Source organism: Agrobacterium albertimagni AOL15 (genome assembly GCF_000300855.1).
GTDB lineage: Bacteria > Pseudomonadota > Alphaproteobacteria > Rhizobiales > Rhizobiaceae > Allorhizobium > Allorhizobium albertimagni.
This window is the reverse complement of sequence record NZ_ALJF01000011.1, coordinates 226,738-275,588: the sequence shown is the minus strand read 5'-3', so window position 1 is coordinate 275,588 and position 48,851 is coordinate 226,738. Positions and strand designations below refer to the sequence as shown.

Annotated in this window: 43 protein-coding genes and 2 pseudogenes (1 of these 45 running past the window's edge); 15 read left to right on the top strand and 30 right to left on the bottom strand. The window is 62.2% G+C overall.

All coding sequences use genetic code 11. The features are described from left to right. Both QWE_RS15215 and QWE_RS15210 read right to left on the bottom strand, forming a co-directional pair. Nucleotides 1-309: pseudogene (locus QWE_RS15215) on the bottom strand (ABC transporter permease); the annotation flags it as partial. 2 nt (nucleotides 310-311) lie between these two features. Next, nucleotides 312-1,412, bottom strand: a complete 1,101-nt coding sequence (locus QWE_RS15210) for an ABC transporter ATP-binding protein (RefSeq protein WP_006727042.1) — start codon at nucleotides 1,410-1,412, stop codon at nucleotides 312-314. A gap of 433 nt (nucleotides 1,413-1,845) precedes the next feature. Between QWE_RS15210 and QWE_RS15205 the strand changes: the two genes are divergently transcribed. After that, a complete protein-coding gene (locus tag QWE_RS15205) occupies nucleotides 1,846-3,285 on the top strand; it encodes an amidase (protein WP_006727041.1) in 1,440 nt (479 codons plus the stop codon). A 116-nt stretch (nucleotides 3,286-3,401) separates the two neighbouring features. Then, a complete protein-coding gene (locus QWE_RS15200; RefSeq protein ID WP_006727040.1) occupies nucleotides 3,402-4,454 on the top strand; it encodes a dipeptidase in 1,053 nt (350 codons plus the stop codon). Between the two features lie 18 nt (nucleotides 4,455-4,472). Here the strand turns inward: QWE_RS15200 and QWE_RS15195 are convergent, their stop codons facing one another. The 4 genes from QWE_RS15195 to QWE_RS15180 all read right to left on the bottom strand — a co-directional run bounded on the left by QWE_RS15195 (nucleotide 4,473) and on the right by QWE_RS15180 (nucleotide 9,644). After that, the gene (locus QWE_RS15195) at nucleotides 4,473-5,666 is read right to left on the bottom strand and encodes an alpha-D-ribose 1-methylphosphonate 5-triphosphate diphosphatase (RefSeq protein ID WP_006727039.1); all 1,194 of its coding nucleotides are present in this window, start codon (nucleotides 5,664-5,666) and stop codon (nucleotides 4,473-4,475) included. A gap of 83 nt (nucleotides 5,667-5,749) precedes the next feature. After that, on the bottom strand, nucleotides 5,750-6,925 hold the full coding sequence (locus QWE_RS15190) for an acetate/propionate family kinase (RefSeq protein ID WP_006727038.1): 1,176 nt from the start codon (nucleotides 6,923-6,925) through the stop codon (nucleotides 5,750-5,752). Further along, complete coding sequence (locus QWE_RS15185) at nucleotides 6,922-8,304, bottom strand: bifunctional enoyl-CoA hydratase/phosphate acetyltransferase (protein WP_006727037.1); 1,383 nt, start codon at nucleotides 8,302-8,304, stop codon at nucleotides 6,922-6,924. Before QWE_RS15185 ends, QWE_RS15190 begins: the two co-directional genes overlap by 4 nt. Before the next feature lie 341 nt (nucleotides 8,305-8,645). Then, a complete protein-coding gene (locus tag QWE_RS15180) occupies nucleotides 8,646-9,644 on the bottom strand; it encodes a P1 family peptidase (protein ID WP_006727036.1) in 999 nt (332 codons plus the stop codon). Nucleotides 9,645-10,019: 375 nt separating this feature from the next. On the opposite strand from QWE_RS15180, the gene QWE_RS15175 reads away from it, so the two are divergent. Next, a complete protein-coding gene (locus tag QWE_RS15175; RefSeq protein ID WP_006727035.1) occupies nucleotides 10,020-10,709 on the top strand; it encodes a phosphatase PAP2 family protein in 690 nt (229 codons plus the stop codon). 68 nt (nucleotides 10,710-10,777) lie between these two features. Here the strand turns inward: QWE_RS15175 and QWE_RS15170 are convergent, their stop codons facing one another. The 4 genes from QWE_RS15170 to QWE_RS15155 form a co-directional block, all read right to left on the bottom strand. After that, a complete protein-coding gene (locus tag QWE_RS15170) occupies nucleotides 10,778-11,752 on the bottom strand; it encodes a hypothetical protein (RefSeq protein WP_006727034.1) in 975 nt (324 codons plus the stop codon). 45 nt (nucleotides 11,753-11,797) lie between these two features. Further along, on the bottom strand, nucleotides 11,798-12,730 hold the full coding sequence (locus QWE_RS15165) for an ABC transporter permease (protein WP_006727033.1): 933 nt from the start codon (nucleotides 12,728-12,730) through the stop codon (nucleotides 11,798-11,800). Continuing rightward, nucleotides 12,723-13,733, bottom strand: coding sequence for an ABC transporter permease (locus tag QWE_RS15160; RefSeq protein WP_006727032.1), 1,011 nt, complete (start codon nucleotides 13,731-13,733; stop codon nucleotides 12,723-12,725). The genes QWE_RS15165 and QWE_RS15160 overlap by 8 nt, the downstream gene beginning before the upstream one ends. A gap of 74 nt (nucleotides 13,734-13,807) precedes the next feature. Continuing rightward, nucleotides 13,808-15,514, bottom strand: coding sequence for a peptide ABC transporter substrate-binding protein (locus tag QWE_RS15155; protein WP_006727031.1), 1,707 nt, complete (start codon nucleotides 15,512-15,514; stop codon nucleotides 13,808-13,810). A gap of 321 nt (nucleotides 15,515-15,835) precedes the next feature. Between QWE_RS15155 and QWE_RS15150 the strand changes: the two genes are divergently transcribed. Continuing rightward, a complete protein-coding gene (locus tag QWE_RS15150) occupies nucleotides 15,836-16,999 on the top strand; it encodes a M20 aminoacylase family protein (RefSeq protein ID WP_006727030.1) in 1,164 nt (387 codons plus the stop codon). A 45-nt stretch (nucleotides 17,000-17,044) separates the two neighbouring features. Beyond that, the gene (locus QWE_RS15145; protein WP_006727029.1) at nucleotides 17,045-18,880 is read left to right on the top strand and encodes an ABC transporter ATP-binding protein; all 1,836 of its coding nucleotides are present in this window, start codon (nucleotides 17,045-17,047) and stop codon (nucleotides 18,878-18,880) included. Between the two features lie 45 nt (nucleotides 18,881-18,925). Here QWE_RS15145 and QWE_RS15140 read toward each other — a convergent pair whose 3' ends face one another. After that, entirely contained in the window at nucleotides 18,926-19,414 is a 489-nt protein-coding gene (locus QWE_RS15140; protein ID WP_006727028.1) for a lipase chaperone, read from the bottom strand. Nucleotides 19,415-19,572: 158 nt separating this feature from the next. Here QWE_RS15140 and QWE_RS15135 point away from each other — a divergent pair, with 158 nt between their 5' ends. Both QWE_RS15135 and QWE_RS15130 read left to right on the top strand, forming a co-directional pair. Continuing rightward, nucleotides 19,573-20,361 (top strand): carbon-nitrogen hydrolase family protein, encoded by a 789-nt coding sequence (locus tag QWE_RS15135; RefSeq protein WP_006727027.1) that lies wholly within the window; start codon nucleotides 19,573-19,575, stop codon nucleotides 20,359-20,361. Nucleotides 20,362-20,425: 64 nt separating this feature from the next. Beyond that, entirely contained in the window at nucleotides 20,426-21,160 is a 735-nt protein-coding gene (locus QWE_RS15130; RefSeq protein WP_006727026.1) for a sulfate transporter family protein, read from the top strand. Here the strand turns inward: QWE_RS15130 and nth are convergent. Beyond that, nucleotides 21,141-21,923, bottom strand: a complete 783-nt coding sequence (nth, locus tag QWE_RS15125) for an endonuclease III (protein WP_040300297.1) — start codon at nucleotides 21,921-21,923, stop codon at nucleotides 21,141-21,143. The genes QWE_RS15130 and nth overlap by 20 nt on opposite strands. A 25-nt stretch (nucleotides 21,924-21,948) precedes the next feature. On the opposite strand from nth, the gene QWE_RS15120 reads away from it, so the two are divergent. From QWE_RS15120 to QWE_RS24775, 4 genes are all read left to right on the top strand, one after another. Beyond that, complete coding sequence (locus QWE_RS15120) at nucleotides 21,949-22,443, top strand: DUF2244 domain-containing protein (protein WP_006727024.1); 495 nt, start codon at nucleotides 21,949-21,951, stop codon at nucleotides 22,441-22,443. Between the two features lie 81 nt (nucleotides 22,444-22,524). Continuing rightward, nucleotides 22,525-23,409 (top strand): methylated-DNA--[protein]-cysteine S-methyltransferase, encoded by an 885-nt coding sequence (locus QWE_RS15115; protein WP_006727023.1) that lies wholly within the window; start codon nucleotides 22,525-22,527, stop codon nucleotides 23,407-23,409. Nucleotides 23,410-23,456: 47 nt separating this feature from the next. Continuing rightward, nucleotides 23,457-23,693, top strand: coding sequence for a CopG family ribbon-helix-helix protein (locus QWE_RS15110; RefSeq protein ID WP_006727022.1), 237 nt, complete (start codon nucleotides 23,457-23,459; stop codon nucleotides 23,691-23,693). 4 nt (nucleotides 23,694-23,697) lie between these two features. Beyond that, nucleotides 23,698-23,985, top strand: coding sequence for a type II toxin-antitoxin system RelE/ParE family toxin (locus tag QWE_RS24775; protein WP_006727021.1), 288 nt, complete (start codon nucleotides 23,698-23,700; stop codon nucleotides 23,983-23,985). Here the strand turns inward: QWE_RS24775 and QWE_RS15105 are convergent. After that, the gene (locus QWE_RS15105) at nucleotides 23,982-24,959 is read right to left on the bottom strand and encodes a sugar-binding transcriptional regulator (protein ID WP_006727020.1); all 978 of its coding nucleotides are present in this window, start codon (nucleotides 24,957-24,959) and stop codon (nucleotides 23,982-23,984) included. The two genes, QWE_RS24775 and QWE_RS15105, sit on opposite strands and share 4 nt — an antisense overlap. Before the next feature lie 175 nt (nucleotides 24,960-25,134). Between QWE_RS15105 and tal the strand changes: the two genes are divergently transcribed. Both tal and QWE_RS25775 read left to right on the top strand, forming a co-directional pair. Then, the gene (gene tal / locus QWE_RS15100; RefSeq protein WP_006727019.1) at nucleotides 25,135-26,091 is read left to right on the top strand and encodes a transaldolase; all 957 of its coding nucleotides are present in this window, start codon (nucleotides 25,135-25,137) and stop codon (nucleotides 26,089-26,091) included. Nucleotides 26,092-26,198: 107 nt separating this feature from the next. Beyond that, nucleotides 26,199-26,585: pseudogene (locus tag QWE_RS25775) on the top strand (GFA family protein); the annotation flags it as partial. A gap of 18 nt (nucleotides 26,586-26,603) precedes the next feature. Here the strand turns inward: QWE_RS25775 and QWE_RS25595 are convergent. From QWE_RS25595 to QWE_RS15060, 7 genes are all read right to left on the bottom strand, one after another. Beyond that, nucleotides 26,604-27,074: an SH3 domain-containing protein gene (locus tag QWE_RS25595; RefSeq protein WP_006727017.1), complete on the bottom strand. Its 471-nt coding sequence runs from the start codon at nucleotides 27,072-27,074 to the stop codon at nucleotides 26,604-26,606. 143 nt (nucleotides 27,075-27,217) lie between these two features. Continuing rightward, nucleotides 27,218-28,642, bottom strand: coding sequence for a gamma-aminobutyraldehyde dehydrogenase (locus tag QWE_RS15085; protein WP_006727016.1), 1,425 nt, complete (start codon nucleotides 28,640-28,642; stop codon nucleotides 27,218-27,220). A gap of 66 nt (nucleotides 28,643-28,708) precedes the next feature. Then, nucleotides 28,709-29,524, bottom strand: a complete 816-nt coding sequence (locus QWE_RS15080) for an ABC transporter permease (protein ID WP_006727015.1) — start codon at nucleotides 29,522-29,524, stop codon at nucleotides 28,709-28,711. Continuing rightward, on the bottom strand, nucleotides 29,514-30,464 hold the full coding sequence (locus QWE_RS15075; RefSeq protein WP_006727014.1) for an ABC transporter permease: 951 nt from the start codon (nucleotides 30,462-30,464) through the stop codon (nucleotides 29,514-29,516). Before QWE_RS15075 ends, QWE_RS15080 begins: the two co-directional genes overlap by 11 nt. Then, the gene (locus QWE_RS15070; protein ID WP_006727013.1) at nucleotides 30,461-31,450 is read right to left on the bottom strand and encodes an ABC transporter ATP-binding protein; all 990 of its coding nucleotides are present in this window, start codon (nucleotides 31,448-31,450) and stop codon (nucleotides 30,461-30,463) included. The genes QWE_RS15075 and QWE_RS15070 overlap by 4 nt, the downstream gene beginning before the upstream one ends. 183 nt (nucleotides 31,451-31,633) lie before the next feature. Further along, on the bottom strand, nucleotides 31,634-32,791 hold the full coding sequence (locus QWE_RS15065) for an ABC transporter substrate-binding protein (RefSeq protein WP_006727012.1): 1,158 nt from the start codon (nucleotides 32,789-32,791) through the stop codon (nucleotides 31,634-31,636). A gap of 310 nt (nucleotides 32,792-33,101) precedes the next feature. After that, on the bottom strand, nucleotides 33,102-34,010 hold the full coding sequence (locus tag QWE_RS15060; RefSeq protein ID WP_006727011.1) for a LysR family transcriptional regulator: 909 nt from the start codon (nucleotides 34,008-34,010) through the stop codon (nucleotides 33,102-33,104). Nucleotides 34,011-34,195: 185 nt separating this feature from the next. Between QWE_RS15060 and QWE_RS15055 the strand changes: the two genes are divergently transcribed. Beyond that, complete coding sequence (locus QWE_RS15055; protein ID WP_006727010.1) at nucleotides 34,196-35,092, top strand: DMT family transporter; 897 nt, start codon at nucleotides 34,196-34,198, stop codon at nucleotides 35,090-35,092. 15 nt (nucleotides 35,093-35,107) lie between these two features. On the opposite strand, the gene arsA is transcribed toward QWE_RS15055, so the two are convergent. From arsA to QWE_RS15030, 5 genes are all read right to left on the bottom strand, one after another. Beyond that, on the bottom strand, nucleotides 35,108-36,877 hold the full coding sequence (arsA, locus tag QWE_RS15050) for an arsenical pump-driving ATPase (RefSeq protein WP_006727009.1): 1,770 nt from the start codon (nucleotides 36,875-36,877) through the stop codon (nucleotides 35,108-35,110). 82 nt (nucleotides 36,878-36,959) lie between these two features. Further along, nucleotides 36,960-37,817 (bottom strand): metal ABC transporter permease, encoded by an 858-nt coding sequence (locus QWE_RS15045; RefSeq protein WP_006727008.1) that lies wholly within the window; start codon nucleotides 37,815-37,817, stop codon nucleotides 36,960-36,962. Then, the gene (locus tag QWE_RS15040; protein ID WP_006727007.1) at nucleotides 37,814-38,722 is read right to left on the bottom strand and encodes a metal ABC transporter permease; all 909 of its coding nucleotides are present in this window, start codon (nucleotides 38,720-38,722) and stop codon (nucleotides 37,814-37,816) included. The genes QWE_RS15045 and QWE_RS15040 overlap by 4 nt, the downstream gene beginning before the upstream one ends. Beyond that, nucleotides 38,703-39,590: a manganese/iron ABC transporter ATP-binding protein gene (locus tag QWE_RS15035; protein ID WP_006727006.1), complete on the bottom strand. Its 888-nt coding sequence runs from the start codon at nucleotides 39,588-39,590 to the stop codon at nucleotides 38,703-38,705. Before QWE_RS15035 ends, QWE_RS15040 begins: the two co-directional genes overlap by 20 nt. Continuing rightward, complete coding sequence (locus QWE_RS15030) at nucleotides 39,587-40,474, bottom strand: metal ABC transporter substrate-binding protein (protein WP_006727005.1); 888 nt, start codon at nucleotides 40,472-40,474, stop codon at nucleotides 39,587-39,589. Before QWE_RS15030 ends, QWE_RS15035 begins: the two co-directional genes overlap by 4 nt. Nucleotides 40,475-40,722: 248 nt before the next feature. Here QWE_RS15030 and QWE_RS24995 point away from each other — a divergent pair, with 248 nt between their 5' ends. After that, a complete protein-coding gene (locus tag QWE_RS24995; RefSeq protein WP_085942938.1) occupies nucleotides 40,723-42,207 on the top strand; it encodes a putative sodium/potassium/calcium exchanger in 1,485 nt (494 codons plus the stop codon). A 93-nt stretch (nucleotides 42,208-42,300) separates the two neighbouring features. Here the strand turns inward: QWE_RS24995 and lysS are convergent, their stop codons facing one another. The 5 genes from lysS to QWE_RS15000 form a co-directional block, all read right to left on the bottom strand. Next, nucleotides 42,301-43,797 (bottom strand): lysine--tRNA ligase, encoded by a 1,497-nt coding sequence (gene lysS / locus QWE_RS15020; RefSeq protein ID WP_006727003.1) that lies wholly within the window; start codon nucleotides 43,795-43,797, stop codon nucleotides 42,301-42,303. Between the two features lie 189 nt (nucleotides 43,798-43,986). Beyond that, the gene (gltX, locus tag QWE_RS15015) at nucleotides 43,987-45,444 is read right to left on the bottom strand and encodes a glutamate--tRNA ligase (RefSeq protein ID WP_006727002.1); all 1,458 of its coding nucleotides are present in this window, start codon (nucleotides 45,442-45,444) and stop codon (nucleotides 43,987-43,989) included. Nucleotides 45,445-45,901: 457 nt separating this feature from the next. Continuing rightward, nucleotides 45,902-47,671 (bottom strand): SLC13 family permease, encoded by a 1,770-nt coding sequence (locus QWE_RS15010; protein WP_006727001.1) that lies wholly within the window; start codon nucleotides 47,669-47,671, stop codon nucleotides 45,902-45,904. Nucleotides 47,672-47,828: 157 nt separating this feature from the next. After that, nucleotides 47,829-48,587: a TerC family protein gene (locus QWE_RS15005; protein WP_006727000.1), complete on the bottom strand. Its 759-nt coding sequence runs from the start codon at nucleotides 48,585-48,587 to the stop codon at nucleotides 47,829-47,831. 113 nt (nucleotides 48,588-48,700) lie between these two features. Beyond that, nucleotides 48,701-48,851: the final stretch of a TetR/AcrR family transcriptional regulator gene (locus QWE_RS15000; RefSeq protein WP_006726999.1), read on the bottom strand. Its footprint extends 518 nt past the window's final position; 151 of the gene's 669 nt are visible here — the last part of the coding sequence; its start codon lies beyond the right edge, outside the window; it ends in the stop codon at nucleotides 48,701-48,703.

Below are 48,851 nucleotides of genomic sequence, written 5' to 3'. Positions count from 1 at the left end.
GGTGAAGAGCGTCGTGTAGAGCGAGAGCTTGATGGAGCGCCAGAAGATCGCGAGATGCGCGTCGGCTATTCCCAGCGTGTCGTCAAAGATGTCGCGCTGCATGAAGACCGAGGTCCAGCCTTCGAGCGAGAAGGTGCCGAATTTCACGTCGCCATAGTCGCCCTTCTCCAGGAAGGAATAGAGTACCATGACGAGGAGGGGCCCGAGGGCTGCGACGAAGATGATGACAAGCGCCGGGAGGCTCAGGAACCAGCGGTTTCGGATGTCGCGCGATTTGGCATTTTCAGGGGCCGTCTTGATCGCGCTCATGATCAATCCCTCAGGATCTGCGCGACATCATGGCTGACCATGATGCCGACATGTTGGCCCTCGACCAGGCCGCAACTGCCGCTGCGGCTGTTTTGCTGACGAACCGTGAAGAGCGAGCCACCTTCGAGGCGGACATTGATATTGGTGTCCGTTCCCAGATAGACGACGCTTTCGATGGATCCCTGCAAGGTCGCCTCATCTGTCGGATCCACGATCGCGGCATGTTCGGGGCGGATGACGATGGTCACCTTGCCTGTTGGCGTTGTGTTGTCCGGCAAGGTCGCGGGGATCTCACGGCCGGAGCGCAACCGGACACTTGCCCGGTCGCCCGTGACAGAGGCAACCTCGACCTCAAGGAAGTTGGTTTCACCGATGAAGTCGGCGACGAAGCGTTCCGCCGGACGGTCGTAGATGTCCCAAGGCGAGCCGACCTGCCGCAGGCTGCCCGACGACATGACCGCAATGCGGTCCGACATGGTGAGTGCTTCTTCCTGGTCGTGGGTCACGAAGATGAAGGTGATGCCGGTCTCGGCCTGGACCCGCTTCAGCTCGATCTGCATCTCCTTGCGCAGCTTGTAGTCGAGCGCCGACAGGGGCTCGTCGAGCAATAGGACCTTCGGCTTGGGGGCCAGTGCCCGGGCGAGCGCCACGCGCTGTTGCTGGCCGCCGGAGATCTGGCTCACCTGCCGGTCGCGCATCTGGGTCATGTGGACGAGATCGAGCATCTCGGCGACGCGGGCCTCAACCTCGGCCTTCGGCTTGCCGAGCATCTTGAGCCCGAAGCCGATATTGTCGGCGACGCTCATGTGCGGGAAGAGGGCGTAGGACTGGAAGACGGTGTTGACCGGTCGCTTAAAGGGCGGAAGCGGGGCTATGTCCTCGCCGTGCAGCAGGATTTCGCCCGTGGTTGGAAAGTCGAAGCCGGCGATCAGGCGGAGAAGGGTGGTCTTGCCGCAACCGGATGGACCCAGCAGCGTGAAGAACTCGTTTTCCCTGATCTTGAGAAAGATCCCGTCGAGGGCTGTGACCTTGTCCTGTCCTGATCCGTAGATGCGGCTGACGCTGCGGATTTCGATGGCTGCCTTGTCTGATGCGGAACTCAAGCCGTGCTCCCTGGCGTTCGGGTTATGCGCGAAGTGCTTTGTTCGACCCCGGATGCGGCAAAGACTGCCGATTGCGGAGTGGCGCAGGTGGTCTCACGCAAGTCACGTGCCAGCTTTCAAGCATGCCGATCTCTCCCTCCGTGGCGGTCGCCGGACTGCCCCGTTTTCGGGATCTGAGCCGGATTTCGCCTGATTTCGTCGATGTTCCCGTGTTTCGGAAGTGCGGTTCGACGAGACCCGCAGCATCCTCTTTTGTGGCATGTTGCCTCTAATTTGGTCGTTTGACCATTTTTATTTTGAGTGGGTGGAAAGTTTTCCGGATGCGCATGGCTGGCCTGCGTGAGGCGCTCGGCCCAGCGCTTGACAGTGTCCTGTCGGGAAGCCCATCGTCTCTGCCTGCCCGACCAGAGCGCCCATTCGAACGGAGCCCCGCGTGTCCGACCTGACCTCCCTGTCCCTTGCCGACTTGCTGAAAACGCTTAATGCGGGAGGCGTCTCGGCTGAGGACGTCATGGAAGCCTATCTCGATCGCATTGAGCGACTCAACCCTCGGATCAATGCGCTTGTCAGCCTTCGCTCGCGTGAGGCACTCATTGCCGAAGCCCGGTCCAGGGATGCCGAGCGCAAGCAAGGCAGATCCCTCGGGGTCCTGCACGGCGTACCGATTGCGATCAAGGACCTGAGCGAGGCGAAGGGCATTCTCTGTACCTATGGTTCGCCGCTCTTCCACGATTATGTGCCGGATTTCGACGACATCCAGGTCGAGCGTATCAGGGCCGCTGGCGCCATCGTCATCGGCAAGACCAACACGCCCGAATGGGGCTTCGGTTCGCATAGCTACAATCCGGTGTTTGGCGTGACCCGCAATCCGTGGGACCTCAGCCGCTCTGCCGGCGGCTCAAGCGGCGGGGCAGGGGCAGCGCTTGCTGCCCGTCTCGTGCCGGTCGCAGATGGCAGCGACATGATGGGGTCTCTGCGAAATCCGGCCGCCTTCAACAATGTCGTCGGATTCCGTCCGAGCTTCGGCCGCGTGCCCACGCTTCCCGGTCGCGACGCCTATCTCAATCAGCTCGCGACGCTGGGGCCGATGGGGCGCTCGGTCCAGGACGTTGAGACGCTTCTCAACGTGCAATCCGGTTTCGATCCGCGCGATCCCTCCTCCTTCGAAAGCGGGTCGATTTCCCTCGATCCGACGATCCCCAGCAAGGGCGGTCGCATCGGCTGGCTCGGCAACTTCGGTGGACATCTCTCCTTCGAAGCCGGCGTGCTCGAATTGAACGAGAAGGCGCTCGGCGTCTTCGAAGGATTGGGTTTCGCCGTCGAACCGGTGAAGGTCGATTTCGACATGAACAGGCTCTGGTGGGCGTGGACGACTCTCCGCAGCTATTTCACCGCCGGCAGCATGCGGGACTTCTATGAAGATCCCGGCCGACGTGGCGCGCTGAAGGCCGAGATCCTCTATGAGGTCCGCTCCGGGTTGCGGATCCAGGCGGCGGATGTGTACGAGGCCTCGGCCGTTCGCACGGCCTGGTATCAGGCGATGATGAAGGTTTTCGAGACTTGCGATTATCTCGTGGCGCCGGCCGCGCAGGTCTTCCCCTTCGATGCGGATATTCCGTGGCCGCGCGAGATTGCGGGCAAGCACATGGACACCTATCATCGCTGGATGGAAGTCGTGATTGGTCCCAGCATGGCCGGCCTGCCGGTCGCTGCACTGCCGGCCGGCTTTTCGGCGACAGGCCTGCCCAACGGCTTCCAGCTGATCGGGCGACCGAGGGCGGATCAGGCCGTGCTGTCGGTTGCCTCAGCCTACGAGGCGGCGACCGACTGGCTTGCACGTGTGCCGCCACTTGCTCCCGTGACCGCGGGATAAATCGTCGCGCAGCTTGAAGCGAGACATGATTTGGTCCAACGATTCCGAAACAGTCGCGGTGTTTCGCCATTCCCCGTCCGGGCTTTTGCCTGGACACCACTTCTGGATCCTTCTTCATGAACCTAGTTTTCGACGGCCACAACGATGTTCTTCTGCGCCTCTGGCGCAGCCGCAGCGAGGGCCGCAATCCGGTCGCAGAATTCCGCAACGGAACGAGCGCCGGGCATATTGATGCGCCGCGCGCGCGGAAAGGCGGGCTCGCCGGCGGTCTCTGCGCCATCTACATTCCCTCGCCGCATGACTTCAATCTGCGCGAACCGGATGTGAACGGCCACTATTCCACACCCCTCGATCCGCCGCTGGAGCGGATCCCGTCGCTCGACATCGCCCTGCAGATGGCAGCGATCGCCCATCGGCTCGACCAGGACGGCAGCTGGCGGCTTTGCCGGACGACGGCCGAGATCCGCCAGGCCATGGCGGACAACGTCTTTGCCGCTGTCCTGCATATGGAAGGCTGCGAGGCGCTCGATGCCGATCTCGAGACGCTGGAGGTCTTCTATGCCGCAGGTCTGCGCTCGCTCGGGCCGGTCTGGAGCCGCCACAACATCTTCGGGCACGGCGTGCCCTTTGCCTATCCGAGTTCGCCCGATACCGGGCCCGGGCTGACGAAATCCGGGGAAGATCTGATCAAGGCCTGCAACCGGCTTGGCATCCTGATCGATCTCGCCCATATCACCGAGAAGGGCTTCTGGGATGTCGAGCGTCTGAGCGACCAGCCACTGATCGCCAGCCATTCCAACGTCCATGCCCTGACGCCTGTCGCCCGCAATCTGACGGACCGACAGATGGATGCGATCAAGGCCAGCCACGGGCTCGTCGGTCTCAACTATGCCGTCACCATGCTCCGGCCAGATGGTCGCGACGATGCGGAGACGTCGCTTGCGACCATGGTCAGCCATATCGACTATCTCGTCGACCGCATGGGGATCGACTGCGTGGCGCTGGGGTCCGATTTCGACGGCGCGACGATCCCGAATGTCATCGGCGACGCCACCGGCAACCAGCGGCTCGTGACGGCGCTGAAGGAGCGCGGCTACGGTCCTTCAGACCTCGACAAGATCTGCCGAGAGAACTGGCTTCGGGTGCTGGCATCGGCCTGGCACGAGTGAGCCAGGTCGTTTCCCTGGTCAGGCGACCCGGTTGCCGGAGCGCCAGGCCGACTTGACGAAGGGTTGCCCGTCCTGCAGGTCGACGCGGATCAGATCTGCCTTCAGCCCGGTTTCGATGGCGCCGCGATCGGTGAGGTTGCCCGCGAGCGCCGGGCTGCGCGTCACCATGGCAACGGCGCTCGGCAGGTCGTAGTCGAGGCCGGGATCGGCGGAGATCATGAAGGCGGCGTCGAGCATCGAGCGCGGCACATAATCCGAGGCGAGGATGTCGACCAGCCTTTGGGCGAGCAGATCACGCACGGCGATATTGCCCGACTGCGAGCCACCGCGCACGAGGTTCGGAGCGCCAGCTACGATCATCATGCCGGCAGACCGTGCCGCTTCGGCCGCTTCCATCGAGCAGGGGAATTCGGAGATCGATACGCCCTCTGCGATGCCCTCCTCGATATGCGCCACATCGGTGTCGTCATGGCTCATCAGCGGCATGGCGCGCGACCGGGCGAGCGCGACGACCTCTGGACGGGTGGTCGCGGCAAACTGGCTTTTCTCGGCAACGAGCACCTTGATCTTCTCGCGCACCAGCTCCGGGCTCTCGCCTGTTGATTTGCAGGCTCGGTGGACATAGGCCTCGATGTCACGGCTCTGGCGAATTCCGGGCAGGTGTTCCATCACCGAGATGACGCGCACTATCTCGCGGTCGATATGCTCGGCCGTCAGTTGCGGGGTGACCAGGTCTGTCAGTTCGCAGCGCAGGTGCACGAGGTGTTCGGCCCTGAACATCCCGGCGCTTTGCGCCTGCTCCAGCGCCTCGATCATCGGCTTCAGGATTTCGGCGCGCTCCGGATTGTCGGTGGTCGCGCCGACGCAGAGGCTGTCGAAGACGGTGGTCACGCCGCCGCCGATGATCTGGGCATCATGGGCAAGGGCAGCGCGCATGAAATCCCAGCGCACGTGGGCGCGCGGATAGAGATGCTTCTCGAAATGGTCGGTGTGGATGTCGACAAGGCCGGGCAGGAGATAGTCGCCGGCGAAGTCGAGTGCATCGGCATGGGGTGAAGGTCCCTCATGGATTTCGACAATCAGGCCATTTTCGATGACCACCGAACCATGCAGCACATGGCTTGGGGTCACAACGCGGGCATTGGAGAGGATCAGGACCTCGCCGCGCGCCGCTTCATGGGCTTCACCCGTCGCATCCGTCTGTCGCAGCATGTCTCGGCCTCCATCCGCTTCTCGTCGAAGCGTCTCTAGGCGCGTTTCATGACGCTTTGGTGTCAGGGGGTGCTCATGACAGCTCAGCCCATGAGTTTCAGGCAGTCGTCGGCGATGACCTGTTCCTCGTCGGTCGCAATGATCAGGATCTTCACGCGGCTTTCCTCGCGCGAGATCACGGCCTCGTTGCGGTCGTTCGCCTCGCTGTCCAGAAGCAGGCCGAGGAAGCGCAGGCGCTCGACCACCGAACGGCGGATCGTTGGCTGGTTCTCGCCGATGCCGGCGGTGAAGACCAAGGTGTCGAGACCACCGAGCGAGGCGGCGAGCCGCGCCACTTCGCCGGCGATCCTGAGTGTGAAGACATCGAGCGCCTCGCAGGCCTCCTTGATCGGAGTCTCCAGCAGCACCCGGCTGTCGGCGCTGATGCCGGATAGACCGAGCAGGCCAGACTGCTTGTAGATCATGTCCTCGACCTGTTTGACGCTCAGTCCATGGGCCTCGATCAGGTGGAACAACACACCGGGGTCGATGGAGCCGGAGCGGGTCGCCATGGGCACGCCGTCGATGGTGGAAAAGCCCATAGAGGTGTCGCGGCTCACGCCATTCTCCAGCGCGCAGAGGCTGACGCCGGAGCCGAGATGGGCGACGACGGCACGGCCGCCGACGGTTTCCGGTTTGAGCCTCTTCAGGGCGCCTGCGATAAAGGCATAGGACAGGCCGTGAAAGCCGTAGCGCTTGACGCCCTTGTCGAACCACTCACGCGGGATGGCGAACCGGCGCACGACATCGGATTGCGTGCGGTGAAAGGCGGTGTCGAAGGAGGCGGTCTGGGGGAGGCCGGGCTTCAGTTCAGCGATGGCGCGGATCAGGCGCAGGTTCTGCGGCTGGTGGAGAGGTGCCAGCGTCACCAGGCTCTCGATTGCGGCGAGGCTCGTGTCGTCGAGCCTCACGGCATCGCTGAAGAGATCGCCGCCATGGACAACCCGGTGGCCGACGGCCGAGACGGCGTCGAGGTCGTAATGCGCGGACAGCCAGTCGAAGACTTCTTCCAGCACATCGTGAAGCAGGTCATCGGTCTTTGCCACGAGCGGCACGTCGAAGACCGCGGGACTTTCGACCAGATGGAAGGTCAGTGGCTCGGCGCGGAAGTCGATCACGCCCTTGCCGATGCGCCTGGCTCCTGCTTGTTCGCAGGCGAAAATGCCGATCTTTACCGTCGAAGAGCCGGCATTGAAGGTGAGCAGCAGTTTCTGGTTCATGCCTTGCCACCGAGCGCTGGCGTACGCTTGGCAGCGACGAGTTTTGCCAGAGCTGCCGACGCGATGCGGACCCTGAGGCTATCAGAGCGACTGGTCAGGATGATCGGCACGCGCGCGCCAAGCACCAGACCGGCTGCATCGGCATTGGCGAAATAGAGGAGCTGCTTGGCGAGCATATTGCCGGCTTCGAGATCCGGCACCAGCAGGATGTCGGCATCCCCCGCAACAGGCGAGACGATGCCCTTGGTGCGGGCGGCTTCCATGCTGATGGCATTGTCGAAGGCAAGCGGCCCATCAACCTTCGCACCCCGGATCTGGCCGCGGGCGGCCATGACGGTGAGGGCTGCCGCTTCAAGCGTTGCCGGCATCTTGTCATTGACCGTCTCGACGGCGGCGAGCACCGCGACCTTGGGCTCGGCCACGCCCAGCATATGCATGAGATCCACGGCGTTCTGGCAGATGTCGCGCTTGTGCTCGAGCGTCGGCGCTATGTTGATCGCCGCGTCCGTGACGATCAGCAGCTTGGAATAGGCGGGCACATCCATGACATAGACATGGCTGATGCGGCGCTCGGTCTTGAGTCCTGAGCCGCTGCCGACGACCGCGCCAAGCAATTCGTCTGAATGCAGGCTGCCCTTCATCACCGAGCCGACCTTGCCGGCGACGGCGAGTTCGACCGCGAGGGCTGCCGCCGCATGGCTGTGTTCGGTGTTGAGCATTTCCAGCCCGTCGATCGAGATGCCGGCCTTTTCGGCGGCCGCGCGGATCTTTGCCTCCGGGCCAATCAAGATCGGCTCCAGCAAGCCCTCGTCGCGGATATCGACCGCTGCCTCGATCGCTTCCGGCGAGCAGGGGTGGACCAGCGCCGTCTTCACCATCGGCAGGCCGCGGGCCTCGGCGACAATGGCATCGAAGCGGTCGTGGCGCTGCAGCGAAACGTCCGGCGGCAGGTTCTCCGACCAGCTGATGCGCTCAATCGGTGCCCGCACGCGGGCCTTGCCGGCAAGCACCGGCTCACCATTCTGATTGATGCAACGGGTGTCGAAGATGAGTGTCCGGCCGTCGCTTTCCTTCTTCATTAGGGTGACGGTTGCAGTGATCCGGTCGCCGGTCGCGATTTCCTTCCAGAATTCCAGATCCTGACCGAGATAGACGGTGCCGGGACCGGGAAGGCGCGTGTCCAACACGGCCGAGATCATGCCGGCCGGGATCAGCGACTGGCCAAGCGGCACTGGATTTCTATCGCCAGAGAGAGCGGCGAAAAGCTCGATGTCATCGGGGCCTATGATCCGCGTCAGGCTTGCCGCATCGCCGAGTTTCAGCTCGTCGAAGGTGCGGTTGGTGAGGATTGGTCTTTCCATGTCGCTTTCGTCTTCCATTCTCGAACCGTCCTCCCCCGATCCGTCCATCCTACGGCAGGCCTGCTTTACCAGCATGACCAACCTTGGCGGGCAATCTCTAGGGCTAGGGAAGGCCTGTCCTTGACTTGGGTCAAGGGCGCAATGTGGGTGGGGCGACACCTCTCCCCTTGTGGGAGAGGATGGAAAATCGAAGGCTTAGGCGAGCGTAAGCCGCCTAAACTTCAGATTTTCCCGGTGAGGGGATCGGTGATGGTAGCACGACGAACGGACCCCCTCACTTGCGATTTCTGATGTTTAGGCGGCTTGCGCTCGCCTAATTCATCGAAATCGCTTTCTCCCCCACCAAGGGGGAGAAGAGGTCACCCCCACCTGTCCCGCCAGGCCGGCTGCGCATCCGGATATGGCAGTGCCACCGCCTCGAACACCCCGCGCGCAATCGCCCGGGCGGTCACCAGCGTTGCCAGATGGCAGAGTTCCATAAGATCGGCTGCGCCATTGCTCTGACGCCTGTCCGTCGAGGCCGAAAACATCGTGTCGCCGTCGAGCGGCAGATGCGCCGGGAGGACGGCGCGGGCGAGGCCGTCATGGGCCGAGAGCGAGAGGCGATGAAGTTCTGGCTTTGAGAGGGCGCAATCGGTCACGACGGCGCCGATGGTGGTTGCCGTCAGCCTCAGTCCCTTGATGCGTAGGGCGCGCTCCTCGGCGCTGACATGGGCTGGCTGGCCAAGCCCGCCGAATTCTGTCCCCTCCTCGAAGGGCGCAGCCCAGAAATGCGGGCCGTCGCCGATGACCACCGAGCCCATGGCGTTGACGGCAACGAGGGCCGCGATGGTGTGGCCTGAGGACGAGACGGCGCTGGCCGAGCCGAGGCCACCCTTGAAATTGGCCGTCGTCGCGCCCGTTCCTGCGCCAACAGTGCCGAGCGGGAAGGCGCCTTTCGCGGCGTTCTCAAAAGCCTGATAGCCGAGATCGCGATAAGGAGCATGCAGGCCCCAGTCCTTGGCTCCACCATTCAGCAGATCCATCAGGATCGCCTGCGGCACGATTGGCACCCTCACGGAGCCAACGGCGAAGCCGCGGCCCGCAGCGCGCAGGCCCGACTGCACGCCACCCGCCGCATCCAGCCCGAAGGCCGAGCCGCCCGACAGCACGAAGGCGTCAACCTGTTGCACTGTCATGGAGGGATCGAGCAGCGTCACATCGCGTCCGCCCGGCGCACCGCCAAGCACTGTGCCGGACGCGGTCGCCGGTTCGTCGAAGACGATGACGGTGACGCCGGAGCCGAGGGTGAGGTCCGTGGCATGGCCAACGGAAAGGCCGTCGATGTCGGTCAGGAGGTTGAGCGGGCCTTGGGGCATGGGGCATGTCTCCGGATGTGCGGGCGGAGAGTGGCGGGGGCGGGGGATAAGATCAAGCTGTTTGGGCGTCATATGGCTTCACCCCCTTCACCGCTGCCCGCTCCACCCTTGACCCTCATCCGCCTCCTGAGCCTGTCGAAGGGCGGCACCTTCTCCCCGCAAGCGGGGAGAAGGGCGAAACGGACATCGCGCGTGCCTCCCTCTCCCCGCCTGCGGGGAGAGGGAGGGTGAGGGGCAGAGCCGGGCGCTCGGCTCACGGTGATGGCGCACTCATGGAACAACCCGGACCCGCCCACATTTGCCTCTCGCGCGGCAGTTGACGCACGCGCCTTGCAACGCGATGTACCTTCAACGCCACCGATCAGGATCTTGCCCATGCAGCAGCTCAAGCGCCATCTCACCCGCATCGTCTCTGTCGCCGAAGCCCGTGTCTGGCTGACGGCACTGGTCGCGGCTCTCGTCGCCTATCTTCTTTTCGAGCTGACAGGGGAAGTGCTGGAGGGCGAAACGCGGGCCTTCGACGAGAGCGTGCTTCTGATGCTGCGCGACACCTCCGATCTCGGCATGCCGGTCGGTCCCGCCTGGCTCACCAAGATGATGGTCGACATTACGGCGCTCGGGGGGGTGACCGTGCTCACGCTGCTTGTTACCCTCGTCATCGTCTATCTGGCGCTGCGTCGCAAATTCCGCACGGCCGCATTCGTCACCGTTTCGATCTTCGGCGGCTGGGCCTTGAGCAGCGCGATGAAGATCGGCATTGCAAGACCCAGGCCTGAAGTCGTGCAGCATCTGGTCGAGGTGTCGGACATGAGCTTTCCGAGCGGCCACGCCATGCTGTCGGCGATTACCTACCTGACGCTCGGCGCCATGCTGTCGCGCATCGAAGAGCAGCCTTCGCTGCGCTATTTTTTCCCCGCCGTTGCCGTCGCTCTCACCCTGATCATCGGCCTCAGCCGCATCTATCTCGGCGTGCATTACCCGACCGACGTACTCGGCGGCTGGGCGGCGGGAACGGTCTGGGCCTGTGCCAGCTGGTTTGCTGCTCGGTGGATGCTGGGGCGGTGAGGGACCCGCCAAGAATTTACTTCATTTCATTCTATACAATGCCGCAAGGTGCTGTTTTGCTGCATGCCCTAATGTTCATTTGATTTTGTTGCCTTGGATATAGCTGCTGCTAAGACAATGGTACGGCACACAGAGTAGGCATCATCTCCGAGCTGGATTAAGATCTGTTTCCTTGGCAGCGCGCCGCCGTGAAAAACCGCACTTCTAAGGCTGTAAAGTTTGTCAAAATTCTTCCAATCATCCGTGGGTAAGCCAATATCATTCAATATGTATCGTTTTATACTTTGTCTGATGCTTTTATAAAGATTTTTTATTGAATTTGCGACTTCCGTCGCATCTTCACTGGCGAGACCGCTGGAGTTAGATGCGCGATCCACTAACTCATCAATCAACGAAATCTGCTCATCAGACCATGGCTTCGATTTTGCTAGCATTTCAACTACGGAGATCGCCAGCGCAGCTCTAGCTAGGGGCTCGCGCGACATGCCTGCGAGCGCTAAAATCTCAAGAGCGGAGGCCATAACATCGTCAACTCCGCGACTTTTTTCCCAGCTATGCTCTAAGTTTTCAACATACAAATGGGTTGGTTCTGAAACAGCAATCTCCACGTTGAATTTTAAGCGAAATTCGGATCCCGTGCGCAGGAATACATAAATGCCGTGAGTGTTTGGGACATACGTTCCGCCTTGTTGTTCTAATGTATCCTTCAATTCCTGGCCTATATTGCTGGTACTGTTGTTTTCTCCAAAATTTGCCCCCATCGACCGCTCTAGGGCCGCGACCGAAAGTGCGATTTTGAGGGTTTTAGCATACTCACGCGCTGTTTCCTCGTCGTCGAAGCCATGGACTTCCGCCACCAAGTCCGTCTCGTTTTCGAGCGTTTTGTTTCGGAACGCCTTTATCCTAACAAGTCGACCATCAAGCGCAAAATCCAGTTTCACCTCTTTTGTAGCTAGGGGATGGCTCACGAAGTACCGCAGGAAAAAGCTCCATTTTCCAATCGTCTCTGGTTGGAATACTTCATGTTCCTCCACCATCGCCATCAGTGCTCCAAGTGATTTTTCATTGGAAAAACGACGCCGAAACCCTCAATGCTTCAGCGCCTTCGGGTCGAGCGCATCACGGATTGCGTCGCCGATGTAATTGACGCTCAGCACCGTCAGCGAGATCGCAAGGCCCGGCCACAAGACGCGTGACGGGTTGATCTGCAGGAAGTTGGCGCCGTCGAAGAGCAGGCGGCCCCAGGTCGGGAAGTCGGGCGGGAAGCCGAGCCCCAGGAAAGACAGCGCGGATTCGGTGATGATGGCGGTGGCGATGCCAAGCGTTGCCGAGACCATGATCGAGGACATGACGTTCGGCAGGATGTGCTTGATGATGATCCTGTGCTCGCGCATGCCGCTCGATTTCGCCGCCAGGATGAATTCCTGGCTCTTGATCGCAAGCACGTCGCCGCGGACGATGCGGGCCGTGTGCATCCAGCTGGTGATGCCGATGACGAAGACGATCAGGATGAAGATGCCGGTTTCCGGGCCGAAGGCGGTGCGCAACGTGTCGCGGAACAACATGATGATCACGAGCAGCAGCGGCAGGAGCGGCAGCGCCAGGAAGAGGTCGGTCAAGCGCATCAGCGGGCCGTCGAGCTTGCGAGAGTAGCCTGACAAGACCCCGACAAGCGTGCCGACGACCAGGGCCAGCAGCATGGCTGCCATGCCGACGGCAAGCGAGATCTGACCACCGGCGAGAACCTGGGCCAGCATGTCGCGGCCAAGGTTGTCGGTGCCGAAGGGATGCTCCCAGGACGGCCCCTGGTTCTTGGCGCGGATGTCGAGTTTCGCCGGATCGATCGTGTGGATGTATGGGCCGATGAAGACGGCGGCCACGATGAAGACGAAGACAACAAGGCCGGCAACGCCGCCCTTGTGGGCGCGGAACTGACGCCAGAGCATGGGCCAGAAGCTGCCGCTCTGAGGCCTTGTCTGGGGAACCGGCGCACCGGTCGTCGCGATTGCGGCATCACTCATAGCGGATCCTCGGATCGAGTATGCCGTAGAGAACGTCGGCAATCAGGTTGAAGAGAACGATCAGGATCGCGAAGATGAAGGTCAGCGTCTGCACCAGCGGGATGTCGGCGCCCTGGATCGCGGTGATCAGCAGCTGCCCCAGACCATTCACGCGGAAGACCTGCTCGGTGATGATGGCGCCTGAGAAGATCGTGGGAACGCCGAGCGCGATCACGGTAACGACCGGGATCAGGCTGTTGCGCAGGACATGCACGAGCAGCACGATCTTTTCCTTGACGCCTTTGGCGCGGGCCGTGCGGACATAATCCATGTTCAGGTTGTCGAGCATGGAGGCGCGCACGAAGCGGCTGATCTGCGAGACGTTGAAGAGCGTCAGCACGAGAACGGGCAGGAACATCTGTTTCACCTGGAGGATGAAACTGTGCCAGCTGTTGACCACCAGTGTGGTGTCATAGATCGACGGGAACCACTGCAGCCAGGAGGAGAAGACGACGATCAGCAGGACGCCGGTGAAGAAGGTCGGCACGGAATAGCCGACCATCGAGACGAAGGTGCCGATCTGGTCGAACCAGGAATACTGGCGATAGGCGGAGATGACGCCGATCGGGATCGCGATCAGAACACCGAAGAGGTAGGAGAGGCCGACGACCCAGAGGGTCTGTGGCAGACGCTGGACGATCAGGTCGACCACGGGGCTGCGGGTCGCCCAGGAGAGCACGCGCATACGCTCGCCGGAGCCGACGGTCAGCCCGGTGATCTGTTCGAAGATGTTCAGCGGTTCATTGATGAAGAACTGCTGCAGCCATTTGAAATAGCGGATGATGAAGGGCTGATCGAGGCCCATGGCGAGCCGGATCTGCTCGCGCACTTCGGGCGGGATGGTCAGCGGCAGGTCGCTCAGCGGATCGCTCGGAGCGAGGTCGAGCAGGGCAAAGATAATGAAACTGATGGCCAGTAGCGTCGGGACTGCAAACAGCAGTCGCCGCACGGTGAAGGTGAACATCGGCTGGTCTCCAGACTGTCGGCAAAAATGCGGGTGACGGGCCTGCCGACAGGGCAGACCCGTCACCTATGGCATTACTTCGCGCGCGACCAGTCGGCGACGTTCCAGAGTTCCGAATCCCAGGCGTTCATCTTCACGCCGAGAAGCGTGTTGTTGACAGCCGAGGGCTGACCGCGGTGGATCAGCGGGATCTGGGCGACATCGTTAGAGAGCATGTCGTTCAGCTTCTTTGCAATCTCGGCACGCTTTTCAAGCTCGCCGGTCTGGCCGAGCTCCTTCACGAGCGCATCATATTCCGGGTTGCAGTAGCGGACGATGTTTTCACCCTGCCAGCCGGTGGCCGGGCTCGGGATCTTGTCGCACATCCAGCCGGCCATGTACTTCTCGGGGTCGGTGCCGTCGAAGTTGTTGGTGTACATCTGGATGTCGGCCATGAACTTCTGGAAAGTGTCCGGAGAGGCCGGGTCGCCGCCGAAGAATACGGAGGCCGAGATGTTGCGCAGTTCGACGGACACGCCGATCTGGCTCCACATGTCCTTGACCAGCGCCTGGGTGCCCTGGCGGACGGAGTTGGTCGAGGTCTGGTAGAGGAAGGAGAGCTTGACGCCGTCCTTCTCGCGGATGCCGTCCGAGCCCATCTTCCAGCCGGCATCTTCGAGCAGCTTGTTGGCGCCTTCGATGTCCTGCGTCAGGCACCAGTCGACGGCGGTCGAGACATAAATGTCCGGAGCGGGCAGGATGTTGCAGGTCGGCTGACCGTTCGGGCCGTAGCCGGCTTCATCGATGATCTCGCGGTCGATGGCGATCGAGAGCGCGCGGCGAACGGCCGGGTCGGACAGCGCCGGATGCGGGCCAGCCTCCTTGGTCGAGCGCTTGTCGCCGAGCGATGGGTCGACGCCATAAGGGTTGATGTCGATACGTTCGACCTGGGTGCCGAAGGCGACTTCGATCTTGCCCTTGCCGGCGGCCATCATCTGCTCGAGGATCTCGGGCTCGACCTGCATGTTCCAGGCGTAGTCGAATTCGCCGGTCTCGAGAACCGAGCGCGCTGCGGATGCTGCGTCACCGCCACCCTTCAGGGTGACCGAGGCGAAGGCAGGCTTGGCGGCATCGCGGTAATTGCTGTTGGCTTCGAAGGTCACGACGTCGTTCGGCTTGAACTCCTTGACGACGAAGGGGCCGGTGCCGATCGGGCCGAAGTTGGCCGAGGTGCATTCCGGTGCCTTGGCGCCGAGGCAATCCTTGAACTGGGCCGCCTGGATGATCGGCGACTGAGCGCCGACAAAGGCGCTGTAAGGATAGGGCTTGGCTTCGGAGAACGAGACCTTGATGGTGGAGGCATCAACAGCTTCCACATTGGTCACGCCTTCGAAATAGGCGCCCTGGGCGCAACCGCCGTCCGGCGCCGTGCAATATTTCCAGGTGAAGATTGCGTCTTCGGCTGTCACTGCCGAGCCGTCGGACCATTTCAGATCGGGCTTCAGCTTCCAGGTGATGCTCTTGAGGTCTTCGGCCACGCCGCCATTTTCAACAGTCGGGATTTCGGTGGCGAGCATCGGCACCAGTGCACCGGTCTCGTCATAGCGGGCGAGCGGCTCGATGACCATCGAGGCTGCGTAAACTTCCTTGGTGCCCCCCGACAGATACGGGTTCATCGTCGAGACCGCCTGCCAGAAAATGATCTTCAGGTCGCCGTCGGTGCCGCGTTCGGCCATTGCCGGCGCTGCCGTCAGCGCGAAAGCGGCAGCCGACGCCGCCAGCATCAATTTGCGAGTGTTCATGTGCTCATTCCCCATTATTTTTGTTTGCAGGCATGATGGAAGACCGATCTGCCGGCCAGCGATGTGGCCAGCGCATTCGCCAAATGTCAACCACCTATCTTCTTGGTATTGCAGGAAAGTTTTTCAATTTGAGGCGCTCCGCAGAGTCGCGCGATGCGTTCCCGAACAGACTGGTTTCTGTCGGGTTGGCTAAAATTTAGGCCATGTAATCACAAGCCTATTTTCCATGCAAGACGGAATTTTGCGGCTTGCCAAAGCTGCGCATCGCGGCACAGTATGCGCGAAATCCTGCGGGGAACAACGACAAAAAGAGGTTACTTCATGCCAGTGCTCAACCGCGCCAGCGAACTCCAGCCAGAGGTTGCTGAGTGGCGCCGCCATCTGCACCAAAATCCCGAACTGCTGTTCGACGTGCATGGCACAGCGGCCTTCGTGGCCGAAAAACTCCGGGAATTCGGCTGCGACGTGATCGAGACGGGGATCGGCCGGACCGGCGTGGTCGCGATCATCAAGGGCAATCGTGGCGAGGGGCCGGTCGTTGGCTTCCGCGCCGACATGGATGCCCTGCCGATCCACGAAATGTCCGGCAAGCCCTGGGCCTCCAAGACGCCCGGCAAGATGCATGCCTGCGGTCATGACGGCCACACGGCCATGCTGCTGGGTGCGGCCAAGTATCTCGCCGAGACCCGCAATTTTCGCGGCTCGATCGCCGTGATCTTCCAGCCGGCGGAAGAGGGTGGCGGTGGTGCCCGCGAGATGGTCGCCGACGGCATGATGGAGAAATTCGGCATCCGCCAGGTCTACGGCATGCACAACCATCCGGGCATGGCGGTTGGCACATTTGCCACGAAGAAGGGCGCGGTCATGGCTGCTGCCGATCAGTTCGACATCGTGGTGGAAGGCCGCAGTGGCCACGCCGCGCAGCCGCACAAGAGCGTCGATCCGGTGCTTGCCGCAGCACAGGTGGTCGTGGCGCTGCAGTCGATTGCCGCCCGCGAGACGGATCCGCTCGGTTCCGTCGTGGTTACCGTGACCAAGATCCATGGCGGCGATGCCTATAACGTCATTCCCGATGCCGTCACCTTGTCCGGCACCGTGCGTACGCTGATGCCGGAAATGCGCGACATGGCCGAGGCCCGCATCGGTGAAATCGCCACCGGAGTCGCCATGGCCATGGGTGCCAAGGCGACGCTGCGCTATCACCGCGGCTATCCCGTCACCATCAACCATGAACCGGAGACGGAATTCGCGCTGGACATCATGCGTAAGGTGGCCGGGGACCATGCCGTCAGCGACGCCTTCCCGCCGGCCATGGGTGCGGAGGATTTCTCCTACATGCTCGAATCGCGGCCCGGCTCCTTCGTCTTCATCGGCAACGGCAACACGGCCAACCTGCACAACTCCGCCTATGACTTCAACGACGAGGTCATTCCCTTCGGTATCAGCTACTGGGTGACGCTTGCCGAAACGGCACTCGCCGCCTGACTACACGACCACATCTCGACACACATAAATATAGGGGAACGGGATATGGCTGTGGTGGAACAGGCAACAGAAGCAAGCAGGATGCCGGTGCTGTCGGTGCGGGGTCTGACGACCTCGTTCAGGGTTGGCACCGAGTGGCGGTCTGTGGTGCGCAACATGGATCTTGATGTCGCGCCAGGGGAGACCGTGGCGATCGTTGGCGAATCGGGGTCGGGCAAGAGCGTGACCTCGCTGTCGATCATGCGGCTTCTGCCGCAGCTGACGAGCCGTATCGAAGGAAGCGTCAAGCTCGAGGGGCGCGAGCTTCTGACGCTCGATGCCGAGCAGATGCGCCAGGTGCGCGGCAACCAGATCTCGATGATCTTTCAGGAGCCGATGACCTCGCTCAATCCGATCTTTCCGATCGGCAAGCAGATAGCCGAGGCCATCACCTGCCATCGCGATATCTCCAATTCCGAGGCGAAGGCCGAGGTCTTGCGGCTGCTCGACCGCGTCCGCATCCCGAATGCCAAGAACCGCTTCGATGAATATCCGCACCAATTTTCCGGCGGCATGCGCCAGCGCGTGATGATCGCGATGGCGCTCGCATCCCGGCCGAAGCTGCTGATCGCCGACGAGCCGACCACCGCGCTCGACGTGACCATCCAGGGCCAGATCCTCGACCTGATCAAGACGTTGCAGGACGAGGAGGGTATGGCGGTCCTCTTCATCACTCATGACATGGGGGTCGTGGCCGAAGTGTCGGACCGCACCATCGTCATGTTCCGCGGCGAGGCCGTGGAAACGGGGACGACGGACGACATCTTCAATCGTGGCCAGCATCCCTATACACGCGCACTGCTCTCTGCCGTTCCGAAGCTCGGATCCATGGGCGGTCGCGAACGGCCGATGCGTTTTCCCGTCATCGACATCAAGACCGGGGACACGCTGGTACCGGAAGCGGAAGCCGGGATCCCCGAGAAGGGGAGCCAACCGCTGCTGGAGGTAAAAAACCTCACCACGCGCTTTGACATCAGGTCCGGCCTGCTCGGTCGACGGAGCGGGGCGGTGCATGCGGTAGAAAACGTCTCCTTCACCCTCAAGCCGGGCGAAACCTTGTCCCTGGTCGGCGAATCCGGTTGCGGCAAGTCCACGACGGGCCGTTCGATCACCCGGCTGGTGACCCCGACGTCAGGCCAGATCACGGTCGACGGTTATAACGTTGGCAGCCTCGACGAGGCTTCGCTCCGGCGCATGCGTCGCAGCATCCAGATGGTCTTCCAAGATCCCTTCGCCAGCCTCGATCCGCGTATGAGCATCGGTCAGGCGGTCATGGAGCCCTTCGTCGAACACAATCTCGGTTCGAAAGCGGAAGCGCGCGACAAGGCGGCCGATCTCCTGGAGCGGGTCGGGCTCTCGGCCGACATGATGCCACGCTATCCGCATGAATTCTCCGGCGGTCAGCGCCAGCGCATCGCGATCGCCCGGTCGCTGATGCTCGATCCGAAGATCATTGTTGCGGACGAAGCGGTTTCGGCGCTCGACGTGTCGATCAAGGCGCAGGTGTGCAATCTGCTGCTCGATCTGCAACAGAGCTTCAATCTCGCCTATCTCTTCATCAGCCATGATATGGCTGTGGTCGAGCGCGTCAGCCACCGGGTAGCCGTGATGTATCTCGGCGAGATCGTCGAGATCGGTCCGCGTCAGGCCGTCTTCGACAATCCGCAGCATCCCTATACCAAGAAGCTGATGGCGGCGGTGCCTGTGCCGGACCCGGCGCGACGCAAGCTCAAGCGCAATCTGTCCACCGACGAGATCAAGAGCCCGATCCGTCCTGTGGGCTACCAGCCACCGGCGCGCCAGTATCGGGAGGTGAGCGAGGGGCATCTCGTTCAGGTGTGAGAGACTGGTCCTGCCGGCCTTGTGCCGGTGCTTGGAGGCGGATCGTTATGGGGAAGGCGCGTTGCCGAAGCCGACAAGGGTCACGTGCGCCGTCCACTCATATTTCGTCGCATCGATGATCTGAGGACGCGGGTGAGCGAAGCCGTGGATGAGCAGGGGGAAGCAGCGTGTGACGCTTTCGCCCGGCGCCAGAACCTGATCATGACGAAGGGTGCCGCGATAGGCGGTACCGGCTCTTTCCGCCTGTTGTCCGATCAGGTCAAAGGCAATGCGGTTGACCATGTCGCCGGAAGAATTGGTGAGTGTGGCGGCCAGCGGCAGGGCCGGATCGAGACACGTCTCGCCGTCGGCTCCGACATCCACTGTGACGGCAGAGACGGCACTTCTCTGGCTGCGGGACTGATTGTCGCTAAAGATCCAGATCACGGTGCCGACGACAGCGATCACGCCGGTCAGCGCGATCGCCCAGGGACGCCGCCTGAGGTAAAGCTCGATCAGCAATAAGGCGACGGCGGCGGTGACGACAAAGGGCATCAAGACGGATCGGCTTCGGTTTCGTGTTTCATCCCTTCAAGATAAGGTCGAAGACGAGAAAGGCAACCAGAGTTCGTGTGCCTTGGAGTTGCCGCTTGCGTCAATTAGGCCTGCGGCTCTAACGTTTGACCTCAACCTCCGACGCAGACAGGTGCATCATGCTGATTTCGCTCTATCAAATGCAGCCGCTTTCCGGCGACGTTCCGGGCAATATCGGCAAGATTGCCCAAGCTGCGATGGCGGCGGCGGAAATGGGAGCGGAGCTTTTGGTCACGCCGGAACTCGGCACCAGTGGATATGCACTCGGTCCGCAGTTCGAAGAGCTGGCGGAAGGTCGCGACGGTTCGATCATCGGGGCGCTCACGGAAATTGCGGTCGATTGTGGTCTGGCGATCTGCGCGGGCTTCCCCGAGCGCGACGGCAATCAGGTGTTCAATTCCTCTGTGCTGATCCGGCCCGACGGCAGCATGGAATTCTATCGCAAGAGCCATCTCTATGGCGACGGCGAGCGAGCCGCCTTCGCGCCGGGCTCCGAGGCGCCTGTCGTCTTCGATCTCAATGGCATCAAATCCGGCATGCTGATCTGCTATGATGTCGAGTTCCCGGAAAATGTCCGTACGCTGGCGCTTGCCGGTGCCGAACTAATCCTGGTGCCGACGGCGCTTCCCGAAGGCACTATCAGCCGGCGGGTCGCCGATACGGTGGTGCCGACACGCGCCTTCGAGAATGGTGTCTTCGTCGTCTATGCCGATCTCTGCGGCGAAGAAAATGGGCTCACCTATGGCGGTCGGTCGGTGATCCTCGGGCCCGATGGCGACGAACTGGCGCGCGCCGGCATGCGTGAAACCCTGCTTGTCGCCGAGATCGATCCCACCGCCTATGACGATGCGAGGGCGCAGAACCCCTATCTCACAGACCGTCGGCCAGGCCTTTATCGTCTGGGCTGAGATTGCGCATTGCAGCGACAGCTTCGGCCTCCTACATCACGGCTGTTGATGAAGGAGGTCTCCGATGATTTTTGACGCTGCCATGATGTCGCTGCGCAATCTGTTTGCCCCGGAGACTCGCACCGTCTTCTGGAAGACGCTCGGCCTCACGATCCTCGTTTTGATCGGCCTATGGTTCGGGCTGCGCGAGACTTTCATCGCCTTCATCATGCCGCTCATCCAGGGCGTCGTCCCGGAACTGCCGGATTGGGCAGGCTGGCTCACCTTCATCTTCGGCATTCTGGCCAGCATCGGGCTGGCACTCGGTCTTGCGCTGTTACTGTCGCCGGTGACCGCGATCATCGCAGGCCTGTTTCTCGACGATGTCGCAGAAGTCGTCGAGAAACGCGACTACCCCAGCGATCCGCCCGGCACGGCAATGCCGATGGGCCAGGCGATCGTCGCCTCGATCAAGTTTTTCGGCGTGGTCATCGTCGGCAATCTCTTCGCGCTGATGCTGCTCTTCATCCCGGGCATCAACATCATCGCCTTCTTCCTGGTGAACGGCTATCTGCTCGGCCGCGAATTCTTCGAGTTCGCCGCCATGCGCTTCCGCAGTGTCGAAGAGGCAAAACTCCTTCGGTCACGCCATTCCGGCACGGTGTTCATGGCGGGCCTCGTCATCGCGCTTTTCCTGGCCGTGCCGATCGTCAACCTGCTCACGCCGCTGTTCGCCGCCGGTCTGATGGTGCATCTGCACAAGGCGCTCGCCTTGCGGGATGGCGTTCGCGCGGTGAGCGTTACTCCTCGGTCGCGTTGAAGACCTGCGGCGGCAGTTCGACCAGCGGGGCAGGCACGTCACAGGTCTTTTCCGGCGACTTGCAGAGATCGGCGATCACGCATTTCTCGCATTCGGGGCGCCGTGCCTTACAACAGTAGCGCCCGTGCAGGATTAGCCAGTGATGGGCGTGGAAGAGATACTCGTCTGGAATGATCCGCATCAGGATCTCCTCGATCTCATCCGGAGTCTTGCCGGGCGCGAGCTTGATGCGGTTGCCGATCCTGAGGATATGCGTGTCGACGGCCATTGTGGGGATGCCGAAGGCCATGGACATCACGACATTCGCCGTCTTTCGCCCGACCCCGGGCAGCGTCACCAGTTCTTCGCGTGTGCGTGGCACTTCGCTTCCGAAGTCGTCCACCAGCTTCTGAGAGAGCGCGATAACGTTTTTTGCCTTGTTGCGGAAAAGCCCGATGGTCTTGATGTATTCGCGGACATTTTCCTCGCCCAAAGCCAGCATCTTTTCCGGCGTGTCGGCCACCTTGAAGAGGGCGCGGGTCGCCTTATTTACGCCAGCGTCGGTTGCCTGAGCGGAAAGTGCCACGGCAACGACCAGCGTGAACGGGTTGACGTGTTCCAGCTCGCCCTTGGGCTCCGGCCTCTGGATCGAGAAGCGGCGGAAGATCTCTTCCAGTTCGGCCCGCGAATAGGCTGTGCGACGGCGTGTCGCCGGCTTGCGACGGGTCGCCGGATTTGACTTTTTCAAAGTTTGGGTGCTGGATTTCGGCTTCGCTTCAGTCATGGAAAACCTATAGTCGGGCGCGGTGATGGAAGGCAATCTCGAGCAGGCGGCAGATCAGCCGATTTTCGCAGCGGAACTGACACCCTACCGGTCGCTTGGCCGCAAGGGGTATCGCATCCTCTTCGCTGTCACCGGAACCGTGTGCCTCCTCCACGCGATCTTCTTCATGGCGACCGGGGCATGGCCGATCGGTATCTTCTTTGGCATCGACTTCCTGCTGCTCTATGGTGCCTTCTGGCTGAACTACCGCGCGGCCCGAGCCCGTGAAGAGGTGACGGTGTCTCGCACCAACCTGTCGATCCGCAAATTCACGCCGGCGGGCCGGATGACCGAGCACACCTTCAAGACGCTCTGGGCGCGCTTCTTCGTCCAGCGGCACGAGGAATTCGGGATCACCTCCATGGCGGTGGCGGGAGAGGGGCGGCAGACGGATGTCGGCTCGTTTCTCAACCCCGACGATCGCGAAAGTTTTGCCAGGGCCTTCACAGGTGCGCTGGCAACGGCCAAGCAGCGCATCTGATCTCTCCCGATCTCTCGCAAGAAACGGGTGGCATCCGACCGCTGCCCGTGGTGAAGTCCTGTTCAGATTGAGGATTTCGCCATGACGCTCGCCCAACAGATCGACCTTTCCCGCACGACCGACATAACGCCCGATGGCTCCGACTATGAGACCGTGCGGCAAGTGATCGAGATGCTGACGCTCGACTATCAGAGCCAACCGTCGCTGGAGTTGATCGCCGAACGTCTTGGCCAGTCGCCGACGCAATTGCAGAAGACCTTCACCCGCTGGGCGGGCCTCAGCCCCAAGGCCTTCCTGCAGGCTGTGACGCTTGACCATGCCAAACGGCTGCTGGGGCGCGAGGAACTGCCGCTGCTCGAGACCTCGCTTGAACTCGGTCTCTCCGGCCCGGGCCGTCTGCACGATCTCTTTGTCACCCACGAGGCGATGAGCCCCGGCGAATGGAAGGCGCGTGGGGCGGGTCTCACCATCCGCTACGGCTATCACCCCTCACCGTTTGGTCTGGCGCTTGTGATGATCACCGAACGGGGTTTGGCGGGTCTCGCCTTTGCTGATGAAGGCGGCGAGGTCGCCTGCTTTGATGATATGGCGCAGCGCTGGCCAAATGCGCAGTATGTCGAGGATATGGATGCGACAGCAGCTTTTGCGACACGCGTTTTCCATCCCGAGCGCTGGTCGTCTGAAGAGCCGCTGCGTGTCGTGCTGATCGGCTCGGACTTCCAGATCCGCGTGTGGGAGAGCCTTCTGCAGATCCCGCTCGGCAAGGCCGTCACCTATTCCGACATCGCCCAGAAAATCGGCCAGCCGACAGCCAGCCGCGCCGTGGGTGCCGCCGTCGGACGTAACCCGATCTCGTTTGTCGTTCCCTGCCACCGGGCACTCGGCAAGAGCGGCGCGCTGACCGGTTATCACTGGGGGCTGACCCGCAAGCGGGCCATGCTCGGCTGGGAGGCGGGGAAGGGGTAAAGCGCCGCGGCGCTTTTCGAAACGGCCGACCTGTGAGAAGATGGGCGATGCGCAACACGGTTCAACTCCCTGAAGACATCAGCCGCCGGATCGACAGTCTGGTCGAACGGAGCACTCTGTCCCGCGACCAGATCGTCGAGGATGCGCTTTCCCAAGGGCGATCACTCGCCTGGCAGGAGCAGTGGGTTGCCGGTGTTCTGGAGGGGCTGGCCGAGGCCGATCGCGGTGAATTCGCGACTGAGGTGGAAATCGAGACCGTGCTGAACAAGTACGGCTCTTCCTGAACCCATGCGTGTCGTCTGGACACGGTGTTATCTTCGAGAACTCGCGGCCATCGGCGATTACCTCTTTGAGCGCAACCCTTCTGCTGCCGCGCGCATTGTGCGGTCAATTCACGGGCGTACGCTGCGCCTGTTGACGCAGAATGCTTTCCTTGGGCGACGCGGCGAGATTGAGGGTACCCGAGAACTTGTATTAGCCGATCTTGGACACATCGTCGCTTATCGAGTACGGAACGATCATGTCGAAGTTCTCTATGTTCAACATGGCGCCCGCGCCTGGCCAGAGCAGCTTTAACCTGCCAGCTCCAGCAACTCCCTCGCCGCCGCCTCGTCCGTGATCAGCGTATTACACCCAATCCGCCGGATCGTGGCGCGGATGGCCTTGGCGCGATGCGCGCCGCCCGAGGACAGCACGATGTGTTTGGCCTTTTTCAGCGTGTCCAAATCAACCGACATCACGCGCTCGTTGATCGGGTGGGCGACGGAGTTTCCTTCGGCGTCGAGAAAGTTGAACATGGTGTCGCAGACGCAGCCGGCTTCGACGAGTTCTGTCAATGTCTGTTGGCTGATGAAGCCTTCGGAAAGCGACGTGGAATGCGGGCCGATGTCGCCGCAGGAGACAATGGCGAGATCGAGATTTTCGGCGAGGTCGTAGATCGCCTTCAATCCGCATTCCTCGATCAGCGCGCGCTTGGTCGCGATGGAATCGACCAGCAGCGGGGCGAGAAACATGTAGCATTCCGCGCCGAGCTGGCTTGCCAGCCGCCAGGTGTAGTCGATCGGATTGGTCTGGCGCACGGCGACGATGCCGCCGAGCAGCGAGACGACCTTGCAATTCTCCCGGTTCGGAGGGCGGAAACCGGCGAGCGAGGCGGTCATGGTGCGACCCCAGCCGACACCGATGGTCATGTCATTGGTGATGGTCTCGGTCAGGAACTGGCCAAGCGCGAGCCCAACGGCCTTGGCGATCGAAGCGGCATCCTTGCTCTCGGGCGAGGGCACGACGACGGCTTCGTCGAGGCCATAAGCCTTTTCGAGCCTGACGGCAAGATCGACGCAATCGGCGACCCCGTCGCTGATCCAGATCTGGACTTCGGCCCGCTTGCGGGCTTCCTCCAGCATGCGGATGACGGTCGAGCGACTGATGCCGAGACGATCTGCCACGTCCTTTTGCGTCAGGCCCTCGTTGTAATAGAGCCAGGCAGCCCGGATGCGCAGTCCGCTTGCATCCGACAGGGTCGTGTGGTGATCGCGTCTAAGTTTGGCCAAGATTTCTCTCGTTTTGGGAACTTCCGATGCGCACTATCCGTTCGGTTGGTACTTATGTCAAATTCAAAGGACATATGTCTTGACTTTGCCGTCTTCTGGCGGTGATAGTCCCGGCAACAGCGACGGCTCACCCTGCCGCTCGCCACCCGTTTCCGCGCAGCCGAAGGATGACCCAATGACCTCGAAACTCGAACAGCTTCGTTCCATGACAACCGTGGTCGCCGATACCGGTGACATCGAGGCCGTCCGCCGCCTGAAGCCGGTCGATTGCACCACGAACCCGTCGATCGTCTTGAAGGCGCTCGGCACCGAGGCTTTCCAGGAAGCGTTTCAGGAAGCCATCACCTGGGGCAAGGCGAAGGGTGGTCAGGATGATGCCGTGATCGGCGCAATTGCCGACCGCATGGCGATCTCCGTCGGTGCCGCGCTGGCCGAATTGGTTCCCGGCCGAGTGTCGACCGAAGTCGATGCCGACCTCTCCTTCGACACCAAGGCATCTGTCGAGAAGGCACATCAGATCATTGCCGGCTACAAGGAGCGCGGCATCGAGAAGGATCGCATCCTGATCAAGCTCGCTTCCACCTGGGAAGGCATTCGCGCCGCCGAAATCCTGCAGAAGGAAGGCATCGACTGCAATCTGACGCTGCTCTTCTCCAAGGCCCAGGCGATTGCCTGCGCAGAAGCCAAGGTCTTCCTGATTTCGCCCTTCGTCGGCCGTATCCTCGACTGGTACAAGAAGTCGACCGGTGAGGACTACACGTCCGAGACCGATCCGGGCGTCGTCTCCGTCCGCTCGATCTACAATTACTACAAGGCGAACGGCATCGGCACGATCGTCATGGGCGCCTCCTTCCGCAATGCCGGTGAAATCGAAGCGCTGGCCGGTTGCGACCGCCTGACGATCAGCCCGCAGCTGCTCGACGAGCTGAATGCGGACCAGGGCACGCTTGCCCGCGCGCTCTCGCCCGACACCGTCAAGGCCGAGCCGCATGTCTCGCTCGACGAAAAGTCCTTCCGCTGGGCGATGAACCAGGACGCGATGGCGACCGAGAAGTTGGCCGAAGGTATTCGCGGGTTTGCCAAGGATATGGATACGCTGCGCGGCCAGATCGCCAAGGCGCTTGCCGCCTGATCCGGGAAACCGATCCGGCAGTTCAGAGTTCGGAAATGGCCGTAGCGAAAGCTGCGGCCATTTTTCGTTTATGCCAGAGTGGTGGCAATCTTGAAGGGAGGACGGATATGGCGATCCTGACGGGCGGCTGCGCCTGCGGCAAGGTGCGGTTCGAGGCTAAGGGCGGTCCCGACCGGGTCGGCATCTGCCATTGCCTCGATTGCCGGAAATATCACGGCGCGCTTTTCTAAGCGGCGGCGATCTATGCGGACAATCAGGTGGAGGTGACCGGCGAGCCGCAGATGTATGACGGTCGCTGCTTCTGCCCGACCTGCGGATCGCGCGTCTTCAATCGAAGCGGCGACGAGGTCGAACTCAATCTCGGCTCCTTCGACGACACCAACCTCTTCCAGCCGAGCTACGAGCTCTGGACGATCCGACGGGAGCGCTGGCTGCCGGAGTTTCCGGTGGAGCATCGGTACGACCAGGACCGTCCCGGCGAGGGGCGGGGCGAGTGGGGCGTGCCTTCTCGTTCAGGGCCGCCTGGGTCTGGCGAAGGGATCGATGAGGATTTCAGGCTCGAAGGAGGGATTGCGCACGTCGTCCGGCGGCGCGAAACCGGGTTCCTCGAGCAGGAAGCGGCCGTCGACCCAGCCGGATATGCGGACGCGGTCGACGGTGGCGACACGGCACCAATAGCCGCCGCGGCTATCGCGGCAGGAAAGGCGCTCGATCGGCGTGCCCTCATCGAGGGCATGGATAATCCGGAAATTCGGACCGGCGCCGGAGTATACGGGAAGGCGCTGGCCGGGCGGCAGGCCGCGGACATGCCAGAGATAGGTGTCTGTCATCAAGCCGCCGCCGCCGAGATCGGGCGCGGGAATGACCTGGGGCTGCTGCGCAGCCGACGGGGTAGCAAAGAGTGGCGCGGCACACAGAAGGGCCGCGACCGCGATGAGGGTCTCGCGGCTCCGGTGTCTGATCTCTTTCCGATGGCGGCGCATGTGGCTCTCCTGATTCCGCTCCATGATACGAAGGAGAGCGCCGGGCTGCCACCGGTTTGGTCTGTCAGGGTAAACAGGCGGTCAGGTATATGCCAGGCGAGGCCCGCGACCCGCCCGGCATTCCCCTTGCGATAGCCCTCAGCTCAATGCGCGATCATCACATGGCGGACGGTCGTGTAGTCCTCCAGCGCATACATCGACATGTCCTTGCCATAGCCCGACTGCTTCATGCCTCCATGGGGCATTTCATTGCAGAGCATGAAGTGGGTGTTGATCCAGGTGCAGCCATAACGCAGCTTGGCGGCGGTCTGCATGGCGCGGGAGATGTCCTTGGTCCAGACGGAGGAGGCGAGGCCGTAGTCGCTGTCGTTTGCCCAGGCGACCGCTTGTTCGGCTTCGGTGAAGCGGGTGACGGAAACCACGGGCCCGAAGACTTCGCGGCGGACGATCTCGTCGTCCTGCGTAGCACCCGCGATAACGGTCGGGGTGTAGAAGAAGCCCTTGTCGGAGCCGAGTTTGCCGCCGGTGACGACTTCCATGTGCTTGTGTTCGGCGGCGCGTGTCACGAAGCTTTCGACGCGGTCGCGCTGGCGCTTCGAGATCAGCGGGCCGATCTCGTTTTCCGCATCGTCGGCCTGGTTGAACTTGATCGTCGAGACGGCTGACGCGAGATCTGCGACGAAACGGTCGTAGATCTTGTCGCTCGCATAAATGCGGCACGCGGCGGTGCAGTCCTGGCCGGCATTGTAATAGCCGAAGGTGCGGATGGCTGAGACGGCGGCGTCGATATCGGCGTCATCGTGGATGATGACCGGGGCCTTGCCGCCGAGTTCGAGATGCGTGCGCTTCACGGTCTTGGCGGCTGCCGTCATCACCTTCTTGCCGGTTGCAATGTCGCCTGTGATCGAGAGCATCTGGATTTTCGGGTTGTTGATCAGGGCGTTGCCGACGCTTTCGCCGCGGCCGAGAATGACATTGATCACGCCTTCCGGCAGGATGTCGGCCATGACCTTGGCGAGCTTGAGCGCCGTGAGCGGCGTCTGCTCGGAGGGCTTGAAGACGATGGTGTTGCCGCCGGCAAGGGCTGGTGCGAGCTTCCACGCCATCATCATAAGCGGGTAGTTCCAGGGTGCGATCGAGCCGATGACGCCGACGGCATCACGGCGGATCATCGACGTGAAGCCCGGCAGGTATTCGCCCGAAACCGGCGCCTGCATGGTGCGGATCGCACCGGCGAAGAAGCGGTAGCAATCGACGATCGCTGGGATTTCATCGTTCAGCACGGCGTTGATCGGCTTGCCGCAGTTGAGACTTTCGAGCGCTGCAAAAGCGGCTGCGTCCTTTTCGATCGCATCGGCAATGGCGAGCAGGTAGCCGGCGCGCTGGCCGGGCGTGGTCTGCGACCAGGAAACGAAGGCGCCTTCTGCGGCATCGACGGCCTCATCGACCTGCGCGAGGGAAGCCTCGGGGAGATCGACGATCACGTCCCCTGTCTTGGGGTTCAGGATCTTCTCGTCCGTTTCCGTGCCGGCTTCGAACTTGGCGCCGATCAGCATCTGGGTGTCCATGTCGTTCTCCCTTTTGTCAGACTTCAATTGCGGCATTGCCCTTGAAGAAGAGGCGTCGCCGGTGGTTCATTTGCCGCTGCCGGCGATCTGGTCGGTGTCGCGGGTCAGATAGTAGGCTGCCAGGATCGGCAGGAAAGTGACGATCACCACAACCATTGCGACCACATTGGTGACCGGGCGCTGGCGCGGGCGGATCAGTTCTTCCAGCATCCAGATCGGCAGAGTCGACTGCTGGCCGGCGGTAAATGTGGTGACGATGACCTCGTCGAAGGAGAGCGCGAAGGCAAGCATGCCGCCGGCCAGCAGGGCGGTTGCGATGTTCGGCAGGATCACATGGCGGAAGGTCTGGAAGCCATCGGCACCGAGATCCATCGAGGCCTCGATCAGCGAACCCGAGGTGCGACGAAAGCGGGCGACGGCGTTGTTGTAGACGACGACGACGCAGAAGGTCGCGTGGCCGAGGATGATCGTCCAGAAGGAGAAGGGAATCTCCGCCAGCGAGAAGGCCGAGCGCAGCGCAATGCCGGTGATGATGCCGGGCAGCGCGATCGGCAGGATGACCAGCAGCGAAATGACTTCCCGGCCGAAGAATTTCGTGCGGGCGACGGCGGCGGCTGCGAGTGTGCCGAGAACGAGCGCAATCACGGTTGCTATGCTCGCCACCTTCACCGAGAGCGTCAGGGCTTGCCAGATGTCTGGGCGGTTCCAGGCAACGGCGAACCATTTGGTGGTGAAGCCCGGCGGCGGCCACTGAAAGCTCTTTTCCTCCGTGGTGAAGGCATAGACGAAGATCAACAGGATCGGCAGGTGCAGGAAGGCGAGACCTGCAGCGGCGGCGATCTTGAGTGACAGACCTGCGGACTGGGAGCGATCAGAGCGCATCGAAGGCCCCCATACGTTTGGCGATGGTGAGGTAGATGCCCATGATGACGATCGGCACGACCGAGAAGGCGGCAGCGAGCGGAATGTTGCCGGCGGTGCCCTGCTGGGCATAGACGGCCTGGCCGATGAAGAGGCGCGAGGTGCCGACGATCTGCGGGATGATGTAGTCGCCCATGGTGAGCGAGAAGGTGAAGATCGAGCCAGCGACGATGCCGGGCAGGGCGAGCGGAAAGAGCACGTGGCGGAAGGTCTGCCGGCTATCGGCACCGAGATCGCCGGAGGCTTCGATCAGGTTGCCGGGCACACGCTCGAGCGCTGCCTGGGTGGGCAGGATCATGAAGGGCAGCCAGACATAGACGAAGACGATGAAGGTGCCGAGATAGCTGATCGACAGGGAGTTGCCGCCGATGACCGGGATGGCGAGCAAGCCTTCCAGAAGCCAGGTCAGATGCAGCTTGGCGAAGATCCAGGTGAGGATGCCTTCCTTGGCGAGGATCAGCTTCCAGGCATAGACCTTGACGAGATAGCTCGACCAGAGCGGCAGCATGATGCCGAGATAGAAGACGGCTTTCCAGCGCCCCCGGGCATAACGCGCGGCGTAATAGGCGATCGGGAAGGCGATGACGGCAGAGGCGAACGTGACGGCAGCCGACATCAGCAGCGTGCGCAGGATGATGTCGAAATTGGCCGGTCGGAAGAGTTCTCCATAGGTCGCGAGCGTGAATTCGTAATTGATCAGGCCGGAGAACTCGTCGATCGAGAAGAAGCTCTGCATGAGCAAAGCGATCAGCGAGCCGACATAGATGATACCAAGCCAGAGCAGGGGCGGCACCAGCATCAGAACCAGCAGCAGGTTGGGCCGCCGCCAGAACAGATCCGAGAGCCGCCCCATCAGGCCCTGACGGCCAGGGGTAATGGCGGGCGCGGAGATCGTCGTCATGCGCCTGCCTCCATGTAATGCGGGTCTGATGGAGACCAGGAAATGCGGATGCTTTCGCCGGCCTGCGGTGCCGGCTGACCAGCGGGTAGCGAGAGCGTGAGAGCGGTCACTGCCGTCTCGACGAAGAGTTTCGTCGAAGCGCCGAGGAAGCTGGTCGAGCGCACGGTCGCCTCGATGCCGCCTTCCGAGACGATACGGATCGCTTCCGGGCGCAGACTGGTCCAGCGGGCTTCGCCGCCGAGCGCTTTCATCGCTTCCGGTGCAATCACATTCGACGAGCCGACGAAATCGGCAACGAAGCGGGTACGTGGGCGGTTGTAGATCTCGTGCGGCGTACCGGCCTGAACGATCTTGCCGTCGTTGAAGACGGCGACCCGGTCGGCCATCGAGAGCGCCTCGCCCTGGTCGTGGGTGACGAAGACGAAGGTGATGCCGAGCGAGCGTTGCAGGCTTTTCAGTTCTTCTTGCATCTGTTCGCGTAGCTTCAGATCCAGTGCGCCGAGCGGCTCGTCGAGCAGCAGAACCTTCGGCTTGTTCACAAGTGCGCGGGCAAGTGCCACGCGCTGGCGCTGGCCACCGGAGAGCTGGCCGGGCTTGCGGGCGCCGTAGCCGGGAAGTTTTACCATTTCGAGCGCCTGTTCGGCCTCGCGGTGGCGCTCCGCTTTTCCGACGCCTTTGACCATCAGGCCATAGGCGACATTGTCGAGAATGTTCAAGTGCGGGAAGAGGGCGTAGTCCTGGAAGACCGTGTTGACGTTGCGGCGATAGGGCGGCACGCCCTCTGCGGTTTCGCCGAAGATCTCGATATGGCCTGCGGTCGGCTGTTCGAAGCCGGCAATCAGGCGCAGGCAAGTCGTCTTGCCGGAGCCGGATGGGCCGAGCATGGCGAAGAACTCGCCTGGCTCGACCGTCAGGTCGACGGCATCGACGGCTTTCACGCTGCCGAAATGGCGCGAGACCTTCGAGAAGGAGACGGCTGCGGTCATGGTGGCTCCAGAATTTCAGTAGGGTGCCGGCAGATGGCCAGCGGGGGTCTACACCCTCCCCTTGAGGGGGAGGGTCGGACCGAAGGTCCGGGGTGGGGGTGACCATCAGCGTTCAGTTGAACCGTAGATCACCCCCACCCGCGCGTTCCGCGCGACCTCCCCCCTCAAGGGGGAGGTGGGATGTTAACGTCCGCCGATCACGCCGATGTAGTCGGAAACCCAGCGGTGGTAAGGGACGCATTCGCCCTGGCTTTCGCATTTGGAGACCGGGGTCTTCCAGAACTTGATCTGCTCGAAGTTCTCGTAGCCGTTGTTCTTGCAGCCTTCGTCGGTCAGGAGCGCATTGCCCTTGCAGGCGGCGGGGACGGAGGGAACCGTGCCGAACCAGGCGGAAACATCACCCTGAACCTTGGGCGACAGCGAATGCTCCATCCACATATAGGCGCAGTTCGGGTGTTCGCTGTCGACATGCAGCATGGTCGTGTCGGCCCAGCCGGTGACGCCTTCCTTCGGGAAGACGGAGGCGATCGGCTGGTCGGCTTTCAGGAGGTTGACCTGGAAGGGCCAGGAGCCGGAGGCAACCACGCCTTCGTTCTTGAAGTCGTCGATCTGGATGAAGGCGTCATGCCAGTAGCGGCTGACGAGCTGGCGCTGGCCGCGCAGCAAGTCGAGGGCTGCCTTGTACTGGTCTTCGTTCAGCTCGTAAGGGTCCTTGATGCCGAGTTCCGGCTTGTGGAACATCAGGTAGTTGGCAGCATCTGCCACATGGATCGGGCCGTCATAGGCCTGGACGCGTCCCTTATTCGACTTGCCGTCGGCAAGCGTCGTCTCTTCGAAGACAACACTCCAGCTGTCCGGGGCTTTGTCGCCAAAGGCCTGGGTGTTGTACATCAGGACGTTCGGGCCCCAGACGTAAGGCGTGCCATAGTGGACGCCGTCCTTGGTGTGCCAGGGGGCATTTTGCAGGCGCTCGTCGATGGTGCTCCAGGAGGGGATGAGGGCCGTGTTGATCGGCTGGACGCGCTTGCCGGCGACGAGGCGGAGCGACGCATCGCCCGAGGCGGTGACGAGGTCGAAGCCGCCTTCGTTCATCAGGGCGACCATTTCATCCGAGGTGGCGGCTGTTTTCACCGAGACCATGCAACCGGTCTTCTTCTCGAATTCGGTGACCCAGTCGAAATTCTTGTCGGTTTCGCCGCGCTCGATATAGCCGGCCCAGGCGACGATGGAGAGAGCGCCTTCGCCGGCTCCGAGAGCCTGCAAAGGCTCCTGGGCGACGGCTGCGGTGGTCATGCTCAATACAGAGGCGAGGACAGTACAAGACTTCAGAAGAGATTTCATCGCGAGGTCTCCCGGTTGTGAGGGCCGCTTTGCGTGCCCATTATTGTTCCCGGGTGAAAGGTTGCCGCGGATTAACCGCATTCGCAAATTCATTCGTCAGAATGCCGGTATCGGTTTTTCCGATGGGGGGGGCGTCTGCGACAGTCTTTGCTGAATGCCCCTCATCCCCGGCGCAACGAGTTGCGCCTGAGCTGCCGCCACCTTCTCCCCGTGAACGGGGAGAAGGTCGATGGGGCCGCCGTCTCCGCCTTCTCCCCGCCTGCGGGGAGAAGGTCCCGGCAGGGGGATGAGGGGCAATAGGTGCGCGTGATTACCTTACCCGTCCACTTCGGCTTGCCTCGGCGATCCCAACAAAATCCCTTGCCGATTGCGGCAGGCTCGAGCCCTTGCGCCAGACCATGCCGACCTGCACCACAGGCAAAGCACCTGACACGTCCCGGCTTTCGATACGGTCGCCTTCCAGCGACCAGGGGCGATAGACGAGATCGGGCAGCAGCGCCACACCGGCGCCGGTTGCGACCAGGCTGCGGACGGCCTCCACCGAACGGGTGCGGAAGGCGACATGGGGGCGGGCGCCGAGAGCCGACAGGAGCTTGCCGGTATTCTCTTCGATTTCGTCCACCGTCAGCATGATCAGCGGTTCGCGGGCAATGTCCTGGACCGAGATGATATCCGCCGAAACCAGCGGGTGGCCGATGGGCAGCCAGAGGCGGTAGGGCGAAGTTTCCAGAATTTCGGCCTGCAGCGCCATACGGTCGCGCAGGTTGGAGATCACCATGACGGCGACATCCAGTTCGCCGCCGATCAAGAGATGTTCGAGATAGGAGCCGTTGTCCTCGATGGCCGAGACCTCGACGCCCGGGCAGGCGCGGCGATAGCGGGCGAGAAGGTCCGAGAGCACGTAACCGGCGACGAGGGATGTCACGCCGATGTTCAGCGTGCCGCCGGTGCTGTGCCGGGTTTCGGCAAAGACATTGCGGGCATCCGAGACGTCGGCCAGGATCTTGGTGGCATGGCGGAGAAACTGGTGGCCGTTGTAGGTGATCGTCAGGCCACGCGGGTGGCGCTCGAAGAGTTCGACTCCGAGATCCCCCTCCAGTTCCTTGATCGCCTCGGTGACGGAAGACTGGGAGATCAGGAGGTTCTGTGCGGCGCGGGTCACCGATCCCTGTTCGGCAACGGCGACGAAATACTGCAACTGACGGAGGGTGAAGGCCATGGCCTTATGAAGCACGGCGCCCGTTTCGAGGCAAGCTGATCGGCCTCTGCCAAGCGATAGGTTGTCAGGTTACATGGCAGCTTTGCAAAACGGCACTAGGCAAGACGTGGTCAAGGTGTAGGATCAGCATGCCCGCGCCGTTGGTTCGCCCATGGATCCCTACTCGTGCAAAGCATTCTCGTCCCATGAAATCGACGCCGCTCGGCTATCTCTTCACCTTTCTCGCCTTTTCCGTCTTCGCCATTCAGGACGGCCTTTCCAAGCATCTCGGTGAGACCCATTCGCCGTTGCAGGTGGCCATGGTGCGCTTCTGGGCTTTCTCAGCATTCGCTCTGTTTCTCGCCATGCGCTCGTCCGGTGGACTGCGAGCGGCGGTGAATACCAAGCGGCCTGTCCTGCAACTGCTGCGCGGTCTCATCCTGTTTTCACAGATCCTGATCTCGATCGTCGCCTTCACCCAGGTGGGGCTGGCGCAGAGCCAGGCGATCTTCGCGGCCGGTCCGATTTTCGTGGCACTTCTCTCCATGCCGATCCTCGGGGAAAAGGTCGGCTGGCGGCGCTGGACGGCGATCCTCTTCGGCCTTGTCGGCGTGGTGATCATGCTGTCGCCCAGCGGTGACGGGTTCAATTCCTATATCTGGCTGCCGCTGATCTGCGCGGTGCTCGGCGCGGTCTATGGCATCGTCACGCGCCTTGTCAGCCGCGACGACCAGCCGTCGACCAGCTTCTTCTATCTGGCGATCGTCGGCTTCATCGGCTCCAACCTGCTCGGTCCTTTCTTCTGGACGCCGTTCACGCCCGTCGGATGGGGGTTGATGATCGGGCTCTGCTGCACCGGGATCATCGGTCATCTTGCGCTGATCAAGGCCTATGAAAACCTCGATGCGGTCATCGTCCAGCCGATCTCCTACTGGCAGCTGGTGCTGGGCGCGATGATCGCTGTCACCGTCTTCGGCGAAGTGCTGCGCTGGAACACAGTGGTCGGCGCCGTCATCGTCGTTGGTGCCGGGCTTTTCACCGTCTGGCGGGAATGGGTGGTGTCGCGTCGTGCGCGCCGGGCCGAGGAAGTGGGACGCGTGTAAGACCTCGCGACGCCATCATTCCTCGAGTGCGATCCTTCGCAGTTCTTCCAGCCCGACGGGGGCGACAGGCCTGAAGTCCAGGCCATAGACGCGCTTTGCACAATCGCGCTTCACCCTCTCGATTTGCGCCATTTCGCCCCGGATGCGGGCGCCGAGCAACGGGTCGCGCGTGCCCGTGATCGCCATTGCCTTGTTGATCACCCAGCCATAGGGCGCGATCCCTGCGCGGCGCAGATCCTCCTGCAGTGCGGAGGCTTCGCTCACCGGCGTGGTCTCCGGCAGGGTGACGAGCAGGACGCGGGTGTAGGCAGGATCCTGCAGACGCATCAGCGGGGTCACCATGCGGCCGGGGGCCGTGTCGTCGAGATGGCGGGTCATCTGGCGGTGATAGGCGCCGGTTGCATCGAGCAGCAGAAGCGTGTGGCCTGTTGGCGCTGTGTCGATGACGACAAAGCTCGACCGAGCCTCACCCACGACGCGCGAAAAGGCGTGGAAGACTGCGACCTCTTCGGTGCAAGGAGAGGCGAGATCCTCGCGCAGCAGGGCCTGACCGGCTTCGTCGAGATCTCGGCCCTTGGTCGACATGATCTTCTCGATGTAGCGGGTTGTTTCCGCCTCAGGATCGATGCGGTCGACGGTCAGGCCCGGCATGGCGTCAGCACCCACGACAAAGGACAGATGCGCCGCCGGGTCGGTGGTCGTCAGATGGACGGTGTGGCCGCGCGCGGCAAGTCCGACCGCGACCGCTGCCGCTACGGTCGTCTTGCCGACGCCGCCCTTGCCCATGACCATGACAAGGCCCTTGCCGCTTGCCGCGATTTCGTCGACGAGCGTCGAGAGACCCGGGAGATCCGGGTCGGTGACGTCGTCCTTGGAGCCTTCAGAGCCGGGACCGGTGACAGTTTCCGACAGGAGGCCGCGAAGCGCATCCAGGCCCACCATGTCAAAGGGTTTCAGACCGACTTCGTCACGAGGCAGCGATTGAAGCGCGGGCGGAAGTTCGGCGAGTGCCTTCGTCTGTTCGGCTGCAAAGGCCGTGGCCACAGGATCGTTCGGGTCCGTCGGCACGAAGCGGCCGTTGACCGCGAGCATCTGGTTGGAGAGACCGAGTTCGGAGAGTTCGCCCGCGGTCCTTGCAGCTTCGCGGATCGCGCCACGGTCGGCTCGCGTCACGAGCACGATGGTGGTGCGGGCGGGATCTCCAAGGCATTCGAGCGCCGTGCGGAAGCGGTCTTCCTGCATTTTCAGCCCGGAATGGGGGCCAAGGCAGGAGGCGCCGCGTTCGTTTGCCTCCAAAAAGCCGGTCCAGGCCTTGGGCAGGCTGAGGAGGCGTAGTGTGTGGCCGGTCGGCGCTGTGTCGAAGATGATGTGGTCGAAGCGCGGGTTGTCATCGGCGAGCAGGCCGACGAATTCGTCGAAGGCGGCGATCTCGGTGGTGCAGGCGCCGGAGAGCTGTTCGCGCACGGTGGCGCGATCCTGGTCGCTCGCATCAGGTTCCATCTGGTCGAGTACACGCTGGCGATAATCCTCGGCGGCGCTCTCGGGATCGATGTTCATCGCAAACAGGCCCGGGACACCGGGGACCGGCGCCGGTTCGTTGCCCAGGCTCACGCCGAGCATTTCGTCGAGATTGGAGGCGGGATCGGTGCTGACGAGCAGGATCTTCAGCCCTTGGTCTGCCAGCGTTATGGCCGTCGCGCAGCTGAGCGAGGTCTTGCCGACACCGCCTTTGCCGGTGAAGAACAGGTGTCGCGTGGGATTCTGGAGAAGGTTCATGGTCGTCATGGGCATCCATCCTCGCGTTGATGAGGAGACCCTAGCCCGGTCTTGCCCTTGCGCACTTGATCCATGCCAAGTGGCAGAGTGATCAGATGTCTTCTGCCGCGGCCACGCGGTTCACGCTGCGGGCCTGCCAGAGCGTGCGGAAGAAGGCGAGCACGAAGAGGCCGCTCATGATCAGCACGATGGTCGGGGCCGGCGCGCTGTCGATGAAGAAGCTGAGATAGATGCCTGTGAGCGAGGAGAAGACTGCGACAGTCACGGCGGCGACCAGCATCATGGCGTAGCGCTTTGTGACCAGAAAGGCGATGGCGCCCGGGGCAACGAGCATGGCGACCGAGAGGATGATGCCGACAGCCTTCAAGGCGCCAACGACGACCAGTGAAAGCACCGCAAGCTGGCCGTAATGCAGCAGGCGCACGGAAAGACCGATCGCCTGGGCATGTTGCGGGTCGAAGGCATGCGCCAGCAGATCCTTGCGCAAGACGACAAGGAATGCGGTGGCGAAGAGGGCGATCAGGCCGGTTTCCACGAGTTCCGAGGTTAGGATGCCCAGCATGTCGCCGAAGAGGATGTGGTCGAGGTGAACTGCGCTTTCGACCTGGACATAAAGCACCAGGCCGAGGCCGAACATGCCGGAAAAGACGATGCCCAGCACCGTGTCTTCCTTGATCCGGCTGTTCTCCTTGATGAAACCGGTCAGAAGCGCGCAGAAGAGGCCGGCGACAAAGGCACCGATCGCAAGCGGAATGCCGGCGATATAGGCGATGACGACGCCGGGCAGCACGGCATGCGAGACGGCATCGCCCATCAGCGACCAGCCCTTCAGCACCAGCAGGCAGGAGAGAAGCGCCATCGGTACGGCGATCATCAGCGTGACGCCGAAGGCCGTCTGCATGAAGGGCAGTTGGAACGGTAGGATGGCCAGTTCGAGGGTTTCGCTCATGCGGGGCGCTCCTCGGCTAAGCGATGCGTCTCTGCCGCCGATGCCGGAGGCATGGGCTCCAGCGCTTCGCGGGCGCGGCTGCGGGCGGCGAGTATGCCGTGCTTCGGGGCGAAGAGGAAGGCTGCGAGGAAGATCAGTGTCTGCAGGACGACGATGATGCCGCCGGTCGCGCCATCGAGGAAGTAACTCGCATAGGCACCGATGAAGCTCGTGCCGGCTCCGATGCCGAGGGCGAGGAGGATCAGGCGCTGGAAGCGGTCGGTCAAAAGATAGGCGGTTGCGCCCGGCGTGACGACCATGGCGATGACGAGGAAGGCGCCGACGGTCTGCATGGCGGCAACCGTGGAGGCTGCAAGCAGGGTGAAGAAGATCACCTTGAGGCGTTCGGGTTTGAGGCCGATCGAGCGGGCATGGTTCTCGTCGAAGAAGGTGACCATCAGGTCCTTCCACTTGAGCGTCAGGACGAGGAGGCTTACGCCGCCGATCAGGATCAGCTGCAGCGTGTCGGCGGGCGAGATGGCCAGAATATTGCCGAGAACAATGGTTTTGATGTCGATCGAGACGGGTGAGATCGAGACCATGAACAGGCCGAGGCCGAAGAAGGACGTGAAGATCAGCCCGATGATCGCATCCTCCTTCAGCTTGGTTCGCTGGTTGAGGAAGAGGATAGTGAGCGCTGCGAGCCCGCCGGATAGGAAAGCTCCAAACGCGAAAGGCAGGCCCAACATATAGGCGCCGGCAACGCCGGGCACGATGGCATGGGAGAGCGCGTCGCCGATCAGTGACCAGCCTTTCAGCATCAGATAGGCGGAGAGAAACCCGCAGACGCCGCCGACCAGCGCAGACACCAGAATGGCGTTGCGCATGTAGTCGTAGGTGAAGGGCTCAACCAGGGTCGCGAGCATCTGATGCTCCCGGTTTCGGCTGCCCATAGATCACGAAGGGGCGTTCGTCGTCGGTGATGACGGTGACCTCGCGGCCGTCATCGTCGTCGTGCAGATCGCGGCCGGCGAGCACGAAATGGCGCAGCGCACCGCCAAAGGCAGTTTTCAGGTTCTCTTCGGTGAAGGTATTCTCGGTCTTGCCCGAGGCGATGACCGTGCCCTTAACGAAAATGGTGCGGTCGCAAAAGTCGGGGACGCTGCCGAGATTGTGGGTGGAGACCAGCATCACCCGGCCTTCATCGCGCAGGTCCTTCATCAGGCCGATGATCTGTTCCTCGGTGGTGACGTCGACGCCGGTGAAGGGTTCGTCGAGCAGGATGACCTGACCTTCCTGGGCAAGCGCCCGGGCCAAAAAGACGCGCTTGCGCTGGCCGCCGGAGAGTTCGCCGATCTGGCGCTTGCGATAGTCGCCCATGCCGACGCGGGAAAGTGCCTCATCCACGAGCTGGTGATCACGCTTTGACGGGATGCGCAGGAAATTCATGTGGCCGTAGCGGCCCATCATGACGACGTCCTCGACCAGCACGGGGAAGTTCCAGTCAACCTCTTCCGCCTGGGGGACATAGGCGACGAGGTTCTGGCGAAGGGCTTCCCGCACGCTCATGCCGAGCACGCGGATTTCGCCTGAGGCAACTGGCACGAAGCCCATGATCGCCTTGAAAAGCGTCGACTTGCCGGCGCCGTTGACGCCGACAAGGGCAGTGATGGTTCCGGGCGGGATGGCGAAGCTCGCATGGCGCAGGGCTGTGTGGCCGTTGCGATAGGTCACCGTCACATCCTCTGCGGCGATGCCTTCGCGGCTGCGTCTCGTGCCCGATCCCATGATCATCCGGCAAAGCCCTTCACAATGGTCGAAACCGTCACCTTCAAGAGATCCAGATAGGTCGGGACCGGACCATCCGCTTCGCTCAACGAATCCACATAGAGGATGCCCCCGTAGCGGGCGCCGGTCTCCGCGGCCACCTGCTGGGCCGGCTTGTCGGAGACGGTACTCTCGGAGAATACGACGGGAATCTTGTTTTCGATCACCTGGTCGACGACGGCCCTGACCTGCTGTGGCGTGCCCTGACTGTCCGCATTGATCGGCCAGAGATAGAGTTCCTGCATGCCGAGGTCGCGGGCAAGGTAGGAGAAGGCGCCTTCGCTGGTGACGAGGAAGCGCTCGTTTTCAGGGATCCTGGCGATTTCCGCCTTCATCGGCTCGATCTCGGCGCTGATCTTCTGAGAATAGGTCCGGGCATTGGCCTCGTAGATCGCGGCGTTGGCGGGATCGAGATCGGTCAGCGCCTTGCGGATGTTCTCGACATAGATGAGCGCGTTTTCCGGCGACATCCAGGCATGCGGGTTTGGTTTGCCGTCATAGCTGCCGCCGGCAATGCCGATCGGCTCGACGCCGTCGCTGACGGTGACGGTCGGGACATCGCCGAGATTGGCGAGGAATTTTTCGAACCAGGCTTCGAGGTTCAGACCATTGCGCAGCACGAGGTCGGCGTCGCGGGCCTTCAGAATGTCACGCGGCGTCGGCTGGTAGCCGTGGATCTCGGCGCCGGGCTTGGTAATGCTTTCGACAGTCGCCGCACTGCCGGCGACGTTCTGGGCAATGTCGGCAATCACGGTGAAGGTCGTGACGACCTTCGGCTTGTCGTCGGCAAGGGCTGTCCCCGGCAGCAGCAGCGCCAGAGCGAGAAGACGGCAGGCAAGCTTCGAGACCATAGTCCATTCCTGTTCTTGCAAGTCATTCGCATTAAAATCTATCGCGCTTCACGCCGATGTCAACGCTTTTGCAAATCATTCGCAAAAAGAGTCGTGCGACAGGTGTGCCGTAACTGGAAAGGCGGGGTTAAAGGTTCCGCAAGGAGAGGGGCGTATGGTGGTCCTCAGTATTGCGTAAACAGTCGGGACAGTGTCATGGCGGAGTTCCAAGCGTGAAGGTGCCCAAGATCCACCTTTCACGAAAGCTCATGCTGATTTTGGGCGGGGTGCTGGTCACCCTCGGGGGCACCGGTGCCGCCGCCGTCTATATCGGTGCGGACAAGCTGCTCGGGCCGTCCTATGCGGAGCTCAACGGGCTCGAATGCACGGAGGTGAAAACCGTCGAGATCCACAAGAAGGATCGCTTCTGGGTGCGCAAGTTCATCACCACCAACAAGCCTGGTGACGGGCTGGCGCGCGTCAAGACGGCGCTGCGCGTGGCGAAGACACTGCAGGAAACGAAGAAGGCCGATCTGGTGCAAGTCGTCGTGCTCGATGCGAGCGGTCCGAAGGATCGCTCGGGCATGCGTGGCCGCGCCGTTGGTGCCGATGTCATCTATGTGCCGGATCCGAGCCACGTGCCTGAGGAAATGTCTGCGCGGGTGCTGACGGCACGCTATGTCGATGGGTCCGCAGCGCCCAATGGCGCCTTTTTCGGCGAGCGTATCGACATGCTCGAAGATGACATTCAGGCGCTGGTGGCGAAGCTCAACGACCAGACGGATTGCGTGAAGCCCGAGGGCCTGATGCCGGAGAGCGAGGGCCACGGGGCGAAAGCCGACGGCCATGGTGACAAGGCCGCTCACGGCGCCGACGATGCCCATGGCGAAAAGCCGGCGGATGGTCACGGCGCCGCAGAAGGGCATGGCGAAGCCGAGGGCCATGGCGATGCGCCTGTCGGCGAACACGGCGAGGAAACGCCGGTTGCCGAACATGGTGGCGAAGAAAGCAAGGGCTGGATGGCCTCGTTGATGGGCATAGTTGGCCTGGGTGGCGATGACGCACCGGCCGAAGGCCATGCCGCACCGGCGGATGATCACGCGGCACCCGGCGAGGCCCACGAGGCCGTTGCAGAGGGACACGAGGCGCCGGCCGAAGATCATGCGAAGCCGACTGATGTCGCGCATGGTGAGCCAGCCGCTGCCGAGACGCATGATGACGCCGCGACCGATCATACTGCAACGGCTCCTGCTGCGCATGCTGAAGAACCCGCAGCTGATGCGGCTCACGCGGTTGCGCCCGAGCATGCCGAAGAACAGGTCGCGCACAGCGAAGAGAAGCCCGCCGGTGAGACGCCCGTTGCCGAAGAGGCGCCCGTCGAAGGTGAGGGCTGGTTCGCCTCGATCAAGAGCATGGTCGGCCTCGGTGGCGCCGAAGAAGAGCTTCCTGTCGAGGATGCGGCCGCGAAGGTGGAGCCGGCCGACGGTTTAGACGCTGCTGCGACCACGGATCATGGCGCCGCCTGGCTCGAAAAGATGCGCGCCCAGCCGATCACGCCTGATGGTGTGTCGCCAGCCACCAAGCCGGAAGAGCATGGGGCTGCAGCCGATGGTCATGCACCGACCGAAGAGCATGCCGCCAAGTCGGGCGACAGCCACACATCTGATGGCCATGGTGCTCCTGCCGAAGACGAGGCGATCCTGCCGCCAAAGGCCAAGCCCAAGGCTGACGAGCATGCCAAGGCCAGCCATTGAAGCGGCCTGTTCGCTAGGCACCAGCTCCTATCCCACAAATACAAAGCCCCGGTCCTTAGGACCGGGGCTTTGTATTTCAAGCTGATAAGCCGCTCAATCGTTGCGGTTGCGGCGCGCCGGGAAGAGGATGACGTCGCGGATCGACGGGGCGTTGGTCAAGAGCATGATCAAGCGGTCGACGCCGATGCCGAGGCCGCCTGCGGGCGGCATGCCCTGGTCGATGGCGTCGAGGAACTCGTCGTCGAGCTGCTTGTCCTTTTCGCCGCGCGAATGGGCCTGTTCGAGCTGCTCGACCATGCGCTTGCGCTGCTCTTCAGGATCGTTCAACTCGGAGAAGGCGTTGCCGACTTCCCAGGCGTTGCAATAGGTTTCGAAACGCTCGACGAGACGCGGCTCGCCCGGCACTTCCTTGGCGAAGGGCGAGATGTCCTTGGGGAAATGCGTCACGTGGCTCGGCTGGATCAGCGTGCCCTCGACCTTTTCCTCGAAGATGAAGGCGAGGCATTCGCCCCAGGTCCAGTCCTTCTCGACGGCAAAGCCGGCAGCCTTGGCGGCGGTGCGGGCTTCTTCGTCGGTCTTCATCGAAAGGAAGTCGATGCCGGTTGCTTCCTTGACGGCGTCGGGCATGGGCACGCGCTTGAACGGGCCCTTGAAGGAAAGCTGCTTGTCACCGAAGGTGAGGTCGGTCGTGCCGTGGATGCTGATTGCGAGCGTCTCGAACATGCGCTCGACGAGGCCCATCATGTCCTCATAGTCGGCATAGGCCCAGTAGCATTCCATCATGGTGAATTCGGGATTGTGGCGGGTCGACACACCTTCGTTGCGGAAGTTGCGGTTGACCTCGAACACCTTGTCGGCAAGGCCCGACACCAGGGTGCGCTTCAGGAACAGTTCCGGCGCGATGCGCAGAAACATGTCCATCTTCAGCGTGTTGTGGTGCGTCTTGAAGGGCTCGGCGGTCGCGCCGCCATAGACGGTCTGCAGCATCGGCGTCTCGACTTCGAGGAAGCCTTCGCCCTCAAGGAAGCGGCGGATGCCGGAGACGATCTTCGAGCGCTGCTGGAAGCGGAGCTTGGATTCCTCATTGGTGAGGATGTCGAGGTGGCGCTTGCGGTAGCGCAGCTCGATGTCGGCGAGGCCGTGATACTTCTCCGGCATGGGGAGAAGCGTCTTGGTCAGCATGGTGATTTCATGGGCGTTGATCGTCAGCTCGCCACGCTTGGTCCGGCGGACCTGACCCTTCACGCCGATGATGTCGCCGAGGTCGATCATCGGCAGAAGCGCGCGGGCTTCTTCCGGCGTCGTATCCTTGTGGGAGAAGATCTGGATCTTGCCCGAGGCGTCATGGATATCCATGAACATGCCGGAATTGCGCGAGGAATAGACGCGGCCGGCGACCGTGATGATATCCTCAGAGGTTTCGTCCAGCTCGAGGCTCGCGTATTTCTCGGCAAATTCCGCATTGGTCATCGTGCGGTGGAAATGTGCCGGATAGACGTCGCCGACCTGTTCGCGCAACAGCGCAAGCTTCTGGCGGCGGACTTCCGTCGGGTCTGAGGAAAGGGCGGTTTCGGTGGTCTGTTCGGTCATCGGGTATCGCCTCGGATCGGCCTGGAGTGTGTTTCACCCCCCTCTGTCACTTCGTGACATCTCTCCCACAAGGGGGGAGACTGGTCTCCGCCGGTTCGGGCTTGCCCGCTCTCCCCCTGTGTGGGGGAGATGCCCGGCAGGGCAGAGGGGGGTAGTTTCTGCACCGCCCCTTAAGGCGGCACTCAGTCGTTAGTTCTGCGCACCCGCCATTGCGGTCAGCACCTGGATAGCAACCTTCAAGCGCTGGCGCACGACCGAGCGGCCGAGCAGTGCCATACTGTCAAACAGCGGCAGCGAGCGCTGGCTGCCGGAGACGGCGACGAAGAGGGGTGGGGTGACGACGCGGAGCTTTTTGCCCATGCGCTCGGAGATCGCGCGCAGCTCTTCCTCGATGGTCGTGACATTCCATTCGAGGATCTTTTCGAGATCCGCCTGAACGGTGGTCACGATTTCCAGCGTCTCGGCCGGGCTGGTCTTCAGGCCGCCGAAGGAGGCGGGCGTCAGGCCGACGTCGTTTGCCAGCAGGAAGCCGGCAAGCGGTGGCAGTTCGCCGAGCTTGGTTACGCGGCTCTGGGCGAGCTTCAGGCCTTCGACGAGGCGGTCGTTTTCCTGCGCCCAGTCGAGCACGCGGGCGACGAAGTCTTCTGGGGTCAGCTTCTCGCGCAGCCAGCGGCCGTTAAGCCAGTCGAGCTTCTGGATGTCGAAGATCGCGCCAGCCTTGGAGAGGTTGTCCGGATCGAACTTCTCGATCAGCTCTTCCATGGTCAGGAGCTCTTCGCCTTCGGCAATCTGGATGAAGAACAGGCCGAGGAAGTTCATCAGCGCTTCCGGCAGGTAGCCGAGCGCCGAATAGTAGGAGATCGAGGTCGGGTTCTTGCGCTTCGACAGCTTCGACTTGTCGTGATTGCGCATCAGCGACAGGTGCATGAAGACAGGCGGCTCAAGACCGAGATGCTTGTAGATCAGGATGTGCTTCGGCACGGAAGCCAGCCACTCTTCGCCGCGCGCGACGTGGGTGATCTTCATCATGTGGTCGTCGACGACGTTTGCCATGTGGTAGGTCGGCATGCCGTCCGCCTTCAGCAGCACCTGCATGTCGACGCTTTCCCACGGGATCGAGACATCGCCATAGACGCCGTCGTGGAAATCGCAGGAGCCTTCGGTCGGCACCTTCAGGCGCACGACATGCGGCTCACCGGCCGCAACGCGGCTCGTGACTTCTTCAGCCTTCAGATGCAGGCAGTGGCCGTCATAACCCGGCGGCTTGCCGGCTGCGCGCTGGGCTTCGCGCATGCTCTCCAGCCGTTCGGGTGTGCAGAAACAATGGAAAGCGCCGCCATTGTCGAGCATCTTGTCGACGAAGGGGCGGTAGAGATCCTTGCGCTCGGACTGGCGGTAGGGGCCGTAGGGGCCGCCGACATCGGGGCCTTCCGACCAGGTGAGACCGGTCCATTTCAAGGCGTCCAGCACCTTCTGCTCGAACTCGGCGGTCGAGCGCGTCGCGTCGGTGTCCTCGATGCGCAGGATGAACTCACCGCCGAATTTCTTGGCGAAGAGATAGTTGAACAGCGCGATATACGCGGTGCCGACATGGGGTTCGCCGGTCGGGGAGGGTGCGATGCGGACGCGGACGCCTGATGTGGTCATGAATTCAGCTCGTGGTGCGTGCGGGGGACCTGGCGCCTTGGCGCTGGATCGAAAATTGTGAGACTGCCGATGGTGGCTTGCGACGGACAGGGTGGGGCCCGGAGAACCGCCTGTTCCATCGCGAGGCCTTAGGCCATATTCATGGCCGTGCGTCAAGAAAAACCACGGAAACAGGCGCTTCGGAGGCCATTGCCGAAAATGTCGAAATTTTTCTGCAAAGCGCGGAACCGGACGTCATATGCCGCGTTCTTATGGCAGAGCGCAGGCCGTGCCAACCGGACGCGACGGGAAATGGGGAACACGGAAATTTTTCCGGTTTCTTTCCGTGGCCAACGAAATGGCAGGCGAGCCCCTTAACCGTCCGGCCTGCGTTCTCCCCAAGTCCCCGCCCCCAAGGAAAACCTGCGTCCCGCCGACGCAGGTTTTTCTTTGCGTGGTTTTCCAGGCTCAAGCGCAATCAGCGGACCGGCCAGACCACCAGCAGGGCCGGGACCGAGACCAGCACGATCAACACCGACAGGGGAAGCCCCAAACGCGGATAGTCGGAGAACTTGTATCCGCCGGGGCCCATGACCAGCGTGTTGCACTGATGGCCGATCGGCGTGAGGAAATCGCATCCGGCACCAATGGCGACAGCCATCAGGAAAGCTTCCGGCTTGTAGCCGAGGCCGGTGGCGAAGCTCGCGGCAATCGGCGCCATAACGAGGACAGTTGCCGCATTGTTGAGGAAAGGCGTGACCGCCATGGCGGTCAGCAGGATGAGCGCGACGGCGCCCCAGGCGGGCAGGCCGCCGGCCACGGCATTCAGCCAGCCGGCAATCACGTCGCTGCCGCCGGAGGTTCGCAGCGTATCGGCGACGGGGATGAGGGCTGCGAGCATCACGAGGATCGGCCCGTCGACAGCGCGATAGACCTCGCTGACCGGGATGACGCCAAAGGCGACCATCGCAAGCGCTGCCGCGAAGAAGGCGATGGCGACAGGGGCAAAACCGAGCGCCGTAGAGCCCATGGCGATCACGAGGATCACCAGGGGTATGAAGATGTTTCGGCTCGTTCCGAGCAGGATTTCCCGTTCGGCGAGCGGCAGGCAGCCGAGTTCGGTGAGGATGGAGGGCATTTGCTGGCGCAGGCCCTGCAGCACGACGACGTCGCCCGAGCGCAGCGTTAGCTGCCCCAGACGTTCACGGATGCGCTTGCCCTGGCGGCTGACCGCCAGAAGGTTGACGCCGTAGGTGTGGACGAGAGAGAGCTCACTGGTCGTTTGCCCGATCAGCGGTGAGCCCCGGCCGATGACGGCCTCGACGGTTGAGATGTCGCCACGGCGCTTGCGATCGCGCTCTGTGCTGCCCGAGAGGCTCAGATTGCCTTGTGAGACAATACGGTCGAGCGCTTCCGACGGGCCTTCCAGGAGCAGCGTGTCCTCTTCATGCAAGAGCACGTCTGGAAAGGGCGACAGGCGGGTGTGTCCGCGCAGGATGGCGGTTGCCGTCACCTCTCCATGGGCAGTCTGAAGGAGATGGTGCAGTGTCTTGCCGGCAAAGGGCGATTGCCGGGTGATCATGGCTTCCGTGGCGAAACTTGAGCTTTCCAGTGCCTCCTGCAGGGACGGGTTTTGGTTCTCACGGCGGGGGACCAGCCAGTAGAAAAAGATGAGGAAGACGATGCCGGCAGCCGCCAGCGTGGCGCCGACCGGGGTGAAGTCGAACATCGTGAAGGACTGGCCGGTCAGTTCCTCCCGCAGCCGCGACACCGCGATGTTCGGCGAGGTGCCGATCTGCGTCATGAGGCCGCCGAGCAAGGCGGAAAAGGCCATCGGCATGAGGAAGACCGAGGGCGGGACATGGGAGCGGCGGGCAAACTGGAAGGCCACCGGCATCATGATCGCCAGCGCGCCGATGTTCTTGATGAAGGCGGAGAGCACCGTCACCGTCACCAGCAAGAGGAGCATCTGGCCATGCAACGAGGAGAGGGCGGGAAAGAAGCGCTTGATGGCCAGGTCCACGACGCCCGACCGGGCAACGCCGGCGCTGACCACCAGAGCACTGCCGACGATGATGACAAGATCGTCGGAGAAACCGGAAAATGCCTCGCGGGCCGGCACCAGTCCGACGGCGACGGCCGCCACGAGCGCGCAACAGGCGATCACGTCGTAGCGGAACTTTTCCCACAGGAAGGCCGCCATCATGATGGCGATAATGCCAAAGGCGAGGATCTGCTCGTAGGTCATGGGGCTCCGGCATCATGCTGGCGTGATCTGGAAGGCGTAGGAGCTTGCTGGAAATCTGGCAAGGGTCGATCGGTTCCTGGTCTTACTGCTCGACAGCAAAAATGGCCCATCTTCGCGACAGGCCATTTTCGTTGAAGCGTCCAGTGGCCGCTTCTTTTCAGTGCACGACAGCTTTCAGCTGGCGATCCCGTTCGCGCTTGCGGCGGGCAAACATGTTGAGAACCTCGACGAGTGCGGAGAAGGCCATGGCGGCGTAGATGTAGCCCTTGGGCACATGGAAACCCATGCCTTCGGCGATCAACGTGGTGCCGATCATCAACAGGAAGGCGAGCGCCAGCATGACGATGGTCGGGTTCTTCTCGATGAAGTTGGCAAGCGGCGTGGCTGCCACGAGCATCACGGTGACGGCAGCGACCACGGCGACGACCATGATCGGCACATGTGGCGTCATGCCGACGGCCGTGATGATGCTGTCGATCGAGAAGACGAGATCGAGCAGCAGGATCTGGCCGATGGCGCTGGCAAAGGTGGTGGAGGCAGAGGAGGCGATGAAATCCTCTTTCTGGTCCACCGGATCGACATTGTGGTGGATTTCCTTGGTGGCCTTCCAGACTAGGAAGAGACCGCCGGCCAGCAGGATCATGTCCTTCCACGAGAAGCCTTGGCCGAAGACCTCGAATACGGGCGTGGTCAGCTGGACGATCCAGGCGACGGTGCCGAGCAGGGCCAGGCGCATGACGAGCGCAAGCCCGATGCCGATGCGACGGGCTCTTTCGCGCATTTCCGTCGGCAGCTTGTTGGTCAAGATCGAGATGAAGATCAGGTTGTCGATGCCAAGGACGACTTCCATGACCACCAGGGTCACCAAGGCGATCCAGGCGGCGGGATCCTGGAGAAGAACGCTGATATTTTCCATAGATGTCTTCCGTGCTGATCAAACGGATTCAGATCCCGAGGACATGAGCCATATCCGTGGGGTTGGCAAGCAGCCAACTAAAATCCGTGCGCGGAATAAAGTTCCGTCGCAGATCAGTCTTGGGACCCAAGGTTTTTGGGGCCGTAGAAGTTCATGAACATACGAAGGCCTGATTCCACCACGCGTTCGATCTCCTTGTCGTCAGGTCGCACGGGGAGGTCATTGAACAGCCGTTTCTTGAAATAGCCCGCCGTTGACATGTCG

Excerpts from the sequence above, each read along its gene's own strand:
- QWE_RS15200 (WP_006727040.1), top strand. The coding sequence starts at position 3,402 with ATGAACCTAGTTTTCGACGGCCACAACGATGTTCTTCTGCGCCTCTGG.
- QWE_RS15195 (WP_006727039.1), bottom strand. The coding sequence starts at position 5,666 with ATGCTGCGACAGACGGATGCGACGGGTGAAGCCCATGAAGCGGCGCGC.
- QWE_RS15190 (WP_006727038.1), bottom strand. The coding sequence starts at position 6,925 with ATGAACCAGAAACTGCTGCTCACCTTCAATGCCGGCTCTTCGACGGTA.
- QWE_RS15185 (WP_006727037.1), bottom strand. The coding sequence starts at position 8,304 with ATGGAAGACGAAAGCGACATGGAAAGACCAATCCTCACCAACCGCACC.
- QWE_RS15180 (WP_006727036.1), bottom strand. The coding sequence starts at position 9,644 with ATGCCCCAAGGCCCGCTCAACCTCCTGACCGACATCGACGGCCTTTCC.
- QWE_RS15175 (WP_006727035.1), top strand. The coding sequence starts at position 10,020 with ATGCAGCAGCTCAAGCGCCATCTCACCCGCATCGTCTCTGTCGCCGAA.
- QWE_RS15170 (WP_006727034.1), bottom strand. The coding sequence starts at position 11,752 with ATGGCGATGGTGGAGGAACATGAAGTATTCCAACCAGAGACGATTGGA.
- QWE_RS15165 (WP_006727033.1), bottom strand. The coding sequence starts at position 12,730 with ATGAGTGATGCCGCAATCGCGACGACCGGTGCGCCGGTTCCCCAGACA.
- QWE_RS15160 (WP_006727032.1), bottom strand. The coding sequence starts at position 13,733 with ATGTTCACCTTCACCGTGCGGCGACTGCTGTTTGCAGTCCCGACGCTA.
- QWE_RS15155 (WP_006727031.1), bottom strand. The coding sequence starts at position 15,514 with ATGAACACTCGCAAATTGATGCTGGCGGCGTCGGCTGCCGCTTTCGCG.
- QWE_RS15150 (WP_006727030.1), top strand. The coding sequence starts at position 15,836 with ATGCCAGTGCTCAACCGCGCCAGCGAACTCCAGCCAGAGGTTGCTGAG.
- QWE_RS15145 (WP_006727029.1), top strand. The coding sequence starts at position 17,045 with ATGGCTGTGGTGGAACAGGCAACAGAAGCAAGCAGGATGCCGGTGCTG.
- QWE_RS15140 (WP_006727028.1), bottom strand. The coding sequence starts at position 19,414 with ATGCCCTTTGTCGTCACCGCCGCCGTCGCCTTATTGCTGATCGAGCTT.
- QWE_RS15135 (WP_006727027.1), top strand. The coding sequence starts at position 19,573 with ATGCTGATTTCGCTCTATCAAATGCAGCCGCTTTCCGGCGACGTTCCG.
- QWE_RS15130 (WP_006727026.1), top strand. The coding sequence starts at position 20,426 with ATGATTTTTGACGCTGCCATGATGTCGCTGCGCAATCTGTTTGCCCCG.
- nth (WP_040300297.1), bottom strand. The coding sequence starts at position 21,923 with ATGACTGAAGCGAAGCCGAAATCCAGCACCCAAACTTTGAAAAAGTCA.
- QWE_RS15120 (WP_006727024.1), top strand. The coding sequence starts at position 21,949 with ATGGAAGGCAATCTCGAGCAGGCGGCAGATCAGCCGATTTTCGCAGCG.
- QWE_RS15115 (WP_006727023.1), top strand. The coding sequence starts at position 22,525 with ATGACGCTCGCCCAACAGATCGACCTTTCCCGCACGACCGACATAACG.
- QWE_RS15110 (WP_006727022.1), top strand. The coding sequence starts at position 23,457 with ATGCGCAACACGGTTCAACTCCCTGAAGACATCAGCCGCCGGATCGAC.
- QWE_RS24775 (WP_006727021.1), top strand. The coding sequence starts at position 23,698 with ATGCGTGTCGTCTGGACACGGTGTTATCTTCGAGAACTCGCGGCCATC.
- tal (WP_006727019.1), top strand. The coding sequence starts at position 25,135 with ATGACCTCGAAACTCGAACAGCTTCGTTCCATGACAACCGTGGTCGCC.
- QWE_RS25595 (WP_006727017.1), bottom strand. The coding sequence starts at position 27,074 with ATGCGCCGCCATCGGAAAGAGATCAGACACCGGAGCCGCGAGACCCTC.
- QWE_RS15085 (WP_006727016.1), bottom strand. The coding sequence starts at position 28,642 with ATGGACACCCAGATGCTGATCGGCGCCAAGTTCGAAGCCGGCACGGAA.
- QWE_RS15080 (WP_006727015.1), bottom strand. The coding sequence starts at position 29,524 with ATGCGCTCTGATCGCTCCCAGTCCGCAGGTCTGTCACTCAAGATCGCC.
- QWE_RS15075 (WP_006727014.1), bottom strand. The coding sequence starts at position 30,464 with ATGACGACGATCTCCGCGCCCGCCATTACCCCTGGCCGTCAGGGCCTG.
- QWE_RS15070 (WP_006727013.1), bottom strand. The coding sequence starts at position 31,450 with ATGACCGCAGCCGTCTCCTTCTCGAAGGTCTCGCGCCATTTCGGCAGC.
- QWE_RS15065 (WP_006727012.1), bottom strand. The coding sequence starts at position 32,791 with ATGAAATCTCTTCTGAAGTCTTGTACTGTCCTCGCCTCTGTATTGAGC.
- QWE_RS15060 (WP_006727011.1), bottom strand. The coding sequence starts at position 34,010 with ATGGCCTTCACCCTCCGTCAGTTGCAGTATTTCGTCGCCGTTGCCGAA.
- QWE_RS15055 (WP_006727010.1), top strand. The coding sequence starts at position 34,196 with ATGAAATCGACGCCGCTCGGCTATCTCTTCACCTTTCTCGCCTTTTCC.
- arsA (WP_006727009.1), bottom strand. The coding sequence starts at position 36,877 with ATGACGACCATGAACCTTCTCCAGAATCCCACGCGACACCTGTTCTTC.
- QWE_RS15045 (WP_006727008.1), bottom strand. The coding sequence starts at position 37,817 with ATGAGCGAAACCCTCGAACTGGCCATCCTACCGTTCCAACTGCCCTTC.
- QWE_RS15040 (WP_006727007.1), bottom strand. The coding sequence starts at position 38,722 with ATGCTCGCGACCCTGGTTGAGCCCTTCACCTACGACTACATGCGCAAC.
- QWE_RS15035 (WP_006727006.1), bottom strand. The coding sequence starts at position 39,590 with ATGATCATGGGATCGGGCACGAGACGCAGCCGCGAAGGCATCGCCGCA.
- QWE_RS15030 (WP_006727005.1), bottom strand. The coding sequence starts at position 40,474 with ATGGTCTCGAAGCTTGCCTGCCGTCTTCTCGCTCTGGCGCTGCTGCTG.
- QWE_RS24995 (WP_085942938.1), top strand. The coding sequence starts at position 40,723 with ATGCTGATTTTGGGCGGGGTGCTGGTCACCCTCGGGGGCACCGGTGCC.
- lysS (WP_006727003.1), bottom strand. The coding sequence starts at position 43,797 with ATGACCGAACAGACCACCGAAACCGCCCTTTCCTCAGACCCGACGGAA.
- gltX (WP_006727002.1), bottom strand. The coding sequence starts at position 45,444 with ATGACCACATCAGGCGTCCGCGTCCGCATCGCACCCTCCCCGACCGGC.
- QWE_RS15010 (WP_006727001.1), bottom strand. The coding sequence starts at position 47,671 with ATGACCTACGAGCAGATCCTCGCCTTTGGCATTATCGCCATCATGATG.
- QWE_RS15005 (WP_006727000.1), bottom strand. The coding sequence starts at position 48,587 with ATGGAAAATATCAGCGTTCTTCTCCAGGATCCCGCCGCCTGGATCGCC.